At 70.9% G+C, this 45891-nt stretch carries 43 protein-coding genes and 1 pseudogene; 8 read left to right on the top strand and 36 right to left on the bottom strand.

Going from position 1 to position 45891, the window contains the following annotated elements; all coding sequences use genetic code 11:
* The first annotated feature begins 123 nt into the window (after positions 1–123).
* A complete protein-coding gene (locus EAD89_RS03700) occupies positions 124–459 on the top strand; it encodes a hypothetical protein (protein WP_147458749.1) in 336 nt (111 codons plus the stop codon).
* A gap of 244 nt (positions 460–703) precedes the next feature.
* Here EAD89_RS03700 and EAD89_RS03695 read toward each other — a convergent pair whose 3' ends face one another.
* Complete coding sequence (locus tag EAD89_RS03695; protein ID WP_121674712.1) at positions 704–1825, bottom strand: caspase family protein; 1122 nt, start codon at positions 1823–1825, stop codon at positions 704–706.
* Positions 1822–2175: a hypothetical protein gene (locus tag EAD89_RS30210; RefSeq protein ID WP_147458748.1), complete on the bottom strand. Its 354-nt coding sequence runs from the start codon at positions 2173–2175 to the stop codon at positions 1822–1824. Before EAD89_RS30210 ends, EAD89_RS03695 begins: the two co-directional genes overlap by 4 nt.
* Before the next feature lie 1071 nt (positions 2176–3246).
* Here EAD89_RS30210 and EAD89_RS03680 point away from each other — a divergent pair.
* Positions 3247–3819 (top strand): annotated as a pseudogene (locus EAD89_RS03680) (DinB family protein); the annotation flags it as partial.
* Positions 3820–4103: 284 nt separating this feature from the next.
* Here the strand turns inward: EAD89_RS03680 and EAD89_RS03675 are convergent.
* Entirely contained in the window at positions 4104–4829 is a 726-nt protein-coding gene (locus EAD89_RS03675; protein ID WP_121674708.1) for a methyltransferase domain-containing protein, read from the bottom strand.
* Between the two features lie 42 nt (positions 4830–4871).
* Here EAD89_RS03675 and EAD89_RS03670 point away from each other — a divergent pair, with 42 nt between their 5' ends.
* Entirely contained in the window at positions 4872–5321 is a 450-nt protein-coding gene (locus tag EAD89_RS03670) for a MerR family transcriptional regulator (protein ID WP_199733402.1), read from the top strand.
* Positions 5322–5582: 261 nt separating this feature from the next.
* Here the strand turns inward: EAD89_RS03670 and EAD89_RS03665 are convergent, their stop codons facing one another.
* The 3 genes from EAD89_RS03665 to EAD89_RS03655 form a co-directional block, all read right to left on the bottom strand.
* On the bottom strand, positions 5583–6299 hold the full coding sequence (locus tag EAD89_RS03665; protein ID WP_121674729.1) for a cation transporter: 717 nt from the start codon (positions 6297–6299) through the stop codon (positions 5583–5585).
* Positions 6299–6643 (bottom strand): helix-turn-helix transcriptional regulator, encoded by a 345-nt coding sequence (locus EAD89_RS03660; protein WP_121674707.1) that lies wholly within the window; start codon positions 6641–6643, stop codon positions 6299–6301. The genes EAD89_RS03665 and EAD89_RS03660 overlap by 1 nt, the downstream gene beginning before the upstream one ends.
* 73 nt (positions 6644–6716) lie before the next feature.
* Positions 6717–7193, bottom strand: a complete 477-nt coding sequence (locus EAD89_RS03655; protein ID WP_121674728.1) for an HIT family protein — start codon at positions 7191–7193, stop codon at positions 6717–6719.
* 336 nt (positions 7194–7529) lie between these two features.
* Here EAD89_RS03655 and EAD89_RS03650 point away from each other — a divergent pair, with 336 nt between their 5' ends.
* Complete coding sequence (locus EAD89_RS03650; RefSeq protein WP_233578154.1) at positions 7530–8762, top strand: ROK family transcriptional regulator; 1233 nt, start codon at positions 7530–7532, stop codon at positions 8760–8762.
* A gap of 97 nt (positions 8763–8859) precedes the next feature.
* Here EAD89_RS03650 and EAD89_RS03645 read toward each other — a convergent pair whose 3' ends face one another.
* The 8 genes from EAD89_RS03645 to EAD89_RS03610 all read right to left on the bottom strand — a co-directional run bounded on the left by EAD89_RS03645 (position 8860) and on the right by EAD89_RS03610 (position 18503).
* The gene (locus EAD89_RS03645; protein WP_121674706.1) at positions 8860–10272 is read right to left on the bottom strand and encodes a GH1 family beta-glucosidase; all 1413 of its coding nucleotides are present in this window, start codon (positions 10270–10272) and stop codon (positions 8860–8862) included.
* A gap of 47 nt (positions 10273–10319) precedes the next feature.
* Positions 10320–11318, bottom strand: coding sequence for an ABC transporter ATP-binding protein (locus EAD89_RS03640; RefSeq protein WP_121674705.1), 999 nt, complete (start codon positions 11316–11318; stop codon positions 10320–10322).
* Positions 11315–12352: an ABC transporter permease gene (locus tag EAD89_RS03635; protein ID WP_199733401.1), complete on the bottom strand. Its 1038-nt coding sequence runs from the start codon at positions 12350–12352 to the stop codon at positions 11315–11317. Before EAD89_RS03635 ends, EAD89_RS03640 begins: the two co-directional genes overlap by 4 nt.
* A gap of 3 nt (positions 12353–12355) precedes the next feature.
* Entirely contained in the window at positions 12356–13333 is a 978-nt protein-coding gene (locus tag EAD89_RS03630; RefSeq protein WP_121674703.1) for an ABC transporter permease, read from the bottom strand.
* The gene (locus EAD89_RS31315; protein WP_121674702.1) at positions 13330–14487 is read right to left on the bottom strand and encodes an ABC transporter ATP-binding protein; all 1158 of its coding nucleotides are present in this window, start codon (positions 14485–14487) and stop codon (positions 13330–13332) included. Before EAD89_RS31315 ends, EAD89_RS03630 begins: the two co-directional genes overlap by 4 nt.
* Before the next feature lie 78 nt (positions 14488–14565).
* On the bottom strand, positions 14566–16242 hold the full coding sequence (locus EAD89_RS03620) for an ABC transporter substrate-binding protein (RefSeq protein ID WP_121674701.1): 1677 nt from the start codon (positions 16240–16242) through the stop codon (positions 14566–14568).
* Between the two features lie 124 nt (positions 16243–16366).
* Complete coding sequence (locus tag EAD89_RS03615) at positions 16367–17368, bottom strand: LacI family DNA-binding transcriptional regulator (protein WP_121674700.1); 1002 nt, start codon at positions 17366–17368, stop codon at positions 16367–16369.
* A gap of 304 nt (positions 17369–17672) precedes the next feature.
* Positions 17673–18503 (bottom strand): FkbM family methyltransferase, encoded by an 831-nt coding sequence (locus tag EAD89_RS03610; RefSeq protein WP_233578152.1) that lies wholly within the window; start codon positions 18501–18503, stop codon positions 17673–17675.
* Between the two features lie 583 nt (positions 18504–19086).
* Here EAD89_RS03610 and EAD89_RS03600 point away from each other — a divergent pair.
* The 3 genes from EAD89_RS03600 to EAD89_RS31310 all read left to right on the top strand — a co-directional run bounded on the left by EAD89_RS03600 (position 19087) and on the right by EAD89_RS31310 (position 20457).
* Complete coding sequence (locus tag EAD89_RS03600; RefSeq protein WP_147458746.1) at positions 19087–19473, top strand: DUF302 domain-containing protein; 387 nt, start codon at positions 19087–19089, stop codon at positions 19471–19473.
* Positions 19474–19585: 112 nt separating this feature from the next.
* The gene (locus EAD89_RS30390; protein ID WP_158610706.1) at positions 19586–19828 is read left to right on the top strand and encodes a hypothetical protein; all 243 of its coding nucleotides are present in this window, start codon (positions 19586–19588) and stop codon (positions 19826–19828) included.
* Positions 19829–19887: 59 nt separating this feature from the next.
* On the top strand, positions 19888–20457 hold the full coding sequence (locus tag EAD89_RS31310; protein WP_368666334.1) for an ArsR/SmtB family transcription factor: 570 nt from the start codon (positions 19888–19890) through the stop codon (positions 20455–20457).
* On the opposite strand, the gene EAD89_RS03590 is transcribed toward EAD89_RS31310, so the two are convergent.
* From EAD89_RS03590 to EAD89_RS03495, 20 genes are all read right to left on the bottom strand, one after another.
* Positions 20341–21555 (bottom strand): amidohydrolase family protein, encoded by a 1215-nt coding sequence (locus tag EAD89_RS03590; protein ID WP_121674696.1) that lies wholly within the window; start codon positions 21553–21555, stop codon positions 20341–20343. The genes EAD89_RS31310 and EAD89_RS03590 overlap by 117 nt on opposite strands.
* A 193-nt stretch (positions 21556–21748) precedes the next feature.
* The gene (locus EAD89_RS03585; protein ID WP_121674695.1) at positions 21749–22171 is read right to left on the bottom strand and encodes a hypothetical protein; all 423 of its coding nucleotides are present in this window, start codon (positions 22169–22171) and stop codon (positions 21749–21751) included.
* A gap of 349 nt (positions 22172–22520) precedes the next feature.
* Positions 22521–23999, bottom strand: a complete 1479-nt coding sequence (locus tag EAD89_RS03580) for a PepSY domain-containing protein (RefSeq protein ID WP_121674694.1) — start codon at positions 23997–23999, stop codon at positions 22521–22523.
* Positions 24000–24158: 159 nt separating this feature from the next.
* Positions 24159–26294 carry a cytochrome c oxidase assembly protein gene (locus EAD89_RS03575; RefSeq protein WP_233578148.1) on the bottom strand — a complete coding sequence of 712 codons (2136 nt, stop codon included), beginning with the start codon at positions 26292–26294 and terminating at the stop codon, positions 24159–24161.
* A 57-nt stretch (positions 26295–26351) separates the two neighbouring features.
* Positions 26352–26912, bottom strand: coding sequence for a copper resistance CopC family protein (locus EAD89_RS03570; RefSeq protein WP_121674693.1), 561 nt, complete (start codon positions 26910–26912; stop codon positions 26352–26354).
* 22 nt (positions 26913–26934) lie between these two features.
* Entirely contained in the window at positions 26935–28176 is a 1242-nt protein-coding gene (locus EAD89_RS03565) for a Dyp-type peroxidase (RefSeq protein ID WP_121674692.1), read from the bottom strand.
* Entirely contained in the window at positions 28173–28775 is a 603-nt protein-coding gene (locus tag EAD89_RS03560; RefSeq protein ID WP_121674691.1) for a copper chaperone PCu(A)C, read from the bottom strand. Before EAD89_RS03560 ends, EAD89_RS03565 begins: the two co-directional genes overlap by 4 nt.
* A 139-nt stretch (positions 28776–28914) precedes the next feature.
* Positions 28915–29664: a zf-HC2 domain-containing protein gene (locus EAD89_RS03555; protein WP_121674690.1), complete on the bottom strand. Its 750-nt coding sequence runs from the start codon at positions 29662–29664 to the stop codon at positions 28915–28917.
* A gap of 76 nt (positions 29665–29740) precedes the next feature.
* On the bottom strand, positions 29741–30310 hold the full coding sequence (locus EAD89_RS03550) for a sigma-70 family RNA polymerase sigma factor (protein WP_121674689.1): 570 nt from the start codon (positions 30308–30310) through the stop codon (positions 29741–29743).
* A 138-nt stretch (positions 30311–30448) separates the two neighbouring features.
* Complete coding sequence (locus EAD89_RS03545; RefSeq protein WP_255421252.1) at positions 30449–32713, bottom strand: cation-translocating P-type ATPase; 2265 nt, start codon at positions 32711–32713, stop codon at positions 30449–30451.
* Positions 32710–32922: a heavy-metal-associated domain-containing protein gene (locus EAD89_RS30915; protein WP_255421251.1), complete on the bottom strand. Its 213-nt coding sequence runs from the start codon at positions 32920–32922 to the stop codon at positions 32710–32712. Before EAD89_RS30915 ends, EAD89_RS03545 begins: the two co-directional genes overlap by 4 nt.
* A gap of 175 nt (positions 32923–33097) precedes the next feature.
* Positions 33098–33916, bottom strand: a complete 819-nt coding sequence (locus tag EAD89_RS03535) for a hypothetical protein (RefSeq protein ID WP_121674687.1) — start codon at positions 33914–33916, stop codon at positions 33098–33100.
* Between the two features lie 97 nt (positions 33917–34013).
* Positions 34014–34226 carry a hypothetical protein gene (locus tag EAD89_RS03530; RefSeq protein ID WP_091285924.1) on the bottom strand — a complete coding sequence of 71 codons (213 nt, stop codon included), beginning with the start codon at positions 34224–34226 and terminating at the stop codon, positions 34014–34016.
* 154 nt (positions 34227–34380) lie between these two features.
* Entirely contained in the window at positions 34381–35100 is a 720-nt protein-coding gene (locus EAD89_RS03525; RefSeq protein ID WP_121674686.1) for a YcnI family protein, read from the bottom strand.
* A gap of 49 nt (positions 35101–35149) precedes the next feature.
* Positions 35150–36706 carry an FAD-dependent monooxygenase gene (locus EAD89_RS03520; RefSeq protein WP_121674685.1) on the bottom strand — a complete coding sequence of 519 codons (1557 nt, stop codon included), beginning with the start codon at positions 36704–36706 and terminating at the stop codon, positions 35150–35152.
* Between the two features lie 74 nt (positions 36707–36780).
* Positions 36781–37443, bottom strand: coding sequence for a metal ABC transporter substrate-binding protein (locus EAD89_RS03515; RefSeq protein WP_233578147.1), 663 nt, complete (start codon positions 37441–37443; stop codon positions 36781–36783).
* A gap of 49 nt (positions 37444–37492) precedes the next feature.
* Entirely contained in the window at positions 37493–38377 is an 885-nt protein-coding gene (locus tag EAD89_RS03510; protein WP_121674683.1) for a metal ABC transporter permease, read from the bottom strand.
* 4 nt (positions 38378–38381) lie between these two features.
* On the bottom strand, positions 38382–39011 hold the full coding sequence (locus EAD89_RS03505) for a metal ABC transporter ATP-binding protein (RefSeq protein ID WP_121674682.1): 630 nt from the start codon (positions 39009–39011) through the stop codon (positions 38382–38384).
* Positions 39008–40630 carry a class I adenylate-forming enzyme family protein gene (locus EAD89_RS03500; RefSeq protein ID WP_121674681.1) on the bottom strand — a complete coding sequence of 541 codons (1623 nt, stop codon included), beginning with the start codon at positions 40628–40630 and terminating at the stop codon, positions 39008–39010. Before EAD89_RS03500 ends, EAD89_RS03505 begins: the two co-directional genes overlap by 4 nt.
* Positions 40627–42390: a CoA transferase gene (locus EAD89_RS03495; protein ID WP_255421250.1), complete on the bottom strand. Its 1764-nt coding sequence runs from the start codon at positions 42388–42390 to the stop codon at positions 40627–40629. Before EAD89_RS03495 ends, EAD89_RS03500 begins: the two co-directional genes overlap by 4 nt.
* An 89-nt stretch (positions 42391–42479) precedes the next feature.
* On the opposite strand from EAD89_RS03495, the gene EAD89_RS03490 reads away from it, so the two are divergent.
* Positions 42480–43631 (top strand): acyl-CoA dehydrogenase family protein, encoded by a 1152-nt coding sequence (locus EAD89_RS03490; protein ID WP_121674679.1) that lies wholly within the window; start codon positions 42480–42482, stop codon positions 43629–43631.
* Between the two features lie 3 nt (positions 43632–43634).
* Here EAD89_RS03490 and EAD89_RS03485 read toward each other — a convergent pair whose 3' ends face one another.
* The gene (locus EAD89_RS03485; RefSeq protein ID WP_121674678.1) at positions 43635–44693 is read right to left on the bottom strand and encodes a hypothetical protein; all 1059 of its coding nucleotides are present in this window, start codon (positions 44691–44693) and stop codon (positions 43635–43637) included.
* On the bottom strand, positions 44690–45862 hold the full coding sequence (locus EAD89_RS03480) for an MFS transporter (RefSeq protein WP_121674677.1): 1173 nt from the start codon (positions 45860–45862) through the stop codon (positions 44690–44692). Before EAD89_RS03480 ends, EAD89_RS03485 begins: the two co-directional genes overlap by 4 nt.
* Between the last annotated feature and the right edge of the window lie 29 nt (positions 45863–45891).

The raw sequence follows: 45891 nt of genomic DNA, 5'->3' as shown, positions 1-45891 counted from the left end.
CGCCCGTCCCGCTGGGCGGTTGCCGCTGTCTAAGCCGTGCCGCTTTGCGTTCTGCCGTCGGCCATCTGGCGGGTGACCGCAGCTACGGGCAGCACAGTGGGCCGGTATCTGACCTTCCTATCTGTGCTGTCGATGGCCCTCGCCATCCTGACACTCGGGCTCGTTTACCAGTGGGGCCAGCGTCTTCCTCGCTGGCTCGGCGGCAGACCAATTCCGCCTCGCGCGGTGACACGGCTGACGATCACTGGCAGCCTGCTGCTCGTGGCCATCAGCGCCTACTTCTTCCTGAACCAGGCGTTCCACTTCGTTGATGGGGGTTGGAGTCCGGCCGCGGTGCAGGACGCAGTCGTGCACGATCGACCGGGCTGGGACACCTGGCGGTACGACGTTCCACTGCTCGCCTGGGGCCCGCTGCTGATTGCCGTCGCCCTGGACTTTCGCAGGCGCGCCACGCGGTGAAGGCGACCAGGGCGACGGCTTCGGGCCGAGAGGCAACGCCCAACATCCGGGCAATGACCGCAAGCTGCGGTCGCCCTCACAGTCGGCCTAGCTGGGGTGTGCCGCTCGGTAGCCCTGGCATCAGGCCACCTACCGCTGGAGCAGCCTGTCCGTCTGTCCGGAGTGCGAGGCCGGCCTCCTTGTGCACTTTGATCACGACTGCTTCCAGCAGCCCTGGGAGGAGCCGTGGGACATGAGACACGGCCTAGCTCAGGCGGTAGCCGTACTCGGCGAGTCGGTCGCGGGCGATCTGTAGTTCCTCGTCGGTGAAGAGTGCCGACCAAGGTTCGCGCATGACAAATGCCTCGACGGTGAGGTCGAGGCGGCCCTTCTCCCAGAGGGTGGTAAATCCGCTGGAGACCGAGGACGCGTGCAGGAGTTGCCGGGCCGCGCCGAGCCCGCCGAGCGTGGAGATCATGCGGATGTAGATGGTCGCGTTGTAGTTGATCTCGCGCTTCATGCTGCGGTAGCCGTTGACGAGCGCCTGGTGGAACTTCTTCTCGAGTTCATCGGTCTGCGCGGGCGGCATGCTTTCCGGTTTCTCGGTGGCGGGTGGCACCGTGCGTATGGAGGCTTTCGCCGGCTTGCCGGCTGCGTTGGGGCCAAGTGCGATGTGGTCGACGAGGCCGGTGCCGAGATGCTGTGGGCGCGGCATGCCGCGGGCGCGCAGGCCACGGACCAGGGCGGTATAGATGTCGCGTAGTGAGAGCAGGTCACCAGCGCCGGGGATGCCGTCGTGAAGAACCCTGAGCAGTTCGCCCGTGAAGGCGGTGAATCGTTCACCGGGTGGTGCGACGGATGTTGAGTAGGCCGGTGCGGAGGTGAGGGTGTAGGTACCGCTGATGTCGATCGCAGCGGTGACTGCTGACGAGACGGAGCCCATCGCCGCCGTCGCATGCCCGGAATAGCAGCAGTCGAGGATCAAGATCCGGTTCTTTGCCGGACTTTCGGCTAGGGCCATGCGTAGCCACTCAACGGGAACGGCGGTATAGGCGACGCGGTCGGGATCGGTGTCGGTCACGGCGAGGTGCAGTACGCCGCGAGGAGTGAGGAACCCGTGTCCTGCGTAGTAGACGATCACGGTGTCGTCAGCAGCGTTGACGGTCTCGTCGAGCGCGGCGCCGACCTCGTGCTGGGCTCGCGGGTTGATCAGCTGGCGGCATCGGGCGGGATCTACCACAACGGCGGTCGAGTTGGTGAGCGCTTCCGCTAGTGCGGAGAGGTTATTGGCCACGGAGGGCAGGTCGCTGATCGCGTCGCTCGTGAAGTGCCCCGTTCCGATGAGCAGGGCGTTGGAGAGCCGCGGTTCCGGCAAACGCGCGGTCATGAGTTTTCGCCGGTTGCTTCGTACGCCTCTCGCAGCAGCTGGGCGGCGGTGCCTGCGTTCGCCGAGTCGATCTCGACGCGTCGGGTGCTGTCACCGTTGGTGATTTCGATACTGATTTTGGTGCGACGGGCCGACAGCCAGGCGTTTAGCGTGCCGCCGAGCGCGGCTACCGCTCCGCCACTGCCGAGCGCCACGGTCAACGTCTCGGTGACGCCGCCCATGTCGCCAGTTTTCAGCTCCGCTGCGCCCGACCTGATCCGGCCACGCAACTCGTCGTCACGTTGGATCCAGGAGTAAAGCGACGCCAGTTGGTCACCTGCTCCATCAATGATTGCGATGCTCGTGAGCACCTAAGGAGGATCCTTCATCCGCTACAGAAACGCCATGCAACGACAGTGTCGAATAGGCGACCGACCCGACGCCGTTGTGAGTGAACCTCAAACCCAACAGGGCACGGTCACCGCCGTCATGCAGTGCCCGACGGAGTTGGCGAGTCCCCCATCTGAGCTGCCGCCGAGCCGCCGCAGCTGGACCGCGGCGGTGTCCAGCGGCGATGGCGACGGTGAGCCGGGCGCGACGGCGAGTCGGAGGAGGCGCCGGCCAAGGGGCAGCGGCTCGACCCCGGTCGTTGTCGTGCCCCGCCGTCGCGCAAAGAGCGGGCACAAGCAACCGGCGGCTGCCGTCATTTGGGAATTAGTTGTAGTTCCTCACGAACGACGATCATGGTTTCGTGGTTGAGGTCCCCCCTCGGACACAAACCAAAATTCCACGGTGCGCGCTGAGATCCACTACAGCGCGCACCGTTTGCGTTTCTGTCTGGTAGGTCAGCCGGAGGCCTAGCTGCCGGTAGACCTCGGCTTTGTCGTCGGGATCGGTGTTGCGCAGCACGGTGGCGATGTCGCCGAGCGCTCGGACCAAGTCGGCGATCTAGAAGTGGCTCATCCGGCGTGGCTCCGTCTGCTGGGTCGGTTGAAAATCGGCTTCGGCTTGTGCTCGTTCGGCCGGGTCTCATCCAGCCGGTGATTAGTGCGGGATCTGCGCCGACGTCAAGGGGAGCCCGATACCGCGCGAGCTTCGTGTCACTGGCCGTGCTGGACGCCCGGGCTGCGGCCGTAACTGGCGTGAGTTGATCCACGGGCGGGCCGTCGGCCATGGTGGTGATCGTTTGTTCGAGGTAGTTCGGGGTGAACGCGGATGCCAGCCACTGGTCGAGCGGGTCGGTGAGACCGTCCTCGCGCAGGTAGACGTTGCCGGAGGTGTTCGACCTCGTTGGCGAGGACGTACCCCTGGGAAACGGCAGCGGTGGTAGGCGGCGCCGTGGTTGTACTGGCCCTGCATCCGGCGCTGGCACCCGGCGCAGTAGATCAATCATGAGGTCCCTGAAGTGTTCCGCTCGCTGTCGGATGGCAGGCTCGTGTCCCATGATCGATGATTTCGCGAAGGACTGCCTGCATGGCCGGCTCAAGGGGATCCGGGAGGCACTGGTTTGGAAGCTCGACGGCCTGTCCGAGTACGACATCCGACGTCCCCTGACAGCGACGGGGACCAACCTCCTCGGCCTGGTGAAGCACATGGCGACGTTGGAGGCCTGGTATTTCGGTGAGGTCTTCGGCCGCCCGTCCCCGGATGCGCTGGGGCGATGGCAGGACGCGGACGGCAGCGACCTGTGGGTGACCCCGGGCGAAACCCGCGAACAGATCATCGACTTCTATCAGCGTGCCTGGGCGCATGCGGACGCGACGATTCACGCGCTTCCCCTCGACGCGCCCGGCCACGTGCCGTGGTGGTCGCGGCCGGACGTCAAGCTGTTCGCCATCATGATCCACGTCCTTCAGGAGACGACGCGGCATGCCGGACACGCGGACATCCTGCGTGAGCAACTCGATGGCCGCACCGGGTTGAGGTCTGAGTACGAGGAGCAGATCGACACGGCGGCCCGCGAGGCGTACCGGGCGAAGATCGAGCAGGCTGCGCAGGAAGGGGCGGGCGGCTCGCATCATGCCGGCCGGTCCGAAACGCATGGTGCACCAGCTCCGAGAGGACTGGACGAGACGGCCAAGATCCGGAAAATGCGTGGAATGATCAGCGGGAAGGCGAGCGACTGATCAGGCATCTGTCCTGGTAGGACACAGGTGCAGGCAGGCGTGCCTCAAGGCGCGACCTGTCAGCCGTGAAGACCGGGACCTTGTCGACGAATTACCACGACGTGTTGTTGACGTCGACGAGGCGTACCGCCTCCAGCCCGGGAAGTCCTGGCTGATCCACGAAACGGCGTGCCTCAGCGGCGGCGTGCTGAGGCGATGAACAGCGGGATCGCGAGGAACAGTCTGCCCTCTTGCGCTCGTCGAACCTGATCGGCGGTCCACGCCCCGTGCTGCTCGCGGGTGATCGCTCCGGTCGCGTGCGCGGCGTCGGCAAGCCCGCTGAGCAGCGGCAGCATCATCGCGTCTGTGAACACACCGGTGTGCACCTCAACCGTGGGATCGGCAAAGCCAACCTCCAGCAGCAGGTTGCGGTAGCGGCGAGCTGCCCGTGGGTTCGTGACCAGGTCGGCGCGGGCATGGACGATCGTGCGGGTCAGCGCCGGGTCATCCGCGTCAATGACGAAGGTGTCCCAGTCCTGTCCCGCCAGGACGATGCGGCCGCCTGGCGTGAGGACCCGCCGTGCCTCGGCGAGCGCGCGGGCCGGGTCGGCCAGGTTGTGGAAGACCTTGTCCGCCCGGTATCCGGCCACAGCGGCGTCTGGCACGGGCAGCGCGCACGCGTCGCCGACGCGGAAGTCGACATCGGGCCAGCGCCGCCGGGCCAAGGCGATCATCTCTTCGCTGAAATCCACACCTATTGGTCGCGTGCCTCGTTCGCCGAGTTCGGCAACCGCACGGCCAGTACCGCAGCCGACATCGACGACAGCAGCGTCTGCTGGCAGCGCGAGCAGGTCGAAGGTGCGTGCACGCAGCGCGGCGGCACCAGGCAGCGCGTCGGCGACATCGAGTAGCCGGATCATCGATGCGCTGTCGGTCCGCCGGGTGGGATCAGGGGTCGTGACATGCGCATCACGCTGCTACTTAATGTCGACATGAAGTCAACCGTCAATCCTGGCTCGATGAGCATCGGCGAGATCGCTCGCCGATTCGGTCTCGCCCCGCATGTGTTGCGGCACTGGGAGTCCGTAGGGTTGTTGTCACCGTCGCGGGCGGTGGCCGGCCGTCGCCGCTACGGCGCGGATCACCTCTACCAGATCGCGGTCATCCTGCGCGCGAAGGAGGCCGGGTTCGCCCTGGACGACATCCGGCAGATGTTCGTCGCGCAGGGCCCGACGCAGCGCACAGCTACCTTGCGGCGGCACCGAGCCGAGCTGGCCAAGCGGATCGCGCAGGCCCAGGCATCGCTGGAACTGATCGACTGCGCACTCGCGTGCGATCACGAGGACATCACCCGGTGCCCGCACTTCCAGGCGATGGTGGCCGAACGCATCGGCCTCGACGCGCCCGTGTGACGCCCATCTAGCCGTAGCGCTGGAATTCAGTCCGAGCTGGCGGAGAAGCCGGTGCTCGACGCTCCACTGATCGAGCGTTGGGCCCAGCTGGTACGGCTACTCGCCGACGGCAGCAGGAACAACCCGGTCGGCACCCACAGGTGTGGGTGGCGACGGCTGTCGGGGAGGCCCGGGTATCAACGACAAGAACCTGTACGACGTCCCACCGTCAGGCGGTCGCGGGCGGAGTCTGCAACGCGTCGACGACCACCCGCCATTGGCTCAATCGTTGTCGGTCGTGCAGCACCCGTCGGCGCAGGCGTTACCGTCGCTGTCTGCGGCGGGGGAGCGCAGGGCGGCGCCGGGGGCGCAGCAGGTGTCGCCGCGCCAGGCTTCGCGACCCTCCTTGACTGCGACTGCGGCGATGATGAGGGCGGCGGCCGGGTCGGCCCACCACCAGCCGAAGAGGGAATTGACCGCCAGTCCGACCAGCAGCACCGCGGAGAGGTAGGTGCACAGCAGGGTCTGTTTGGAATCGGCGACCGCTGAGGCTGAGCCGAGTTCCCGTCCCGCGCGGCGCTGCGCGGCCGACAGCACCGGCATGACCGCCAGGGACACCGCAGCCAGGACGAGGCCGATCGTGGAGTGCTCTGCGCGGTCGGCGCCGACCAGGGCGCGCACCGATTCGACGGACACGTAGGCGGCAAGAGCGAAGAACGACAGCGCGATGATGCGTAGCGCGGCGCGTTCGCGTCGTTCGTGGTCGGGGCCGGCGAACTGCCAGGCGACCGCGGCGGCGGAGGCCACCTCGATGACGGAGTCGAGCCCGAAGCCGATCAGCGCGGTCGAGGAGGCCATCGTCCCGGCGGTGATCGCGACGATTGCCTCGACGATGTTGTAGGTGATCGTCGCGGCGACGAACAGGCGCACCCGCCGGATCAGGATCGACCGTCGGGCCGGTGACGGGCCAAGCGACACGAGCGGCAGTGGCCCGCTCATCAGCAGCACTCCTCGGACTCGGCGGCCGGGCAGGCGGCCGGATCGACAGCCAGGACCAGGCCGAGGAGGTCTCCGAGGGCGTGCGCGAGCCGGGCGTCGGCGAGTTCGTAGCGGCTGCGGCGGCCCTCCGGCACGGCGACGACCAGGCCGCAGCCACGCAAGCACGCCAGGTGGTTGGACAGGTTCTGCCGACTCGTGCCCAGCAGGTCCGCCAGGTCGGCCGGATAGCCGGGGCCGTCGCGCAGCGCGAGCAGAAGCCGGGCCCGGACCGGGTCGGACAGTGCATGACCGAAGCGGGCCAGGACCTGTCCGTGCGTCAGCGTCTTCACCACCTGACGGTACATCCAAAGGTGAATAAACGCGACACTGAACTATTTTGCCCGCAAGCCTTGGCGGGGCGAGTGCGCTGGTCCGGCGTCAAGGTACGTCGTCGAGGTGAGGCTCCGTACCCACCGCCTGGAGATGAGCCCGTAACGCCAGCGTGAGTTCGCTCTTGTGCTCATCGCCCACGCGCAGTTCGCGTGAGGGATCCAGGTACCCGAACACCCCACCGCCACGCCGATCGTCAGGAAGATCGGCCATCCGCGGGACGACATGGAAGTGGACGTGGCTGACGCCTTCCTTCTCAGCGAACTGCACCACGTAGGTCTTCATGCACCCAGTCACCGTCCCCAACGCACGAGACAGGCGCACCTGCCAGGCGCCGAGGTCAGCAGCTTCGGCGTCGGTCAAGTCGGCGATGGACGTGACATGCCTGCGCGGGATGAGAACCAACCATCCGGGCAGTGCGGTGTCGATCGCATGCGCCACCCGCCAGTACTCATCTGCAGCGATCCGCTCCCACTCCGGCAGCGCGTCAAACCGGTCATTGTTGTCACACACCCAACAGTTCACGGTCGGCACATTAGACAACAGCGGGTCGATGCAAGAGCTCGACGACTTCTGAAACGCGACCTGGCCCTAGGCCGGCGCGGAGCAGGCCAACAGGGCCGTCTGAGGGCGGCGAGCCGGTGCGGCGAGCCGCGCGACGCCGCCGAGCGCGGCGGGCAACCCACGTCCACGTCGCATGCCATACCTCCTGATCAAAGCGCCGGACGTGACAGTTAACTCTGTTAAATGTGAATTCGCAGTAATGTGTCAGCACTTGGTTCACGGCGTGAAGCAGGCCGCCGGGGCGGCCGGGAGAGGATGGCGGCGGACGTGGACGCCAGACGCACCACCGTGCGCGACATGCGTCGTGCCAACCGGTCGGTCCTGCTCACCCGGATCTGGCTGGACGGCCCGCTGAGCCGCCACGAGCTGGGGCAGTCCACCGCACTGAGCCTGGCCAGCGTGAGCAACCTGGTCGGCGAGATGATCGCCGAGGGCCTGGTCGAGGAGGCCGGCTTGGTCGAGTCCGACGGCGGCCGCCCGCGGGTGCTGCTGCGGGTCGCCCCCGGCTACGGCTACCTGGTCGGAGCCGACGTCGGCGAGACGCGGGTGCAGGTCGAACTCTTCGACCTGGCGATGACGGCCCTCGCCAAGGCGGAGTACCCGATCGCCGCCGCCGAGCCCGACCCCCGGCAGGTCACCGACCACCTGCTGCACGGTCTCACCGCGGTGATCGAGCAGGCCGGCATCGACCCGGCGGCGGTGCTCGGCTTCGGCGTCGCCGTCTCCGGCACCGTCGAGCGCGCCGCCGACGCCGTGGTGCACGCGCAGACCCTCGGCTGGGACGGCGTGCCACTCGGCGCCATGCTGCGCGCCGGCACCGACATCCCGGTGCACATCGACAACGGCGCGAAGACCCTCGGCCAGGCCGAGATGTGGTTCGGTGCAGGCCGCGACGTCCGGCACGCGGTCGTTGCCCTGGTCGGCTCCGGCGTCGGGGCCTGCGTGATGGCCAACGGCGTGGGCTACCGCGGCGCGCACAGCAGCGCCGGCGAGTGGGGGCACACCACCATCGTGTACGGGGGCCGCCGCTGCCGCTGCGGCAACCTCGGCTGCCTCGAGGCGTACGTCGGGGCGGAAGGGGTGCTCGACCGGTTCCGCCAGGCCAACCGCGGTCGCCCGGCGGCCGGCGGCGACGAGGAGACCGCCTTCGGCGAACTGCTGCGCGCCACCAGCCGCACCGCCGCCAAGGTGCTCGACGAGACGGTCGGCTACCTCGGCGCCGGGGTGGCGAACCTGGTGAACCTGTTCAACCCCGAGCGGGTGGTTCTGGGCGGCTGGGCCGGCCTGGCCCTGGGCGAGCGCTACCTGCCGCAGATTCGCGAGGTCACCGCGCGGCACGCGCTGCGCCAGCCGTACGCCCAGACCTCGATCGAGCTGTGCCGGCTCGGACCGGACGCGGTCGCGATGGGCGCGGCCACCCTGCCCATGGCCCGGCTGCTGCGCGACGGCGGCGTGCCGCGCGAGCCGGCCGCCCGGGTGACCTTGGCGCCGGCGCGGCTGGCGCGGCGGCCCCGGTCGCGGGCCCGCTGAGCCACCGGGCCGGCGGCGGGAGTGCCGCCGCCGACCCGGCCCCGGCTTCCAGTGCGGCCGCCCGGGAGATCCCGAGCGGCCGCCCCGAGCGGCCGGGTCAGCGCTCCCCGCGCACCCGCCGGACGGTGTCGCGGTACCACTGCGCGCTGCGCTTCGGCGTACGCCGCTGGGTGTCGTAGTCCACCCGGACGATGCCGAACCGCTTGTCGTAGCCGTACGCCCACTCGAAGTTGTCCAGCAGCGACCAGGCGAAGTAGCCGCGCACGTCCGCGCCGGCCTGCCGGGCCCGGGCCACCGCCCGCAGGTGCTCGGTCAGGTACGCCACCCGGTCGTCATCGGCCACGAACCCGTCGGCGTCCGGCTTGTCGTCGAAGGCCGCCCCGTTCTCGGTGATCACCAGCGGTACGCCCGGGTAGTCCCGGTGCAGCCGGACCAGCAGCTCGGTGAAGGACTCCGGCACGATCTCCCAGTCCATCGCGGTGCGCGGCAGGTCCCGGCGGATCACCCGGCGCACCGGCTTGCCGTGCTCGTCCCGGTCCCGGCCCTGCTCGTCCACCCCGGAGTGGACCTGCCCGAAGTAGAAGTTCACGCCGAGCACGTCGATGGGGGCCGAGATGACCTCCAGGTCGCCCTCCTGCACCGGGATGCGGACCCCCTCGGCGGCCAGGTCGGCCACCACGTCCTCCGGGTAGGAGCCACGGAACACCGGATCGAGGTAGAGCCGGTTGCCCAGCCCGTCGGCGGCCCGGGCGGCGTCCCGGTCGGCCGCGCTGTCGGTGGCCGGGTCGGCGGTGGACAGGTTGACGGTCAGGCCGAGCTCGATCGGGGTGGCCGCCGCCGCACGCAGCCGCTGCACCGCCAGCCCGTGCCCGAGCAGCAGGTGGTGCGCCGCGGCGATCCCGTCGCCCAGGTTCCGCCGGCCCGGGGCGTGGTTGCCGTACGCGTACCCGAGCATCGCCGAGCACCACGGCTCGTTCAGCGTGGTCCAGGTCTTCACCCGGTCGCCGAGGGCGCCGAAGACCAGCTCCGCGTAGTCGGCGAACCGGTAGGCGGTGTCCCGGTTCGGCCAGCCGCCCGCGTCCTCCAGCTCCTGCGGCAGGTCCCAGTGGTAGAGCGTCACCCACGGGTCGACCCCGCGGCCCAGCAGCTCGTCCACCAGGCGGTCGTAGAAGGCCAGGCCGGCCGGGTTGGCCGGCCCGCGCCCGCCCGGCTGCACCCGTGGCCAGGCCACCGAGAAGCGGTAGGTGTCCAGGCCCAGGTCGGCGATGAGCGCGACGTCCTGCGGCATCCGGTGGTAGTGGTCGCAGGCCACGTCGCCGTGGTCGCCGTTGGCCACCGCCCCGGGGACCCGGCAGAAGGTGTCCCAGATCGACGGCGTCCGGCCGTCCTCGGCCACCGCACCCTCGATCTGGTACGACGAGGTCGCCACCCCCCACCGAAAGGTCGGCGGGAGGGTGTCGATCGGGTCGGCCTGCCCGGTGGTGGTCGGGCGGGTGAGGTCGGTGTCCATGGTTCTCCTCGCGGTTGCGGGTGGTTCGGTCGGACGGGGAGCGGGGGTCAGCGGGGGCCCCCGGCGGCGACCGGGTGCAGCCAGCAGGCGACGTCCCGGCCCGGTTCGGCGGCACCCAGTGCCGGCACCTTCTTGTCGCACGGGTCGAACGCTTTCGGACAGCGCGGGTGGAACGCGCAGCCCTCCGGCATGGCCCGCAGGTCCGGCGGTGAGCCGGGAATGCCGGTCAGCTCGCGGCGCGGACCGCGCAGCGCCGGGAAGGAGTGCAGCAACCCCTCGGTGTACGGGTGCAGGGCCCGCCCGTACAGCTGAGCGGCGGGCGCCTCCTCGACGATCCGGCCGCCGTACATGATGGCGATCCGGTCGGAGAACTCGACCAGCAGCGACAGGTCGTGGGTGATGAACAGCACCGCGAAGTCCAGCCGCTCCCGCAGCTCGGCGAGCTGGCCGAGGATCTGCCGCTGCATCACCACGTCCAGCGCGGTGGTCGGCTCGTCCATGATGACCACCTGTGGCTCCAGCGCCAGCGCCATGGCGATCATGACCCGCTGCCGCATCCCGCCGGAGAGCTGATGCGGGTAGCTGTCCAGCCGGTCGGCGGCGATGCCGACCAGGCGGAGCAGGTCCCGGGCCCGGGCCAGCCGACCCGCCGCCGTGCTCTGCGGCTCGTGCGCCTTGATCACGTCGAGCAGTTGGGTGGAGACCTTGTGCACCGGGTTCAGCGAGTTCATCGCACCCTGGAACACGATCGAGGTCTCCGCCCAGCGGAACTTCCGCAGCTGCGCCGGGCTGAGGGTCAACACGTCGACCGGCGGCCCGTCGGCCGGGTGGTAGATCACCTGGCCGCCGCTGACCACGCCGGGCGGCGGCAGCAGCCGGGTCAGCCCGTACGCCAGGGTGGACTTGCCGCTGCCACTCTCCCCGGCCAGCCCCAGCACCTCGCCACGGTGCAGGGTCAGGTCGACGTCGCGGACGGCGTGCACCGCCGCGTCGCCGAGCCCGTAGTCGACCCGCAGTCCACGGATCTCCAGTACCGGATCAGTCATGGTGCGACCTCCTCTCGGGGGACCGGCACCGTACGCGGGGTAGGGGCCAGCACGGGGGTGAAGCCGACCCGCATCCGCACGCTGCGGCCGTCGGCGGTGCGGATCCGGGTCCTGCCGGCGCTGCGCAGCCGGGGGCTGACGAACTCGTCGATGCCGAAGTTGATCAGGGCGAGGGCGGTGCCGAGCAGCGCGATGGCCAGCCCGGCGGGAACGAACCACCACCAGGCGCCCTGCGCGAGGGCCTGCTGGCCCTGGGCCCAGAACAGGATGGTGCCCCAGTTCCAGGACGAGATCGACGAGATGCCGATGAAGGCCAGGGTGATCTCCGACATGACGGCGAAGATGACGGTGCCGACGAAGCCGGACGCGATGATCGCGGTGAGGTTCGGCAGGATCTCGAACAGGATGATGCGCCACGGCCGCTCGCCGGTGGCCCGGGCCGCCTCGACGTAGTCGCGGCGCCGCAGGGACAATGTCTGGGCGCGCAGCACCCGGGCGCCCCACGCCCACGAGGTGCAGCCGATGATGAGCGCGACCAGCGTGTCGCTGGCCTGCTCGACGATCGACGTCACGATGATGATCAGCGGCAGCGCGGGGATGACCAGGAACACGTTGGACAGGGCCGACAGGCCCTCGTCGGCCGCGCCGCCGATGTAGCCGGCGGTCACCCCGATGAGGATGGACAGGATCGTCGCCAGCACGCCGGCCACCAGTCCCACCACCATGACGCTGCGCGCGCCGACCAGGATCTGGCTGAAGATGTCCTGACCGAGGTGGGTGGTGCCGAACCAGTGCCGCAGCGACGGCGCCTGGAGCACGTCGCCGCTGCGCGCGTCCGGGTCGTACGGCGCCACCCACGGCCCGATCACCGCGAAGAGGCAGTAGATGCCGAGGATGACCAGCCCCGTGGTGGCCTTGGCGTTGGCGACGAACCGGAACCGGCGCCGCTTGGCCCGGCCCGGCGCGGCCGACGGCTGAGTCATCGCCCCCTGACCAGGGATGACCTGTTCGATGCTTGACGGTGAGATTGTCATCGCTCAGCTCTTTCGGGTCCGCGGATCGAGAAGCAGGTACGCGACGTCGGCGAGCAGGTTCGCCACCAGCACGGAGATCGTGATGATCAGGAAGATGCCCTGCATCAGCGGGTAGTCCTTGGCGCCAACGGCCTGGAAGAGCTGGTAGCCGAGCCCGGGGTAGGAGAAGACGATCTCGACCAGCAGCGTGCCGCCGACGATGAACCCGAGCGACAGGGCGAAGCCCGAGACGTTGGGCAGCAGCGCGTTGCGGGCCGCGTAGCTGAGGGCGACCCGGCGCTCGGACAACCCCTTCGCGTGGGCGACCGTGATGTAGTCCTCCGAGGAGACGGTGACCATCATGTTGCGCATGCTGAGGATCCACCCGCTCATCGAGGAGACCAGGATGGTGGCGGCGGGCAGGATGCTGTGCTGGATCGCGCTCGGGATGAAGTACCCGTCGAACGCCGGCACCAGGCCCGCCTCGTAGCCGCCGGAGGACGGGAAGAAGCTTCCCGGGCCGGCGAACACGGCGATGGCGACGAGGCCCAGCCAGAAGTACGGGATCGAGGACAGGAACGTGGTGGCCGGCAGCAGGCCGTCGACCCAGGAGCCGCGCCGCCAGCCGGCGCCGACGCCGAGCGCGGTGCCGACGAGGAAGCTGATGATCGTGGTGATGCCGACCAGGCCGACCGTCCACGGCAGGCTGTCGCCGATCACCGTCGACACCGGCGCCGGGAAGAAGGTGAACGACAGCCCCAGGTCACCGTGGAGGAGCTGTCCCCAGTAATGCAGGTACTGCTCCCAGACGTTCTCGTTCGCGTCCAGCCCGAACAGTACGCGCAGCGACTCGATGGCGTCGGCGCTGATCCGGCCCTGGTTGCGCGAGATGAGGGACTGCACCGGGTCGCCCGGGACCAGCCGCGGGATGAAGAAGTTGAGCGTGATGGCCGCCCACGCGGTGAACAGGTAGAAGGCCGTGCGCTGCAGGAGGAATCTCATCGTGTCTCCCCCTGGGTAGCGGCGTCCCGCTCGAGCGCCGCCGGGGGCGGTGGCACGGCCGGATCGGCGTCGGGTGCGGCGGAGCCGGGAGTGTCCGCGGCGACGGTGGCCGGGTCGTAGAGCCAGCAGGCCGCCCAGTGACCGGGCCGGTCGCCGATGGTCAGCCGTGGCGGCAGGTCGGCCGTGCAGCGCCGCATGGCGTGCGGACACCGGGGGTGGAACCGGCAGCCGGCGGGTGGGGTGATCAGGCTCGGCGGCTCGCCCTGACCGCGGTCCTCCCCGGCGGCCGTGTCGACGCCGTCGCCGGTGATGCGGTCGGGGTCCGGCGCCGAATCGGTGAGCAGCCGGGTGTACGGGTGGGCCGGGTTCTGGGTGACGGTCTCGCTGTCGCCGCCCTCGACCATCCGGCCCGCGTACATCACGATCGTCTCGTCGGCGAAGTAGCGGGCCGAGGCGATGTCGTGCGTGATGTAGAGGATGGCGATGTTGAGCCGCTCCTTGAGGTCCTGGAGCAGGTTGAGCACGCCGAGGCGGATCGAGACGTCGAGCATGGAGACCGGCTCGTCGGCGAGGAGCACCTCCGGGTCGGCGCCGAGCGCCCGGGCGATGGCGACGCGCTGCCGCTGGCCGCCGGAGAGCTCGTGCGGGAAGGCGTCCAGGTAGCGCTCGGGCGGGGTGAGGCTGACCCGGGTGAGCAGCTTGCCGAGGGCCGCGTCCAGCTCCTCGGCGCCGCGCCCGGCGTTGCCGTGGATCCGCAGCGACCGGGTGAGGTGGTAGCGGACGGTGTGCACCGGGTTCAACGACGCGAACGGGTCCTGCAGGATCAGCTGGACCCGCCGCACGTACGCCCGGAACGGACGACCGCCGCGCACCCGGGTCGACGTGCCGTGCAGGCGGAGGTCGCCGGCGGTGCGGGGGTAGATCTGGGCCAGCAGCCGGGCCACCGTGGACTTGCCGGAGCCGGACTCCCCGACCAGCGCGGTCACCCGGCCGCGACGCAGCGCGAACGATACGTCGTCGACGGCGTGCACGACTGCCGGCGTCCGGGAGAAGAGGTTACGCAGCCGCCTGCGGACGGGGAAGTGCTTGGTCAGGCCGACGGCCTCCAGCACCACCTCGTCGGCCGGCGCCGCCGCGCTCTCGCTCAACGTCATGCCGAGTTCCTGTCTGAGCGTGGGGTGCGCCTCCCCGGCCGGCCGGGAGCCGGCCGGCCGGGGAGGCGGTTGGCGAGGTCAGCCGTTGGCGGGCTTCAGGTGCAGCACCACGTCCAGCGCGTTGGGCTGGGTGGGCTGCATGGCGCCGTACGGGTTCGAGTCGTCCGGCCAGCCGGTCCAGTTCTTCGTGCTGTACGCGCCGCCGATGTTGTCCGCGCCGACCGGGATCATCGGCATCTGGTCGACGAAGATCTTCTGCAGCGTGTTCATCGCGGTGGTGCGCGCGGCTTCGTCGGTCGCGTTCGCGTAGGCGACCAGGGCGTCGGTCGCCTCCTTGTTGTTGAAGCGGCCGAAGTTGCCGGCGGGGGAGGCGGTGCCGATCGGCTTGAGCTGCCGTCCGTCCATGATGGTCCGGTAGATGTCGTACGGCGTGGCGCCGCCCTCGGTCCACCGGAAGGTCGCCTCGAAATTGCCCTGCTCGACGTTGCGGAACCAGGCGTCCTGGTTGGCCTTGTCGACCGTGGCGGCGATGCCGATCTTCGACAGGTTGTCCTTCACGATCTCCAGGCTGGTCTGGTAGTCGGACCAGCCGGCCGGGTCCGTCAGCTTCAGCGTGACGGCCTTGCCGGTCTTGTCCTTGAGGACGTTGCCCTCGAGCTTGTAGCCGGCGCCGGTCAGCAGCGCCTTGGCGCCCTCGACGTCGACCTTGTGCTCCTGGCCCTTGAACTCGGGTGCGACGAACGAGTCACCGGCCGGGCTGGGCAGGCCGGTCACGCTCTTCACCTGCGGGTGGAAGTAGCCGGCCTCGGCCGTGGTGAAGATGTCGGCACGGTCGATGACCATGTTCATGGCGCGGCGCAACGTGGGGTCGTCGAACGGCTTCTTCGTGGTGTTGAGGTAGAGGCCGTGGATGCCCAGGATCGCCGGCGCCCACACCTTGTGGTGGTCCTGGTCCTTGGCCACGAAGACGGCCTGGTAGTTGGGGATGAAGACGAAGCTCCACTCCGACTCGCCGTTGGCCAGCGCGGTGGTCTGCGCGCTGTTGTCCGTGTAGGACGTGTAGCGCAGCTCCTTGACCTTCGGCAGGTCCTGCCAGTAGCCGCTGTCACGCACCGCCAGGGTCATGCTGGCCGGGGTGAACGACTTCAGGGTGTACGGGCCACTGCCGACCGGCTGCTTGACGGTGTCGGTCGTCGGGTCGCTGATCTTCTCCCAGATGTGCTTGGGCACGATCGGCACCCGCCACAGCACCTTCTGCTGGTTCACGAACTGCGGGCTGGCCATCTTGATGGTGACCTCGTTGCCGCTGGCGGTCGCGTCCGTGTAGGGCACGCCCTGGTCGTTGAGCGCCGGGTACTTCTTGACCAGGTTGTAGGTGAAGGCGACGTCCTCGGCGGTGACCTTCTGCCCGTCCGACCAGGTGGCGTTGTCCCGGATCGTGACCTTGACCGAGGTGTAGTCCGACGACCACTCGGCCTTGGTCGCCAGCCACGGCTTGAACGGGTCGGCCGGCTTCACCGGGTTCCACATCATCAGCGGCTCGAAGATCTGCCAGCGGTAGCCCAGCGAGGCCGCGGCGGACGTGGTGAGGAACGGGTTGTTGTTCTCGGCCTGCGGGCCGTTCGGCATGCCGACGTTCAGCACCGTGGCAGCCTGGTCGTTCTTCTTGTTCGCGTTCGGGCTGTCGCCGCACGCGGCGACGCCGGTGGCCATCGCGCCGGCCAGCGCGACGGCGAGGAACTGCCTTCTTCTCATGGAGGTCTCCCTCGGTGCTCCCGCAATCCTCGAGCGGGATGTGGTGGATGGAGGGTGTGCGGTGTTGCCACCGGTGGGCGCGGTTGCTCCCGCCGGTATGGGTGGTGGACGAGCGGTGGAGAGGTCAGGTGGCGCCGGTCGAGGCACGGACGGTGAAGGTGGTGGGAATGACGGTCGGAGTGTCCGGTAGCGGCGTGCCGGCGAGGTGGGCGATGAGGGTGCGGGCGGCGGCCGCCCCCATCTCCCACAGCGGCTGGCGGACCGAGCTCAGCGGTGGGTGGGTGTGCCCGGCCAGGGGCAGGTCGTCGAAGCCGACCACCGCCACGTCGTCCGGGACCCGCCGGCCGGCGTCGCGCAGCGCCTGGAGCGCCCCGGCGGCGGAGAGGTCGTTGTGCGCGAAGACGGCGTCGAACGGCACGCCGTCGGCGAGCAGGCGTTCCACCGCGACCCGCCCGCACTCGAAGGTGAAGTCGCCCTCCACGACGAGGGCGGGGTCGATGGGCAGGCCGGCGTCGGCGTAGCCGTCCGCGAAGCCGGCCAGCCGCTCCCGGGTGCAGCCGAAGCGGCTCAGGCCGGTGACGACCAGCGGCCGCTTCCGCCCGTGCGCCAGCAGGTGCGCCGCCGCGGCTCGCGCGCCGGACTCGTTGGTGGTGCGCACCGACGGGAAGCCGGGCTGGTGGCCGCGGTCGTCGATGAGGATGACCGGCAGGCCGCGCTCGTGCAGCTCGGTGATGTAGTCGAGGGTGCCCTCCGGCTCGACCACGAGCAGGCCGTCGAAGGACTTCGCGGAGACCTGGGAGGCGAACCGCCGCATCGACTCGTCGCCGTGGGTGCAGGTGAACAGCAGCATGCCGTACCCCTCCGCCTCGACCACGTCGGCCGCGCCCTGGAGCACCTCGCCCATCCAGGGCCAGGTCAGGGCGGGCACCAGCATGCCGACCACCCGGGTACTCCCGCGGGCCAGCCCGACCGCGCGGGCGCTCGGCACGTACCCGAGGGCGTCGATGACCGCGCGGACCCGGTCGGCGGTGCGGACGCCCACCTCGCCCTTGCCGTTGAGCACCCGGGAGACCGTCGTCTTGCTCACCCCCGCGCGGGCGGCCACGTCGGCGATGGTGATCGGCACGTCACGCTCCCGGGTCGAAGGGGTGAGGGCGTTGTTTCGGAACCGGTTGCGGAAGCGGTTCCGTCGCAGTCAACCGAAGTGGCAGCGGTCACGTCAATAACGGCCGGGTAACGAAACATGGCTAAGTTCGACACCTGAAAAAAGTGCCCATGGACAGCGCGGCCGATCCAGGGTGTGGCCAGCGTCGATGCGAGGAAGCCGGGTCGTGCGCAGGGCGTGCCGGCGCCTACCGTGATCCGATGACCGAACCGGCCGGCCGGGACCGGCTCGCCGCCTTCGCCGCTGCCTGACGTCCCCAGGCGGCTCAGGCGGGCCGTGCGCGGGCGTAGACGTCGCCCGAGTTGGCCTCGTGGGGCAGCGCCCGCAGGTACGCCGCCACCTCGCCCGCCGGCCGCCAGCCGTCAAGGGCGAACGCCATCTCGTCACCGAGCGCCACGGTGAACCTGGTGAAGCCCAGCCGGGTGAGCCGGTCCAGGCAGTGCGCGGCCAGGTCCCGTTCGATGGTGGTGAACTCGAAGGACAGCGCCGGCAGGGGGCGGCTCAACCCGGCCAGCACGGCGTCCTCAAATCCCTCCACGTCGATCTTCACGAAGCCCGGCACGCCGTGCGCCGCGACCAGGGTGTCGAGTGTGGTTCCGGCCACCTCGATCTCGACGTCCCAGATCTCGTCCTCCCAGCCGCCGGCCCCCTCGGCAGCCCGCAGGAAACCCGCCGACGCCGTGGAGATCGTCGGGTTCGCCGAGTTGACGTGCAGTCGCACCGGCCCGGTGCACGCACCGCACGCCGCCTCCACCACGGTCACCCGGTCGTCGTTTGCGTAGAGGGCGCGCAGGGCCCGGGTGCAGAGCGGTTGCGGCTCGACGGCCACCACGCGGGCGCCCAGCCGCCGGAAGCTGCCGAGCCGGTCGCCCACGTGCGCGCCGACGTCGAAGACCAGGTCTCCTGGGCGGATCAGGGGCGCGTAGAACGCGTCCATGGCCGCCTCGCGGGCCGGGTCGCCGTAGTACGCCTCCAGGGAGCGACGCAACCCGGACAGGGTCGGGTCCGCCTTGAGTGCCTCCACCGCGCTGAGGTCATCGACCACTGGTCTGACCGTAGTCGCGTCCGGAGCAACGCGAGGGTGATTCGCATCCATTGCCGGGCACCCCCGGATACCCAGCCTCCTGGGCGGCGTAGGCGGGGACCGTAGCCATCGTCTGGCGACGGCTCGGGTCGACGTCCTTCTCACGGAGGCGGCGGTCGACCAGCAGGTGTGACCGTTTGTTGGTGCGGGCCGAAGGGTAGTTGGGTGTCTATGACCACGCCTGAGCAGAGTCAGCAGGAGAGAGCCCTCGAGACCGGCGAGGTGTATCAGGACGCCGAGGGACGCCGAACGACCGACCCGGGCTCCGGGGCGGCGCACGCCGACAGTGAAGCCGACCGCAACGCGGAGCACTTGAAGCGGGGCGAGGTTGGGCCGCGCGTCCCGGAGGAGTAGCCCGGTCCGCTCTCCGGAGGGCGATTACCGGCGTCCGGTGCTCGAATTGCTGTCGAGGCCGCGCAGGTCTTCCGTCTGAAGGCCCCCTCGCCCGCCCAACCGGCGTCAAATCTGGTCACGGCCGGCGGTTTGCCGTCGGGGCGTAACGGCTGCCGTTCTACGGCAATCCTCTCCGAATCGGCCTCGGTTGCGGGCAGGATGAGATGGATTCGCCCAGCGACACGGTGAGCGGGGGTCGGCCGTGAACGACGGATTGGTGACCAGGCGGAGCGCCTACGATGTCGGAGAGACAATCTCTGCGCTGCGGGCTGAGGCGGAACGCATGGGCGCTGCGGTGGCGGCGGTGGTCGACCATGCGGCGGCCGCTCGCAAGGCCGGGCTGAGTATGCCCGACACACAGGTAATCATCTTCGGGAACCCGCAGGCGGGTACTCCGCTCATGCAGGCCCGTCCCGAGATCGCCATCGACCTGCCAATGCGACTCATGGTGCGGGACGACGGCCAGCCCGGCTCGCTGGTGACCTGGCAGGACCCCGCGTACCTCGCTCAGCGGTACGGCCTGGGCGAGGATCATCTTGCACCCCTGAACGCCCCGGCCAAGATCGTCTCTGCGGTCGACGGCCGCTGAGCACGGCGCGAATCGGCCGCCACACAGCCCGCAAGAGGCCACCCTGTCGCTCGTCGCTGGCGACGGTGAGCGTCGGCAGCGTTGACCCGAGGCCCGAGCAGGAGAGGTGCCGATGGCCTCCGTCCGTGTCCCGCCGACCGTCTTCGGCATCCCGTTCGGGCTGGCCGGCCTGGCGGGCAGCTGGGGCGTCGCGGCGGGCAAAGGCAACGCTCCGACCTGGGTCGGCGACGCCCTGCTCGCGCTCGCGGCGGTGGTCTGGCTGGCCGCCACGGCGGGCTACGTGGCCTACACCGCGCACGGCGCCTCACCGATGGTGGAGCCCTGGCCGTCTTCGCGGACCTCGACCCGGGTCTGAAGTCGCAGCCCTCGGCGGCGACGCTGGCCGTCGACGCCTTCCCCGACGAGCGCCACATCGTGGCTGCCGACGGACACGGGGTGACCTTCACACCCTCACTCTTCTGCGACCACGCCGTCACCGTCGTCGACCCGCGTCTTCCGCCGCGCATCTGGTACCCGGCCCGGGGCCTGGCCACGGTCTGGCACACCGATGCCGCCGTCGCGCCGCAGGCCCTGGCCGACCTGCTCGGCCGTACCCGCGCCCGAATTCTCACCGCCCTCGCACAGCCAGCCGGCACGACCGACCTCGCACATCAATTGGGCCTGAGCCCTTCTACGGTCAGCCAGCACCTCGGTGTGCTGCATCGCGCCGGACTGGTCACCCGGGCCCGACACAGGCACGTCGTCCTGTACCTGCGCAGCCCGCTCGGTCACCGGCTGTCTCTCTGCCGAAGGGGTGGACTCGACCACCCTCTCGCGGACCTTCATGCCGGCGGCTCATGCGTCGTCTGCGACCTCAGTCTGTGCCGGTCAGGTGTTCCTGGCAGATCCCCCGGAATCAATCATCTGCTCACCGGCGCGGTACACGGCGAGCGGGCGGCGCAGTACCGTGATGTCGCTCGTCGGGTCGCCGTTCACGACCAGTAGGTCGGCGTCGAATCCGGGGCGGACGCGGCCCTTGCTCCGCCCGAGGCCACACACCTCGGCGGCGACCGAGGTGGCCGCGGCGAGGGCGGCGGTGGCGGGGATGCCGCACACGACGTACTCGACGAGTGTCTCCGGCAGGATCCCGTGCGGTTTCGCCGGGCCGAGGCCCGCGTCCGAGCCGGCCACCAGGCGGACCCCGGCCCGGTGCAGGGTGGTGAGGCCGTCGCGTAGCGTGGCCTCGCTGAGCCCGAGCCGCGCCGCCATCGCCACCACCTCCGGTGGCGTGACCACGGCCGGGTCGGTGCCGAGCGTGGCGCAGACCGCCACCCCGGACGTGGCCAGGCGGTCCGCGAGCTCGTCGGGGACGTGGGCGCCGGTCGCGGTCACACACGTGCAGTGTTCGATGCCGTCGACACCGACGCGCAGCGCCTGCTCGACCGCGCTGAGCGCGTGCGCGTGTGCGGTCACCGGCAGGCCCAGGTCGTGCGCCCGGGTCAGCGCGGCGGCCAGCTCCTGGTCGGTGAACTGAGGCCGGGTGGTGTCGGTGCCGGGAGTGAACACCCCACCGCTTGCCATGACTTTCACGAGGTCAGCGCCGGTCTCCGCCCTCAGCCGCACGGCCTCGCGGATCCCGTCGACGCCGCTCGCCTCGCCTCCCATCGACCAGCAGTGCCCGCCGACGCTGGTGACCGGCGCGCCCGACCCCACCACCGTTGGCAGATCGTCGCGCACCTCCCGGTCCCGCCACCGGAGCACGGCGCCGCGCCGGTCGCCCAGGTCCCGAACCGTCGTGACGCCGGCCGCCACGTGCGAGCGCAGTGACGCCTCGATGACCGCGTCGAGGTCCGGCTCGGGACGCTCGGCGAGCCGGCCGAGAGCGTCGGGTCCAGCATCGGCGCACAGGTGCACATGCGCATCGATCAAGCCGGGTAACACGGTGCCGTCCGGCTCCTCGCGCACCGGCCAGCCCTCCGGCACCTCGGCCCGACCCCGGTGCACGTCGGCGATGCGCCCGTCGACCAGCAGGACCAGCACTCCGCCGTCCACCAGCTGCTCGCCGTCGAACATCCGCGCCGCCCGCACAGCCTGCTTCGTCATCGATCCTCCCCGCCAAGTTGAACCGTTTTGGCCAGACCCTCAGCTGACGGCGCTCCGCGAACACGGGCTCTGGCCAGCCTGACGTACGACGTGGAAGCCTCCGGCAGTCCGACGCCCCAGAGTGTTTGGCCCCCTGTTTCCAGCCGCAACGGCAGGAACGGGGCCACCGGGGCCGATGTGGACGGCGGCGCCATCAATGGCTCGCTCGGTGCAGCGCGCACTCGGGTCTGGTCCGGCTGAGGTACGAGGTGGCGGCGACCAGCAGGCCCAGACCCCACAGGGTGTAGGCCGGTAGCACGATCACCAGGAACCAGGCCGCCCCGTCCATGTTGTTGCCGGTGGCCCAGGCGGTCATTCCGCCGATGCCGAAGTATGTGGTGAGGCCGGCGCCCCAATCGATCAGCAGGACCGCCGCTGTCGACAGCACCGCAGTCGCCACCGGAAGCCATCCACCGGGGAAGAAGGACTCACCGGGTTCGGCGAATCGTGGCGCGCCCTGTACGGCCCACCAGGCATGAACAACCGCGTACGCCCCCACCCACACCGCGGCGAACGCTGGCCACCTCTTGCCGACAGCGGCCGTGTCCACGATGGCGCCGGTGGCGAGGGTCTCCATGTCGCTCCGCTCGATCGGTCTCAGGACGGGGCCGGCTCTGCGAGCCGCTCGCCAGCTGGTCAGCGCGGCGTGCTGACGCGGTGCGGTGTTGCCCACCACGTGAGCCCGGTGGTCATGGAGATGAAGTCGCCGGTCTCGTTGTCAGAAGGCGGGTGCGGATGACCGGACTGCGAATCATCCGCGCGGCGCGCTCGCCGACCGTATGAACCAATGCTCTGCGGCGACGGACAACACCTCGTCCCCGTCGGAGGGGAATGCACTCCCTCGTGGGAGGGAGTCGCCGTCGCGGCCCCTGATCCGCATTCGGCCGCCCGTCGAGCGACGGGCGGCCGAATCTCGGTGGTGCGCGTCAGCTGCCGGCCGGAGCCGGGGAGGTGGGGACCGCGGCGGGACGCCGCCGTCGCGCCACCGCGCCCGCCACGACGTCGATGACGAGGAAGGCCAGCAGGGTGAGCCCGAACAGCGGCAGTGCCCAACCGACCGCCGCAATCACCGGTACGCCGACCAGCAGCGCCCAGAGCGGCAGGCCGCGTACGCCGCCGCGGGCTGGCGGGGTGCCGGCGAGCGCGCGCCGGTCGACGCGGGTCGGCCGGCGCTGCCACCACATCCGGTAGCCCCAGACGATGACGCTGAGCAGGCCGAGGGCCAGCGCGGCGAGCAGGATCTGGTTGATCGGGCCGAAGAGCAGACCCATGTGGGCCTGGATGCCGAGGCCGCTGAGTTTCGCCAGCAGGGGCCAGTCCGCGAAGTCGCTGCGGGCGGTCACCTGTCCCGCGGCCGGGTCGACGGCGACGCGGTCCTTGGCGACCGGCCAGGTGTTGTCGACCTGCGTGACGGTCCAGGCGGAGCCCGGCTCCGCCGCCGGGGCGATCTCGACCGGGCCGGAGAGACCGGCCGCCCGGGCGGCCGTCGACACGCGGTCGAAGGCTGCCGACTCGACCACCCCGCCCGCTCCGGTGGCACCGTGCTCGTGGCCGCCGCCGGTCTCGGTCGGGGCGGCGGGATCGGCGGTGAGGGTGGTGGAGATCTCCGGTGCCCGGGCCTGTAGCGCGTCGAGGCCTGCTCCGAAGTTCGCCCCGGCGTAGCGGGACCAGGTCAGCCCGGTGGCGGAGAGGAAGAGCAGGCCGACGGTGAGCCAGATACCGGTGGTGGCGTGCCAACCTCGGGTGCGGCGAACGCCCTTGCCTGCGGACAGGTCCGGCACGAGCAGGTGCCGGGCGGTGGCGCGGGAGGCGCTGCGGCGGCGCCACCAGAGGATGACTCCACCGAGCGCGATTACCCAGAGCCAGCTCGCGGCCAGTTCGGAGTAGTGCCGGCCCACCACGCCCAGGTGCAGGTTGCGGTGCAGGTCGTCCAGCCAGGTGGTGGCCGGTGTGGAGCCGAACCAGGTGGTCAGTTGGCCCTTGACCTCAGCGGTGTACGGGTCGACGTAGACGGTGTGCTGCTTCTCGCCGAGCTCCGGCAGGGAGAACGTCACCCGGGTGCTCTGGTCGCCGTCGCCGGGCTGCACCGTGGCGATGCCGCCGTCGGGGTGCGCGTTCCGCGCGGCTCCGATCTGGTCGGCCAGCGGCAGAGGACGTTCACCCACCTGGGCGACGGTCAGCTGGTCGCCGTAGAGGATCTTGTCCAGTTGCGGAGTCGTGGTGTAGGCCAGCCCGGTCAGTGCGGCGACCACAAGGAACGGCGCGACGAGGATCCCGGCGTAGAAGTGCAGCCGGAGCAGCAGGGCGCCGAACGGTGACGTGCGCCGGACGGGTCGGGCCGGTGTTGTTTCGGCGGTTGTGGAGGATTCCGGCGTCGGCGCGCCGGACAACTCGGTGAAAGACATATTCTTCCGATCGGAATTGGCGAGAAGCACCCAGGGGGTGTCCTCCTGCTGGCATGGTCGCCCGGTGGTTCGTCGCGTCAGCTCCGGCCCTGTGAGGTAGTCGGGAAAAGAGCCCCGGCGGTTCCCAGGAATTTCGCAGACCAGGATCGGGGCCGCGGGTCAGTGCGTGTCGGGCCGGGCCTTGCTCCGCGGATCACCGTCGCCCCGCCCCGCCTCGGCGAGGAACGCGTTGTAGCGGGCGAGGTCGTCCACCTCGCCGGTGGCGTCGGCCCGGTCGGCGGCCCGGTCGAGACGGGCCTGTTCGCGCTGGTCGACGCGGATCCACTGACGAATCAGGACGATCATGACGACGACGGCGGGTAGCTCTCCGAACGCCCAGGCGATGCCGGCGCCGAGCTTCTGGTCGGTGAGCAGCGGCGACGCCCAGGCGGGGTGGACGGCGATGTACCAGTCGGGGGCGATGACGGTGGTGGTCTGCATGAGGACCAGGCCGAAGAAGCCGTGCGCCATCATCGACGCCAGGTGAATGACCACCAGTAGGGGATGGGGGAGGCGTCGGCGGCCCGGGTCGACGCCGATGAGGACCCAGAACAGCAGATAGCCGGCGACCACGAAGTGGGTGAGCATCGCCAGGTGACCGAGATGGGAACGCATCAGCACACCGAGCAGGTCGCTGAAGTACAGGCCGAACAGGCTGGCGGTGTAGATGCCGAGCGCGACGAGCGGGTGCGTGAGCAGCTTGGTGACCGGGCTGTGCACGGCGATCAGCAGCCATTCCCGGGCGCCGCGTACCTGCGGGTCGGCCGGTCGGCGCAGGGCGCGTAGGGCGAGGGTGACCGGCGCGCCGCCGACCAGCAGGATCGGCACCAGCATCGACAGCACCATGTGCTGTGCCATGTGGGCGCTGAACAGCACGTAGGCGTAGCGCGCGACGCCGAGGTTGGTGCTGGCGGCGAGCAGCAGCATCCCACCCACCCAGCTCGCCGTGCGGGCGATCGGCCAGCGGTGCCCACCGGCGTGCATCCGTCGCACACCGGCCAGGTACCCGCCGATACCGACGGCGCAGAGGGTCAGGAAGAACATGTCCGGCAGCGGTTGTCCGAGCAGGTTGCCCGCGGTTGGCGCGCTGGGCATCGGGAAGCCGAGCAGCTCGGTGATCGGGTCGGCGTCGATGCCGGAGACCGGGACGGGCGTGGGGCTGCGCGACAGCGCCACCGCCAGGCCCACGGTCGCGGCGAACACGGTCAGCTCCCCGGCGGCCAGTCGGCCGAACGCCCAGGGCTTCCCGGCGCGCAGTGCCGGCAGGGTACGGGAGCGGTGTGCCGCGCCGAGCACGCCGAGGACCAGCAGTGCGGCGAGCTTGCCGAGGACCAACCAGCCGTAGCGGGACAGCCAGAGCTGGTCGATCGCACCGAGACGGACGGCTGCATTGGCCAGCCCGCTCACCGTCACGGCGACGAAACAGCCCAGGGCGAGGCGGCTGTACCGGACGGCGGCCTCGGCCAGCAGGCGGGTGCGCCGCACCATCAGCAGGGCGACGAGCCCACCGATCCACACCGCGGCGGCGAGGACGTGCAGGGCCAGGCTGGTGACGGCGATCTGGTGATTGCCGGCCCCGGCGGAGTGGCCGGTGAAGGCCGGGGGCAGCACCGCGACCAGAGCCAGGATCGTGACCGTCGCCGCGAGCCCTCGGGACACCCCGGCGCGAGCCAGCAGGGCCACGGTCAGGGCCAGCCCGGCCTGCAGCATGAGCGACTGTCCCTGCGAGATCGTGGTGGCGAAGCTGACGACCGTCGCGGGCTTGAGCGTCTCCAGCGGTTGGCCGAGGAGGTCCGAGACCGTCAGCACCATCAGCGACAGCGCCACCGCCGCCCAGCCGAGTGCGGCGGCGCTCGCGCGCCGTAGGAGCAGGTAGCCGTGGGGAGAGACGGTTCGTCCGTCGCCGGGCAGCAGGAATGCGGCGGTCACCAGCATGCCGACGGTGACGGTGGCGAGGCCGTCGGAGATGAGCCGGACCACCGGCAGCGCCCAGGTCGTGGCTGGTCCCGCATCGGGCAGGCCCGGAATCGCGGCAGTGAGGGCACCTCCGACCCGCAGGCCGAGCAGCAGCAGAGCGACTCCCGAGGCGCAGATGGCGACGATGGTCAACCAGCCGAACGCAGCAGATCCTGCGCGTTGGGTGTAGGACCGGGACCGGCCGGTGGACATGGGGGCCGGCTCCGCCGGCGCCGCGACGTTGGTCTGGGCGTTACCAGGATCGTCGGCGGCGAGCTGCCGGGAATCTGTGTCGGACACGTGTTGACCTTGACCTGTGAAGTGATGAAGTGACGCGACCGCGGGCGAGCGGTCTGGTCAGCGACGGGTCGCCCGACGCCAGAGCAGCCCCGCGCCCACCAGGACGAGGACGACCAGCACGGCACCAGCGACGAGGACGCCTGCGTTCGGCCCACGGTCGTCCTTCACCGACGCGACTGCGGACGGCGCGTCCGTCGGCGTGCTGACGATCGGCGCGGCGCTGGAATTGGGGTCGGCCACCGTGAACGGGTACGACCCCTGGACCGGGTGACCGTCGGTGGAGACGACACGGTAGGCGACGGTGTAGGTGCCGTTGGGCAGCGCCTCGGTCACCTGGACCGATCCCTTCGCCCCGCCGACCACCGGGTCGCCCGTGGGGACCTTCCGCTTGGCGGCGTCGGTGAGCACGATGGTGGTGAACGTCGGGTCGAGCCGCTCAACGAATTCGAGCACGATCTCAGTCGGCGCGCTGGACACGGTCGACTCCTGGACCGGCGCCGCGGACCGAAGCTTGTTGTGCGCCCACGCCGGGCTGGCCGGGACGAGCAGCGCCACGACGACGGCGAGCACCGCCGCGCCGAGCCGGACGACGATGGGACGGGACGACGGTACGGTCATGACGAAACTCCGGTTGGCGTGGTCACCCGAGCACCTGCTCGCCGACCCATCCTCCTGGTTGACAACCGGGAGGAATGGCGAATACGGCGGACCCGATCGGCGTGGTCCACTCGTTGAGCAGGTCCCGCTCGGCCAGCCGTTGCTGGATGGGCAGGTACTGCCGGGCGATGTCGGCCTGGTAGGACGTGAAGATCAAGCCGCTGTCCGCATGACCCTCCGCGGTCGGTACACCGTCGTAGTTGTACGGCCGACGCAGGATCTTGAACCGGTCGTCGGTGACGTGTGCGCGGGTCATATGAGAGAAGTCGGGGATGACGGTGAGTCCGTCCGGGCCGGTGGCGGCGAAGTCGGGTTCGTCATGTTCGGCGATGCCGGTGAGGGGTGCGCCGCTGTCGAGGCGTCGACCGACCGCGAGTTCGCGGTCGGTCCGGCCGAGCAGGTCCCAGGTCTCCAGGTTCATGCTGATCCGCCGGAGCACCAGGGTGGTGCTGTCGCGCAGCCATGCCGGGCCGTCGGCCACGAAGACGGCCGAATCCATCGGCGCCCCCGGACGGGGATTGGCGGTGCCGTCGAGCTGACCGAAGAGGTTGCGCTGCGTGTGGCCGCCCGGCTCGACGCCGGGACTGCGCCGGAAGCCTTGCTGGACCCACCGGACGGTGGCGAAGGGCCGGCTGTCCTTGATCAGGACACGTTGGGCGTGTGCCACGGTGATCGCGTCGTCCGCGCAGATCTGCAGCAGCAGGTCGCCGCCGGACCAGGCCGGTTGGAGCCGGTCGATGCGGAACTGGGGCAGGTCGGCGACCGATGTGGGCCGCCGGTCGTCGACGCCGGCGGCACGGTAGAGGCCGGGCCCGAACCCGAAGGTCACGGTCAGCCGCGCGGGCAGCAGGCCGAGTTCGGCCTCGGTGTCGGCCAGGGCGGGGCGGCCCTGGGTGAGACGGGCCGCGTCGTCGCTGAGCAGCCGCAGCATTCGACCCAGCGCGGCCCGGTCGGTGCCGGCCCGCAGGGTGAGGGCCACGAACGACGCGTGCGCCTGCGGTTCGGTGACCACGCCGGCCTGCCGGGCGCCGTGGAACGGCTCGACCAGGCCACCGACATTCGCCACCGGCATCGTGTCGGCGGCGGCGGCCGGCGGTTGCCCGCTCCCGCCGGTACGAGTCGCGGCGATCGCGGCACCGCCGGCCAGTGCACCTCCGGCGGCCAGTGCCCCGCCGGTGAGCAGACCACGCCTGCTCACCGGGCGGGCAGTTGGCGTGTCGGTCACGATGCCGGGCTCATGCTCATCTCCGGCGTGGCGCTCATGCTGGGCATGGGCTCGCCGTGCCCCGGGGCGTAGGTCTCCTGGGCACCGGTGAACGGCTTGGCGACCGCGGTGAACTGCTGGGTCTTGCCGTCGGCGAAGGTGAGGGTAAAGGTCAACTCGTCGCCTGCCCGCACGGGCTGCTTGACATCCATCAGCATCAGGTGGTCGCCACCAGGCTCCAGCGGGTGCGTGCCCTTGGCCTTGATCAGGATGCCACCCTGCTTCTGCTGCATGACCATCTTGCCGTCCTTCATGGCCATCTCGTGCAGCTCCATCGACGACACGGAGGTCGTGGCACTGGTCACCGTGACATCGGTGTCGCTGTCATTGACCAGGGTGCCGAAGGCCGCCGTCATCCCCTTGTCGGCCGCCTTCACCCACGGGTCGCGAATCGTGACCACGCCAGCAGGGGCACTCGCCGACACTGACGGGCTCGGCTGCGCGGCCGACGACGAGTCGGACGAGCCGCACCCGGCGACGCCGACCGCGGCGAGCGCAGCGGCGGTGGCGAGGACAACGGCCGAGCGTCGGCGCGATCCGAAGGGACTGGTGGTGCGCATGAATTCTTCCTCCGATGGTTGCTGCTGCTTCGTTGGTCGGTTGACGCAGCGCGAAAGTTCCGGCTGGTGGGTAATTGCCGTCCCGCGCTCGGGGTTGATGCGGCGACGGTCTGGCGGAGAAGCGGGGCCTTGCAGACGGTCAGGCTGCTGACCGGTCGCGGACCCGTGCCGTGCCCGGATGGGGTGGTGCCAGTCGCAGCCTCGGTCGGGTCGCCTGCGGCTCGTCGCCAGCGGCGAGGCGCCAGGCGGGGCGGTCGGTCCGGCCTTGCGTCGGAGGGCCGTCAAGGCGGCGCCTGGTCCGCGACAACGCGACGACGATCAGGTAACCGGCGAGCAGGAAGCCGTGGCTGACCAGGCGGGTGGGTTCCACCCGGCCAGTCATCAGGTCGTTGACCGAGAGCAACACGAGCGTGCCGACGAAGGCACTCAGAGTCGGCAGTAGCCCGGTGGGGGCCGTACGCCGGGCCGCCACGAAGAGAAACCCGGCACCAACGGCGATGTTCCAGGCGGCGGCCTCGTGCCACAGGTGCCCGGAGGCGACGGCGTCGTGGGCGTGTGCGGCCGACGGGCCGCGGCCGATCTGCGCCAGGCCCAGCACCAGCTGAAGAGCGCCGATGAGAGCAAGCCCGGCTCGCAGGGTGAGCACGAGGCGATCTCGCAGTCGTCGAGGCGCGGGAAGCGTGGCCAGGATGACGTGGGTCAAATCGGGCCCGGGCCCGAGCGCGGTCAGCGTGAGGCGGGTCCGCCGGGTCACCGCTGCGGCCTGGTCGTACCATCGCCGGCAGGTCGCGCACCCGTCAAGGTGAGCGTCGGCCTCGGCTTGCTCGGCGGGGGTCTCCTCGCCGTCCAACTGCGCCGACAGGATTTCACGCCACTGCTCACACCCCATGTACCGGTAGTCGGTGGAGAGGGCGTCCTGGTTCCCAGGACAATCCGCGACAGGCCGTCTTCGCGCTGGTCGCCGTTCAGCTGGCGGCGTTGCCGCGCTGTCGCCGCATCGGCTGAGGGCTCGCGTTGACCGCGGCAACCAGATCTTCTCGAGCCCGCGCCACCCGGGAGCGGATGGTGCCGACAGGGCACCCGCACACCTCGGCGGTCTCGTCGTAGGACAGGCCGAGGATCTGCGTGGCCACGAACGCTTCACGTCGATCCGGTGCCAACGAGAACAGGAGATCGTCGAGCACGACCGCATCGTCGAAGGCGCTGCTCCGCAGGTCCGGGGTGTCGTGCCAGTTCGACAGTTGGGTGGTGCGCGGACGTCTCGTCGCCGCGCGTACGTGATCCACCGTGACCTTCCGGGCGATCCCGAGCAGCCAGGTCCTGGCCGACGAGCGCGCGGCGAACGACGGCAACGAGCGCATGGCCCGCAGATACGTCTCCTGGGTCAGATCGTCGGCCTCGGAGGGGCTGATCAGGTTGGCGACGAACCGCCATACGTGCCGCTGGGTCGCCCGGATGAATCGGGTGGCCGAGTCCTGGTCGCCCCGACCCGCCGCGAGAGCCCAGGCGGTGATCTCCGCGTCGTCGTCGCTCACCTGGTACCTCCGTGTCCGGTTTTGCCGGGCGTCCTGAACCACCACGACCCTATCCAGGTTGACGACGGGTTGTAGTAGGTCCCGGATGAGCCTACGGCACCGCTTCCCTTACCGGTACGGACGAGGTCCGTCAGCGGATCAATGTGCGGCGGTTGTTGTCGCGTGCTGCTCTGCCGCCTCGACGGCCGTCGGGGCCGTCGGTCGCCAGCGGAACAGGCGAAGGCTGTTGAGGACGACGAGCAGGCTGGAGCAGGCCATCGCGGCGGCGGCGAGCATCGGGGTGACCAGCCCGACGGCGGCCAGCGGGATCATCAGGCTGTTGTAGGCGAACGCCCAGAACAGGTTGACCTTGATCGTGCGCAGGGTCGCCCGGGCCAGGGTCAGGGCGTCGATCACGGCGGTGAGGTCGACGGTGCCCGCGTGTGCGCGGACGATCGTCACGTCGCTGGCCTCGATGGCGATGTCGCTGCCGGTCGCGATCGCTACGCCGAGGTCGGCTTCGGCGAGGGCGGCCGCGTCGTTGACTCCGTCGCCGACCATGGCCACTGTCGCGCCCTCGTCGCGGAGTCGCCGCAACGTGGTGGCCTTCGCCTCGGGTGTGACCTCGGCAATGACCTCCGTCAGTCCTACCTGCGCGGCGACGCTTCCGGCTGCGGCGGCGGTGTCACCGGTCAGCAGGACCGGTCGCAGGCCGAGCGCGCGGAGCCGTCGCACGGTAGGCCCTGCGGACTCCCGCAGCGTGTCGGCGACGGTGATCCAGCCCCGCAGCTGCCCGTCCCATGCGACATAGACCACCGTGTCCGCGGTGCCCGTAACCTCGTCGACACTGATGCCGTCCCGGGCCAGGAGCCGGGCGTTTCCGATGGTGACGCGGACCTGGTCGACGCTGCCCCGAGCCCCGAGCCCCGGCTCGGCGTGGAATCCATCGGCCTGCGGCAGGTCCGCCCCGCCCTCGGCCCCGGCGGCGATCACGATGGCATGGGCGACCGGATGCTCGGAGCACAGCTCGACCGCGGCGGCCAGGCGCAGCAGATCGCTGCGGCTCACCCCGGGGGTGGGATGCACGCCGGTGACTCGCATCCGGCCGGTGGTCAGGGTGCCGGTCTTGTCGAGCACGATGGTGTCGATGCGACGGGCGGACTCCAGCGCCGCCACCCCGCGGATCAACACACCGAGCTGCGCGCCGCGACCGGTGCCGACGAGCAGCGCGGTGGGCGTGGCCAGGCCGAGGGCGCACGGACACGCGACGATCAGCACCGCCACGGCCACCCCCACCGCCGTCGTGGTGGGGGCGAGGACCAGCCACCCGGCGAAGGTGGCCAGGGCGATCACCAGCACGAACGGGACGAATATCCCTGCGACCTCGTCAGCGAGGCGCTGAATCCGGGCCTTGCCCGCCTGAGCCTCGGTCACCAGCCGGGTGATCTGCGCGAGCCGCGTGTCGGCGCCGACACGGCTCGCCCGCACGACGAGCCGGCCGCCGGTGTTCACGGTGGCGCCGGTCACCGCCGAACCCGGTCCCACCTCAACCGGGATGCTCTCCCCGGTGAGCAGGGCGACATCGACCGCGCTGACGCCGGCCTCGACCACGCCGTCGGTGGCGATCTTCTCGCCGGGGCGGACCACGAACAGGTCACCGACCCGCAGGTCGCTGATCGGGGTCTGCCGTTCGGTGCCGTTGGCGTCGACGACGGCGACGTTCTTCGCTCCCAACTCGGCCAGCGAGCGTACGGCCGAACCGGCCCGGTGGCGGGCCCGGGCCTCGAGCCAGCGGCCGGCCAGCAGGAACGTCACCAGGGCCGCGCCGACTTCGAAGTACAGCGGGTGGTCGTGTCCGGAGAACCAGGACAGGCTCATCCGCAGGTCCGGCCGCCCGGCGGGTGTGCCCAGCAACGCCCACAGGCTCCACAGGTAGGAGACCAGTGCGCCGAGGGAGACCAGCGTGTCCATCGTGGCGGCGCCGTGGCGTGCGTTGACGAACGCGGCCCGATGGAATGGCCAACCCGCCCAGCCGACGATCGGTGCCGTCAACGCGGCGACCACCCACTGCCAGTACGGAAACTGGATGGCCGGTGTCATCGACACCGCCAGCACCGGGACAGCGAACGCAGCCGCGACGAGCAGCCGTCGCCTGGTGTCGTTCGCCGCTGGGTCGCCGTCCTCGGCACCGGCCGGCGGCGCGGGTGGCCGGGCGGTATAGCCCATCGCCGTCACGGTCGCCACCAGGTCCGGCACCGGAACCGCAGGGGTGTGCTCCACCGTGGCGGTGGCCGTGGCGAAGTTGACCGTGGCCCGTACGCCGCCGATCCGATTGAGTTTGCGCTCGATGCGGTTGGCGCAGGCCGCGCAGGTCATGCCCCCGATCGCCAGCGAGGTGAGCAACCGGTTGACGGTAGTGGTCACGCGGGGGTGCCAGCCAGTTCGAAGCCGGCCTCGTCCACCGCCCGCTGCACTGCGGCGTTGGACAACGCTTCGGCGCTGACGATCGTGACGTTGCCCGCCTCGATATCCACCTCGACGGTCTGGACGCCGGGAAGTGTGGTGAGCTCGGACGTGACGGCCTGGGCGCAGTGTCCGCAGGTCATACCCCGAACCTGGTACGTCGATTGCACGAAAACCTCTTTCGGCTCAGCCGGATCCGCACGTTGTGTGGGAAGGGACGGAGTCGGCACCTTGCCCCGGTATCGACCGACCCTGGGTGACGCACCGCGGATCGTCCTGCGGTGGCGTGTCCCGGCTCCGTCCGATGGTACGCGGGAAATGTCGAAGAGGTTCATCGAATCGTGCTCAGTCGCGGGAAAGCTGATCGAGAACCGTCACAGTCTCTCGACGCAACCTGCCGCGCTGGACGTCCCGCTCGCGGGTCGCGAGAGCGGCTTCCAGCACGTGGGCGTCGAGAAGAGGGCGGTGTACGCACATCCCGTCCGGGTCCGGTATGGGTGACGGCTGCGCGCGTACGAGTCGGAGACGATGCGCCCCGGCGTTCCATCCGACCGCGCGGCGGAGGTGCGGGCCGGGTCCGAGGATCGTGTCCAGCCCGGCGGGAGAGAGGAGCATCGGCGGGCCCAGTTCGACAGATTCTCCGTCTGCGAGCCGGCGGGCGATACGCCCCGAGTGCTCCTGGGTGGAGCCGAGCAGGTCGAGCCGGGAGCGCACGGCCATCCGCAGCCGGTGCGCGACGAGTGGCCCCGTGATGGTCGCTGGTGTCTCGGCGGCGGGTGGCGTCCAGTACCGCTCGTAGCGGACCGCTCCGTCGTCGTACAGAAGTGCCCCGGTGGCCTCCGGCAGGAGAACCCCGGCGGCGTTCTCGGGACGGGTGCCGGCGATCCCGTCACCGAGCCAGAGCCGGTGGACACCCCCGACGTCGCCGGCGACGTACGTGCCGTACGGCGCGCGGACGAAGGTGAGGTAGCTGCCGGGCAGTCGAGCGAGCGCCCCGAACGAATGACGCCGTACGGCCTGGTCGACCTGCTCGGTGAGGAGCCGGGGCGGCAGGGGGAAGGCCCCGAGCAACACCATCCGGAAGCCCGGAACGTCAACCTGGTGCAAAGCCCGCTGCGGCCACCACCCGGTGAGCCAGGGGTTGCCGGAGATCGGATCGAGCACAATCCGGCGGCAGCCTGTCGACCACGAGTCATCAATGGCATTCGAGGGGCGGTGGGCCACCGCCCAGCACCGGGTGCTGGGCGTGCCGGTATCCAATCTAGGCGGAGGCTACGTCGTCCAGGGCACCCGATCGGGCGAGACCGACGATGTCGCTGAGCTGGCCGCCGCTGAGTCGGATCGCGTTGCCGAAGTCATCGGTGATGACGACTCGCTGTTCGGCGGGCGCCTCGGGGTCGATGTACAGCTCCGGGCATCCGCAGTTGCAGTTGCCGCAGAGGGTGAGCACATGTACCAGGCCGTCGGCTGCCATGTGAGCCTCCACTCGTTGGATGTCGCTGTTCACGCTAGAGCGGGTCGATGCGTTCCTGCCGTGACCGCTCAGCGTTTGTCAGCGGGCGACTATCCCTGAAGAGGCGGGAACCCGGTGGCGGTACTGACCGACTACCTCTGGATACGTGGGCGTGCTACCGACGTGGTTTGCCGAGGGTCCGATTGAGCAGACCCAGCAGCAGCGCTGCAGCACCGAGGACGACGCCGGCGACGGCGACGGCGAGCGCGACTCCGGCCGGGCGGTCGGCGACGGCCGTCGGCGGGTCCGCCGTGATCGGCATCCCGTGTTCGTCGACTCCGCCGGCCGCAGCCTGGGTCAGGCGCAGGACGATGGCGGGGTTCTCCGGCTCGGGGCCGCCGGCCGGCGGTTCCTCGATCCACCGGGAGATGACGCCGTCGCCGTAGGTCTGAAGGGCCTTGAACACCATCCGGTCGCCGGTGGTGGGCAGCGGGCCCACGGAGACGCTGAACTCCTGGAACTGGTTGCCGTCGATGGCGTCGTCGGCGGTTGCCGCCGTCCAGGTCACCGAGGTGATCGCTTCTGTGACGGTGGCCGAGCCGACCTTGACCGGCGTGGCTAGAGGGCCGTCTTCGACTGTCGCGCGCCACCCGGCCAGTTTGTGGACCGCCGCCGAGGTGATCGGCGTGGTCTCGGGCATCACGATGCGTACGCTCGTCGTCGCCGCTTCGGCGCGCTCGTTGGGCACCCGGAAGGTCAGGGTGGTGAACCCGCCCGGCGCGGCCTGGGTGGGGCTGACCGAGACGTGCGCCTGCGCCGGGCCGACCGGCACGATCGCGATCGCCGCTCCGGCGAGCAGCGCCAGGGCGATCCGGCCCGGTAGGTGCCGTCGCATCGATCATCTCCTTCTGCTGGGGCGTGCCTTCGCCGGCCTTCTGCGGCGGCTATCGCACGGGGTTCATCATGGCGGGGAGCCCGTCGGGCGGCGTGCGGGGGGTACGCCAGGCGATGTGGCCGTCGGGTCGCACCAGGAGGCCGCCGCTGTCGTGCAGGCCACACTGGTCGAGGAAGGTCGCCCGCGCTGATGGGGGCAGCACGCTGTCGAGGTGATGGACGGTCAGCGGAACCCCGGCGGCCCGTGCCTGCTCGACCGCGGTCGAAGTCCAGGCCGCCGCAGGCCCGGCGAGCAGGGTAAAACCGTCACCCGTCACCAGATCGAGGGTGGACCGGGTCTGTTCCCCGTCGAGCCAGACGTGGGGGAGACGGTGACCTGGCCGGCCGGTGGGGACGTAGTCGGCCACCGGATCACCTGCGGGCGGGCCCGTGCCGTCGGCGATGACGGCGGCAGAGCTGTAGTGGTAACCGAGGACGAGCCCTTCACTGGGCCGGCCCCGCGGCGGCGCTCCGGTGTGGTGCGCGTCGATGGTGTCGGTCAACCGCAGGTGACTCTCGGCTGCGCTGGCGAGAGCGACCGGTCGGCGTTCGGGACCGTAGGTGTCGAGGAGGGCCGGGGTGGCCCAGCCGTGGTGGACGGCGGCGAGTTTCCAGGCCAGGTTGTCGGCGTCGGCAATGCCGCAGTTCATACCGAATCCCCCGTACGGGGTGGTGACATGGGCGGCGTCACCGGCCAGGAACACCGGGCCGTGCCGGAACTGGTCGGCAACCTGGGCCGCGGCATGCCACACCTGCCGGCCGACCAGGCGGACGGCGAGGTCAGGCAGGCCGGCGGCGGCACGGATCAACGCGACGCAGGCGGCGTCGTCGAGACGGTCGAGGTCGACCTCGGCACCGTCGGCGACGAGGTTGAACAGCCACCGGCGCTGGTTGTCGACGGCGAGGAACGCGCCGTGCAGGCCCGGTTGGCCGATGGTGTACACGGCGCAGGGCCGATCAGCGATGTGCTGGCCAAGCTCGGCGTCGAAGAGGATGTTCAGGTTGCGGGACACACCGGACGGGCCGGCCATCGCGATGCCGAGCCCCCCACGAATCTCGCTGCGGGCGCCGTCCGCGGCGACGAGATACCGCGCGCGCAGTCGCTCATGGTGACCGTGGGCCGACAACTCCACGGTGACCCCGTCGGGGTTCACGGCGAGGTCGACGAGTTCGGTGCCGAACCGGATCCGGCCGGGCTGGAGCCGTTCCGCGTGCGCGCGGAGCAGCGGTTCGAGGCGGTCCTGCGAGCAGAGCAGGGTGTAAGTGGGGCTGGGTACCGGCGGCCGAGAGCCCGGGCCGGTGACGATGCGTGTGCCGGACGGGTCGGTGAGGGTGCGGCCGGAGTAGAAGGCCAGGTGCTCGCGCGGCAGGCCGGCAGCGGTGATGTCCTCCTCAAGCTCCCACGAGCGGTAGATCTCCATGCTGCGGATGCTCAACGCCCTGCCCTTGGGAAACGTAGCGGTGTCGGCGTGGCGCTCGACCAGGACAGCCGGGACGCCGAGCTGGCCAAGGCGGACGGCCAGGCTCAGCCCGACCGGGCCGCCACCGACGACGAGCACGGGGATCATCGGCGCCTCCTACGGCTGGGGGCCGGTGGGGGTGCGACCGCCGCACCCCCACCGGCCGGACCGACCGGCGTCGCTCAGGGTTTGAGCGCCGCGGTCAGTCGTTCGGTGTTGGTCTTGAACACCCCGAGCAGGTCCAGGTCGGGGCCGGGGTAATTGATGATGTCGACGCGGGTGGCGCCGGGGATGTCGGGGTTGGCGCCGGGCAGGTGCGCGTTGGCCAGAACGAGAGTCGGTTTCTTCGCGGTCAGCTCGGCGAGCTGGCTCGGGCTGACCGGCTGCGGCCCGTACGTGCCGGCCACGGTGATCCCGGCGAAGTCACCCCAGTACGCCATGAACAGGTGCGACACCGCGGTCGGCGCCGGGTTGGGCAGGGCGGCCTTCGCCTGTGCGGACAGCGCCGCGTGCTCGGTGGTGAAGGTGGAGTTCCAGGCGGTCGCCGCGCTGGCGGTGCCGAACAGGCCGGCCAGCCGGGACACCTCCGAGGTGATCTTGCCGGGGGTGTTCTCCAACTGCACGGTCACGAGCTTGCCGGAGCCGCCTGCGGCGTCCTTGAGCCGGGCGGCGAAGCCGTCGAACTCGGCGTACAGGATGTAGTCGGCGCCGGCGACGGCGGCGAGGTCGCTGGGCTTGGGGTCGTAGTCCGGCGGGTGTTGCACGCTGGCCGGCGCGACAACGGTGATGTCGTTCGCCCCGGCGGCCTTGGCCAATGCGCCGACCCAACTGGTTGAGGCGACCACCTTCGGCCCCTTCGCTGCTGGCGTTGCGCTGGTTCCCGGTGCCGGATCGTCAGCGCTGCCACACCCGCTGGCCAGCAGGGACAGGGTCGCCACCGCGGTCAGCGCGGCGGCCCGGATCAATCGCATCACGTGCTCCTTCAGGAATCAGATAGGTGAGAAGGGTCAACGTCCCCGCCACCAGGACGAGGACGGGACCAGGTGGCTGGTCGATCAGCAGGGCCACGGCGAACCCGGCGGTGTTGCCGACCACGCCGAGTGCCACCGCCCAGAGCACCATCGACCGCAGCGACCGGCCGAGGTTGCGGGCGCCCAGCGCCGGCAGGATGGTCAGCGCGTCGACCAGCAACGCTCCCGTCAGCCGGATCGACGCGCCGATCGCCACGGCGACGACCACGAGCAGCGCGAGCAGCAGCGGCCCGGCGGCGACACCGGAGCACAGCGCCACCTCACGGTCGAACAGCAACAGTGCGAGCTGGCGGCGCCACCGCCAGAACAGGACGTGCACCACCACCGTCAGCGCGCCCAGGACGATCAGGTCGATCTCGCGGGTGGCCAGGATCGACCCCCAGAGCAGCTCGAACGCGCCGGTGGCATTGACCCCGGACACCGACAGCACGAGCAGCGCGGCGGCGATGGCGAAGGTCATCAGCAGGCCCATCGCCCCGGGCAGGCCGGTCGGACGCCGGGCGAGAGGAGCGACACCGGCGCCGGCGAGGGCGCACGCGGCCAACCCGCAGAGCATGGGGTCGAGGCCGGCGAGCAGGCCGACAGCGATGCCGAGCAGCGCCACGTGCATCATCGCGAACCGCACGGCGATGATGTCCAGGCCGATGATGAACACCCCGACGATCGGGAGGCCGACGGCGGCGATCAGCAGGCCGATGGCGGAGCGCTGCACGGCCGGCAGGGAGAGCAGGTCGAGGAAGCCGTCCACGGGATCAGATCACCCGCAGCTTCCCGGCGGCCATTTCGGCCACCCGATCGCAGGCCCGGGTCATCGCCCGGTCGTGGGAGACCACGATCACCGTCACCGGAAGCTTCGCCAGCAGGGTGGCGACCTGTTCCTGGCCGTCGAAGTCCAGCGCGGCGGTGGGTTCGTCGGCGAACAGCGCCCGCGCCCCGGCGGTGACCGCGCCGAGCGCGCGGGCCAGGAACACCCGCTGCAACTGCCCGCCGGAGAGGGTGTGCAGCGGGCGGTGGCCGAGCCCTCCGACGTCGAGCTGACCGGCGGCCTCACGGGCAGCGTCGGGATGTCCACCGCTGTCGAGCAGTTCGTCGACCAGCAGCGGGAAGCGGCCCGGCGCGAGGCGCTGCGGCACCCAGGCCACGTCCCGGCGGCGTCGCGCCCATTCGACGCCGCTGCGGGCCGACTCCCCGCCCACGGTGACCGTTCCGCCGGTAGTGGGGTGCAGGCCGAGCGCGGCCCGCAGCAGGGTCGTCTTGCCGGAACCGTTCGCTCCGGTGAGGGCCACGTGTTCGCCGGCGGCCACGTCGAGGTCGACCGCGTCGACCGCGGTACGCCGTCCGTAGCGGCAGGTGACGGTCGTGAAGGTGATGGCGGCGGTCACTCGGCCTGCCCGGTGAGGCGTTCACGTAGCCACCGCTTGTCGACCTTGCCGGCGGCCGACAGGGGCAGCGTGTCGAGCAGAACGAGCCGCTCGGGCAGCTTGGCGTGTTCCAGCCCGTGCACGTCGGTGAGGTAGTCGGCCAGTTCGGTGAGCGTCGGTGCGTCGGCACCCTCGCGGACGGCGATGCAGGCGGCCATCCGTTCGCCCATCAGCCGGTCCGCGACGCCGACGCAGGCTACCTGCCGCACGGCCGGATGCTGGGCGATGAGCAACTCCACCTCGACCGGGGAGAGGTTCCGTCCGCCCCGGATGATGATCTCGTTGCGTCGGCCGACCACGTGTAGGAAGCCGTCGGCGTCGACGCGGCCGAGGTCGCCGGTACGGACCCACCCGCCCTCGACCCGGTAGCGGTCATCGAACTCGGGATCGACGTAACAGAGCGGGCTCATCGGCCCGAGGCCCCAGATTTCGCCGACCTCGCCGGGCGGCACGTCGGCGTCGTCGTCGCCGACGATCCGCACCGCCGCCACCGCCGGGTTTGGTCGGCCCACCGCGTCATGCACCTCACTCGGAGGGTCGAGTGGGTCGGTGGTGCAGTTGACCCCGTCGGCGGAGCCGTAACAGTTGACGAACGCGGTACCGAAGCGGTCCCGGCAGGACTGCACGGTGGCCGGGTCGACCCGCGACCCGCCGGCCACCACCGCCCGCAGCGACGACGTGTTCGTCGTGGCCAGGCGGGGGTGGTCGAGCATCATCGCGAACATCGTCGGCACCCCGAAGACCAGCGACGGCCGGTGCGTGTTGATCAGCTCCAAGGCGCGCCCGGCGTCGAAGCGGGACTGCACGAGCAGGGTGCCGCCGTGCCGGGCGATCGTCACCGCGCTGCCCGAGGAGCCGAAGGACGAGGCAAGGGGCACCAGGAACAGGTTGCGCATCGGCTCGTCACCGTGGTGCAGGGCGGCGATGAAGGCGCCCCGCCCACCCGCCAGGGCGTCGTGCGAGTAGACGATCATCTTCGGGGCGGCCTCCGATCCGGAGGAGACCAGGATCCGCGCGGGCGCCGATGCCGCCGTGGCGACCGGCGTGACCAGCGGCGGCCCGTCGGCCAGCCAGCCCTCCAGGCTGCCGGGGCCGTCGAGCCCGGACACCAGCACGGTACGCAGGTCAGGCAGTTCCGGTCGCATCTCCGTCAGGGCGTCGGCGTAGTGGTGTTCGCCGACCTTGTGCGCGACGACCGCGACCGCCGCCCGGGAGCGGCGCAGCAGGGTGAGGGTGTCGCGGCGGCCCCGCCCAACCGGGTACGGCAGGACGACCGCGCCGATCGCGGCAGCGGCCAGGTCCACCGCGACCGGCCGCCACCCGTTGGACAGCTGTACCGCGATCACCTCACCGGGCGCCAGCCCGTCGCGTCGCAGCGCACCGGCGAGCCGCAACGCCGCCGCCCGCACCTGGGCGTACGTCATCTCGCCGTCGTCGTCGATGACCGCGACTCGGTCCGGGTGGGCCGCGGCGTGTTCGGCGAACAGGTCGTAGAGGGTGCGGCCGGGGTAGTGGCCGGTGCGGGCCCACCAGTCGCGTAGCGCGGTGGGGACCAGGTCACGGACGGGCAGGATGGTCATGGCGTGAACCTCCACGGTGGGCGGACGAAGGCGCAGCCGTCGATCTCGATGAGGTCGGCGGCAGCCGGGTCGCCGGCCAGCTCACCTGGCTCGGGGCACACCCGCACCGCCCGTACCCCGGCCGCGTCGAGGCGGGCCACCGCCTCGCCTGCGGTGAGGGTGGCCGCGTCACCGAGCGTCGTCTGTGCGACGGCCAGATCGCTGCCGGCGGCGAGCATGATGTGTCCGTCGGCGACCGGCGTCGGCACATCCCACCGCCCCCACACCGGCCGGGCCGCGGGTAGGGGCCCTTGCAGGACCCCGGCGGCCGACAGCAGCGAGGTGTCCACCCGCTGCCCACGTCGGTCCCGCTGCCGCGCGACCAGGGCCGCCAGAACACCCTCGGCGCAGACCAGGCCGCCGAGAACGTCCAGCAGGGTCATCAGCGAACCGGCCGGCGGCTCACCGGCCGGCCGCAGCTGATCACCGAGCCCGGAGTACGCCTGGGCGACGAAGTCGGTGCCCGGCGGCGCGTCCGCCCCACGCGAGTCACCCCAGCCCGAGGCGTGCGCGTACACCAGGCCGGGGTTGCTCGCGACGAAGTCGGTGGAGTCGAGGTCGAACTCGGCGGCCTTGCCGGGCGCCCAGTTGTGCAGGAACACGTCAGACTCGTCGGCCAGGTCCCGCACCGTCGTGCGGCCGGAGGCCGAGCGCAGATCCACCTCGACGATCCGTTTGCCCCGGTTCAGCGCCAGGAACCGCGCCGAGCAGTCACCGACCATCGGTGGCATCCCGCGTAACGGGTCGCCGCCGGCGGGCTCCACCCGGGTCACCTCCGCGCCGAGCAGGCGCAGCACGTGACCGGCGAGCGGCCCCTGGATTCGCCGACCCGCCTCGAGCACCCGCAGCCCGTGCAGCGGGAGCCGGCCTGCCGGCAGGTCCGGCAGCGCGCCTGCGGGAGCACCGGCACGGATCCTCCAGGGTGCACCGAATCGGCCGTCGGGGCCAGCGTCAACGCGACGCGCGGTGAGCCCGCGAACCTCCTGCACGGCCACCCCCGCCGCATGCGCGCTGGCGCACAACTCCGCGAACGGCCTTCGGCGGGTGATCTGATGCAGTGCGGGCGGAATCGGGGCGGCGGCGGTGGCGTAGCGGAGCACGAAAGCCCGCCAGCCCCGGGCCACGTCGCCGGGTGTCGCACCGAGCGCGGTCCACCAACAGCGCCACGGCTCCGGGTCCAGGGTCTCGACCTCGAACACAACCCCGTCGAGGGAGGTGAACGGCGGTGGCACCCCCGGACCGGTCACCTCCCCGGTGGCATCCGTGTCGCGGGTGCTTCCGGCGGCGAGGTACTGCGACACCGTCAACAGCGCCGCACCGGCCAAGCTCACCCGCACCGACCCGGGGCGCTGCCGCCGCAGGCCGGCCAGAGCGGCGGCCAGCGCGCCCTGTGCCGCAACCACACCGGCCACTGTGGACACATAATCTACGCCGAGGCGCACGGGCCCGCCGGTCGCCCGACCATGCGTGGCCATCAACCCCAGGGCGGCCTGGGCCGTCACCTCGTCCAACAACCGACCGGTCGGATCCGTCCAATCGGTGTGGACGTCGATACCGTCCACCTGTAGCGGGCCACCGGGACGGCGGCGCGCACCCAGCAGAGACAGGTGCTCCACAACGACCACATCCGCCGCTGTCGCGGCGTCTCCGCAGACGGTTGTCCCGGCGAGAGGCGCCGCATCCAGCTGATCGTCCACCACCGGATCGCTACGCACCGGCATCGCCGCCATGCGCTACGTTGATCGCCCGCATACCTCAATAGTCGTGACACGCATCGAGGTAGTTCCCCGCGATCTTCGGGAGTTTGCCGATGACCGAAACGCTGCCCCGTACCGACCTGGCGGGTCGTATCCGCGCCTTCGTCGCCGACCGGATCATTCCCGAGGAGACGCTCCTGCTCGCGGGAGGGGAGGCGGGCGCGCGGACCATGCGGACGTTGCAGCACGAGGCGCGAAAGGCTGGCCTCTGGGCGCTGCCGCTACCGGCGCACCTCGGTGGACACGGGCTCGACCTGAGGACCTACGCACCGCTGGCCGAAATCGAGGGGCGCTCCGATCTCGGACCGACGGCGCTCGGATCGGATCTGCTACTTGACGCCATCATGCTCGACCGCCACGGCACTACGACGGTCCGCGACCGCCATCTCGCGCCGATGGTCAGCGGTGCGGGTGGGCCGAGCTTCGCCATGACCGAGCCGGGCGTCGCCGGCTCCGACCCGTCCGGGTTGAGCACCACCGCAACCCTCGATGGCGACACCTGGCGGATCGCCGGCCGCAAGTGGTTCACCTCCCGTGCCGCCACCGCCGCCTTCACTACCGTCGTCTGCCGCACCGAGACAGCTGCCGACATCCGCAACGCGTTCTCCCTGCTGGTTGTCCCCACCGACGCGGCGGGCTACCGCGTCGTACGGGAACTGACCGTCCTCGGTGCGGGCGGCCAGTACGAGATCGCTCTCGACGACGTACGTGTCCCCGCTGATCATCTCCTCGGTGAACCCGGCCGAGGGCTCCGTATCGTTGGTGAACGACTCGCGCTCGGTCGGACCCTGCGCTGCCTGCGCTGGCTCGGCCAGGCCCAGCGTGCCCACGAACTCATGCTGACCCGGCTGATCACCCGCCACGCCCACGGCGGTCCTCTTGCCGAACAGCAACTCCTGCAGAGCCTTGTCTTCGACAGTCACGCCGACATCGCTGCCGCCCGCGCGCTCACCTATGCCGCCGTCGACGCCCTCGCCAACGGCGGTGACACCCGCGTCGAGGTCGGCACCGCCAAGGTCGTCACCGCCCGCGCTCTGCAGGCTGTCGTCGACCGGGCCATCCAGGTCCATGGTGCCGAAGGGCTCACCGGCGACACCCCGCTGCCGATGCTGGCCCGCACCGCCCGCGCGGCCCGGATCCTCGACGGCCCCGACGAATTGCACATCACCACGGTGGCCCGTCGCCTGCTCAATCCACCACGCTGACCACTACCACGGATGCTCCCGCACCCGTCCCGTCAGCACGGCGAGGACGGCAGCGAGGAAGTAGCTTCCCCACACCAGTTCGTGCCGGGTGCCGACCCCACCGGTGAGGTCGTAGCAGCCGTCCCGCAGCACTCCGTCGTCGCGAAGATGGTGGCCGATCACGTCGTCCACGATCCTTCGGGCTGCCGCACCCCAGCCATCGTGGGCGGTCACCTCGGACAGGGTGAGCAGACCGGCTGCGGTGATCACCGCCGCGGAGGTGTCCACCGGTGTTCCGGGTCGACCGAGCACCGCGACGGGAACGCTCTGCCCGACCTGCTCCACCCACCACCGGGCCGCCCGGCAGCCGGCCTCGGTGAAGTCACCGCCCCACCGCAGCGCGCAAGCGGCCAACCCCAGCACACCCCACGCCTGCCCGCGCGCCCAGACAACCGAGGAAGGTGCCTCGTCGACCGGTGTGCCGTCGGGTCGCAGGAGCACCTCCGGCCAGATGTGACCGTCGGCGCCAACCAACAACTGCATGTGCCGCTCGGCATGGGAACGCGCGAGCCCGTCAAGGTCGTCCCGCCCCGCGTCGGCGGCCATCCCGAGCAGCGACACGGTCCCCGCCAGGGCATCCACACCCGCCTTCGGTGCCGGGCCAGCGCCGAGTGCGCCGCCCACCGGGATCAACCCGAGCCGGCCGTCGAATGCGCCCGCCAGGGCGCCTGCACCGTCGAGCGCAACTCGGCGGGCGGACGTGTCTTCACAGACGCGGTACCCCTGGGCCGCGCCGTACCAGAACGTCATTCCCCGGGTCACCGTGTCGTCGGCGGTGCGAGGAGCCAGTCGAAGCGTCCACTCCAGAGCGGTGGCCTGGTCGGCGGGCAGTCCGGTGACCGCAGCCCGCAGCCACCACCACCCAGCCCAGAAGCCGCCCGTCCAGGAGCCCCGGCGCGTCGACACCCACTCACCGGAGACCGGATCCGCGTACAGCGGGAACCGGTCGCCCACCTGACCGGCGACGATCGGGAGCCGCCGCAGCAGCGCGTCCAACGCGTTGTCGTAGCCGTGGTCGTTCACGCAGCGACCAGCTCACGAGCACTGGCCGAGCGGACCCGCACCGCCAGCATCGCCGTGCCGGCGAACACCGCGGCGACCACCAGCCACGCCATGCCCCACCCGCCCACGTCGGCGCACCAGCCGACCGCCGCCGGCCCGACCACGAAGCCGCTGAAGAAGCCCAACGACACCAGCCCCGATGCCCGGCCCAGCGCCTTACCCCGGCGCAGCACAATGAGCATCGACACTGCGTTCGCCGCGGTCGCTGATCCGCCGACCACCACCGCACCGGCCCACACCAGGCCCGACCAACGGTGATCGGCGGCGAACACCAGGACCACCCCGGCGACCGCCGCCGCCGCCAACCACGCCAACGCCACCACCACATCCGAGGTACGGTCCGCCCACCGTCCCCACCACAGCCGCGCGAGCAGACCCGTCACCCCGAACGTGGCGAGGAGCAACCCGGCCGCACCGGTGTCCAAGCCCAGCCGCTGTGTCGCGTACAGCGGGAGGTAGGTGTTCACCGCCGCCAGCCCGGTGCCCAGCAGCAGCGAGAACGCCACCAGCCAGGCCAACCAACCCGACGGCGCCGACAGTCGCCACCACCGCCCGACCGCTGCCCGCTGCCCGGACGCCGGAGCCCACCACCACACGGCGACCACCACCGCCAGCGGCACCACCGTCGACACCCGCAGCGCCACCCGCCACCCGGCCAGCGCTGCCACCGCCGGCAGGACGAGACCGCAGGCGAACGCCGCCGCCTGCACTCCCGCCTGCTTCACCCCGATCGCCATACCGCGTCGCTCCGCCGGGACCGCCTGAGCCACCAGCACGTTCGTGGCCGGATTGGCCAGGGCCTGACCCACGCCCGCCACCGCCACCGCCACCAGCAGCCATCCATAGCTGGGTGCCACGGATGCGCCGAGCAGAGCCGCCACCACCGCCCCACACAACGCCACCAGCCCTCGTCTGGCTCCCCACAGGTCGATCAGGTGACCGGCCAGGAGCGACACCGCGGCCGCCACCGCGAAGGACACCGTCACCAGCCCACCCACCGCCGCCCGGGACAGGCCCAGGTCGGCCACCAGGAACGGGGCCAGCGCCGACGTGGCGTACAGCACCGTCATCGACGTGGCCATCGCCGCCGTCGACACCCCCGTCGGGCCCCACCAGCGAACAGCCGTCATCAATGCACCCCGTCACGGTAGCGCCATAC

This window comes from Micromonospora sp. BL4, from assembly GCF_003667505.1.
Classification (GTDB): domain Bacteria; phylum Actinomycetota; class Actinomycetes; order Mycobacteriales; family Micromonosporaceae; genus Micromonospora.
Note: the sequence above shows the minus strand (reverse complement) of the source record. Positions and strands in the feature narration are given on the sequence as shown.

Excerpts from the sequence above, each read along its gene's own strand:
- EAD89_RS03695 (WP_121674712.1), bottom strand. The coding sequence starts at position 1,825 with ATGACCGCGCGTTTGCCGGAACCGCGGCTCTCCAACGCCCTGCTCATC.
- EAD89_RS03675 (WP_121674708.1), bottom strand. The coding sequence starts at position 4,829 with ATGATCCGGCTACTCGATGTCGCCGACGCGCTGCCTGGTGCCGCCGCG.
- EAD89_RS03670 (WP_199733402.1), top strand. The coding sequence starts at position 4,872 with ATGCGCATCACGCTGCTACTTAATGTCGACATGAAGTCAACCGTCAAT.
- EAD89_RS03665 (WP_121674729.1), bottom strand. The coding sequence starts at position 6,299 with ATGAGCGGGCCACTGCCGCTCGTGTCGCTTGGCCCGTCACCGGCCCGA.
- EAD89_RS03660 (WP_121674707.1), bottom strand. The coding sequence starts at position 6,643 with ATGTACCGTCAGGTGGTGAAGACGCTGACGCACGGACAGGTCCTGGCC.
- EAD89_RS03650 (WP_233578154.1), top strand. The coding sequence starts at position 7,530 with ATGCGTCGTGCCAACCGGTCGGTCCTGCTCACCCGGATCTGGCTGGAC.
- EAD89_RS03645 (WP_121674706.1), bottom strand. The coding sequence starts at position 10,272 with ATGGACACCGACCTCACCCGCCCGACCACCACCGGGCAGGCCGACCCG.
- EAD89_RS03640 (WP_121674705.1), bottom strand. The coding sequence starts at position 11,318 with ATGACTGATCCGGTACTGGAGATCCGTGGACTGCGGGTCGACTACGGG.
- EAD89_RS03635 (WP_199733401.1), bottom strand. The coding sequence starts at position 12,352 with ATGACAATCTCACCGTCAAGCATCGAACAGGTCATCCCTGGTCAGGGG.
- EAD89_RS03630 (WP_121674703.1), bottom strand. The coding sequence starts at position 13,333 with ATGAGATTCCTCCTGCAGCGCACGGCCTTCTACCTGTTCACCGCGTGG.
- EAD89_RS31315 (WP_121674702.1), bottom strand. The coding sequence starts at position 14,487 with ATGACGTTGAGCGAGAGCGCGGCGGCGCCGGCCGACGAGGTGGTGCTG.
- EAD89_RS03620 (WP_121674701.1), bottom strand. The coding sequence starts at position 16,242 with ATGAGAAGAAGGCAGTTCCTCGCCGTCGCGCTGGCCGGCGCGATGGCC.
- EAD89_RS03610 (WP_233578152.1), bottom strand. The coding sequence starts at position 18,503 with ATGGATGCGAATCACCCTCGCGTTGCTCCGGACGCGACTACGGTCAGA.
- EAD89_RS30390 (WP_158610706.1), top strand. The coding sequence starts at position 19,586 with ATGGCCTCCGTCCGTGTCCCGCCGACCGTCTTCGGCATCCCGTTCGGG.
- EAD89_RS03590 (WP_121674696.1), bottom strand. The coding sequence starts at position 21,555 with ATGACGAAGCAGGCTGTGCGGGCGGCGCGGATGTTCGACGGCGAGCAG.
- EAD89_RS03585 (WP_121674695.1), bottom strand. The coding sequence starts at position 22,171 with ATGGAGACCCTCGCCACCGGCGCCATCGTGGACACGGCCGCTGTCGGC.
- EAD89_RS03580 (WP_121674694.1), bottom strand. The coding sequence starts at position 23,999 with ATGTCTTTCACCGAGTTGTCCGGCGCGCCGACGCCGGAATCCTCCACA.
- EAD89_RS03570 (WP_121674693.1), bottom strand. The coding sequence starts at position 26,912 with ATGACCGTACCGTCGTCCCGTCCCATCGTCGTCCGGCTCGGCGCGGCG.
- EAD89_RS03560 (WP_121674691.1), bottom strand. The coding sequence starts at position 28,775 with ATGCGCACCACCAGTCCCTTCGGATCGCGCCGACGCTCGGCCGTTGTC.
- EAD89_RS03555 (WP_121674690.1), bottom strand. The coding sequence starts at position 29,664 with ATGGGGTGTGAGCAGTGGCGTGAAATCCTGTCGGCGCAGTTGGACGGC.
- EAD89_RS03530 (WP_091285924.1), bottom strand. The coding sequence starts at position 34,226 with ATGGCAGCCGACGGCCTGGTACATGTGCTCACCCTCTGCGGCAACTGC.
- EAD89_RS03525 (WP_121674686.1), bottom strand. The coding sequence starts at position 35,100 with ATGCGACGGCACCTACCGGGCCGGATCGCCCTGGCGCTGCTCGCCGGA.
- EAD89_RS03520 (WP_121674685.1), bottom strand. The coding sequence starts at position 36,706 with ATGATCCCCGTGCTCGTCGTCGGTGGCGGCCCGGTCGGGCTGAGCCTG.
- EAD89_RS03500 (WP_121674681.1), bottom strand. The coding sequence starts at position 40,630 with ATGACCATCCTGCCCGTCCGTGACCTGGTCCCCACCGCGCTACGCGAC.
- EAD89_RS03495 (WP_255421250.1), bottom strand. The coding sequence starts at position 42,390 with ATGCCGGTGCGTAGCGATCCGGTGGTGGACGATCAGCTGGATGCGGCG.
- EAD89_RS03490 (WP_121674679.1), top strand. The coding sequence starts at position 42,480 with ATGACCGAAACGCTGCCCCGTACCGACCTGGCGGGTCGTATCCGCGCC.
- EAD89_RS03480 (WP_121674677.1), bottom strand. The coding sequence starts at position 45,862 with ATGACGGCTGTTCGCTGGTGGGGCCCGACGGGGGTGTCGACGGCGGCG.